This window comes from Nocardia sp. NPDC057455 (genome assembly GCF_042802775.1).
Lineage (GTDB): Bacteria > Actinomycetota > Actinomycetes > Mycobacteriales > Mycobacteriaceae > Nocardia.
The window spans coordinates 57,672-111,984 of the sequence record NZ_JBHVDM010000006.1 but is presented as its reverse complement, the minus strand read 5'-3'; the positions used below and the strand labels follow the sequence as shown (position 1 = coordinate 111,984).

Genomic DNA, 54,313 nt, shown 5'->3' with positions numbered 1-54,313 from the left:
ACGCCAAGAGGGTGCTGCGCGCCAGGACGGTGGCGCGCGCCAAGAGGGTGCTGCGCGCCAAGAGGGTGTTGCACGCCAAGAGGGTGCTGCGCGCCAAGAGGGTGCTGCACGCCAGGACGGTGCTGCGCGCCAAGAGGGTGGCGCGCGTCAGGATGGTGCTGCGCGTCAGGACGGTGCTGCGCGTCAGGATGGTGCTGCGCGTCAGGATGGTGCTGCGCGTCAGGATAGTGCGGCGCGCCCGGCGGGCGAGCCGCGCCAAGCGGGTGCAGACCGATCCGAGGGCGAGACGTCGCGATCCCGCGACACAGCGGAATCCGGTTACGGACGGCGCGAAACCGCCGAACCGGTCGTGCTGCCGCTCGTCGGCGACACGGGCGAGTCCAGGCCGGTGCGTCGTCCGGGTCCGGACACCGATGGTCCGGCCCGCAGGGATTCGGGCGAGTCCAGGGCGGTGCGTCGTCCGGGGCCGGACACCGATGGTCCGGATCGTAGGGACTCGGGTGAACCCTCCAGGAACGATCCGGAGTCCGATGCGCGACAACAGGAGCCGAAGAACCGCGGGGAGTGCGCTCGGCTCTCGCTCGAGGAGATTCGGCAGGCCACCGGGAGCGATACCATCCGTCCTCCGGACGAGCCGGTCGGCGAGCGCGGCATGTCGCTGCGCGACATCCAGGATGCCGCGGGTGGCCGCATGTGGGACTACCCGGACAGCGGACCGGACCAGCCTCGCCATCAGGGCATCGCCGACGAACTGCTGCGGATGGCCAGGGGGATGGACCCGCGAGATATCGCCGAGGGCCGGGTCCCGCGCGCCCTCGTGGTGGATGAATACGCCGGCCCGGTCGACGAGCACGGAGTCGGCGCGCATGCCTACACCCTGACCGTGCGGATGAACCCGGACACCGGGGAATTCCACATCGACGTCTCCGATCCGGGAGCGGACAGCCGCAGGGGATTTCCGCCGGATGTGCCGGTGGACGTCCGCGCGGTGTCGGCCCTGCTGTTCGACGGTCAGGGAAATGTGGTGCCGCCCGGCGGATCCGACCCACGTGTGCGTCCGACCGACGATCGCCCGATCTACCGCCCCGACGGTGAGATCGCCGGTCGGCGCAGCGACGAGACGCCGAAGCAGTTCCGGGCGCGGATGCGGGCCGAGATGGCCGACATGCACTCCCGCCGGGCAGCCGAGCAGGCGCGGCAGCTGCGCGATCTGGTGAACCGCATCGATGACGCGGATCTACCGGAAGGAGTGTCGAAACGGTCGTTGCGGATCAGGGCGGCGCAGGCGGAATGGCATGCCCGCGAGTTCGGCAAGAACGCCGATACCTGGTGGCGGGTCGCCGGTGGACGGCCCGCGGACGATGCGCCGATACCGCCGCGTTCACCGTCGCAACCGGATCCCCTGCGCACAAGCGACGATTCGAACCCGACCGACCCGGCGCGCATTCCGCCAAGCGACCGCGATCCGCGCGCCGACGACGAGGCGACTCGGCCCTTCGATTCGGCGAGCCCGCCGCGTGGCGCGGATGACGAGGCGACTCGGCCCTTCGATCCGGCGAGCCCGCCGCGTGGCGCGGATGACGAGGCGACTCGGCCCTTCGATTCGGCGGCCCCGCCGCGTGGCGCGGATGACGAGGCGCCGGAGCCGGGTGATCGGAAGGTGGCGCCGCTGGACCGTGACGGTCCGGAGGGTGATGACGCGGCGCGGCCCGCACGCGACCGAACCCTCGACGAGACACCCGACTTCCTCGGTGAATCCGACGACGTCGAGCACCGGTTGGAACACGGCGCGGACGACGACGTTCCGGCCGGTATGTACCGCGACGCCGACGGACTACTGCACAAATTCGGCGATCGTCCCGACTCCTACCGTGACCCGGACGGCACGTGGCGTCACGAGGACGACGACCCGGGCACCTACCGCGACGACACCTTCCGGTTGCACGACGAGCTGACCAAGGAATACATCGCCGATCATCTGACGAAGCGGCCTTACCGGTTCATGGCCGATCGCGGCCCCGTGCGCCCGTACACGGTGGTCGATGACCTGATCGCACGCCAGATCGCGAAGACGGTCACCCAGCGTGCGGCATTGCAGACGCAACGTGACACGGCCAATGACATGGTCAAACTTCATATGGCGGAGTTCAGGATCGAGAAGATCAGCGACCTGGCCGAGGAGAAGCTCGCTAAGCGCGTGGCAGATCTCGAAGCCGAGATCTTGGAGTCCGACCTCTCCGACGACGAGAAGCAAGCCAAGCTGGATCGTCTCGGCGCGATGGAGCGCAACGCGGCGGAGTTCAACCGGTTGGGTCCGTTGCTGGGCAAGGCGTCGAAGACGCTCGGCGAACTGGGTGGCCGGGCATTCGGGCTGGATGAGAACAAGTGGCCGGGCGCGGTGCTGCTGTCCCCGTTCGAGGGCGCCATCGATGGCGCCGATACCGTCGACATCGCGGTGCTGGTCCCGGGCGTGGACGGTGGGCCGCCGAAGCTGGTGGTGATCGAGGCCAAGGGTGTCGGTGCGCCGCTCGGCGGCTCGAAAGTTGCCGAAGCACAACAGGGTTCGCCGGAATACCTGCGCCGCACCGCGGCGATCGACAAGAATCTGCGGCGGATTCTGACCGAGACGCCCGAGGAGATGGCGGCGCGCGGTGTCGATCCGGACAGCGCGAAGGGCCGGGCGCTGCTGCGGGCGCGTGAGCAACTGCTGCGAGCGCATCGGGACGGGACGCTGGGGGTCGAATACCACCTCGTGCACGCCACCAAGAACGGCGACATCACTTCTCGCCAATTCGATCTCAGACGAGACCGCGAGCTGGTGCGGATCGATGTCATCGGAGGCATCGCATCGCCCGCGCTGGTGCGGATACCGGGCCAGGCGCCGCCCGCGGGTGCTCCAGCCCGTGAGGTGGACGCCCCGGCAAGTGATGCCCCCGATCCGCCGCATGCTGCCGCCGCCCCGCCGCATGCTGCCGCCGCCCCGGCGCATGCTGCCGCTGTTCCGGCGCGCGACGTCGCTGTTCCGCCGGGCGACCCTGCCGCTCGGCCACGTGACGCGGCTGCCTCGCCACTTGACGATGCCGCTGTTCCGGCGCGTGAGGACGCTGTTGCGCCACCGGATGTCGCCGCTCCGCTGCGTGACGCTGCTACCTCGCCACGTGACGCGGCTGCCTCGCCACTTGACGATGCCGCTGTTCCGGCGCGTGAGGACGCTGTTGCGCCACCGGATGTCGCCGCTCCGCCACGTGACGACGCCGCCTCCCCACGCGCTGACGTCGAAGCGCCACGTGACACCGACGAATCAGCTGTTCCACCAAACGGCGACAATCCCGCCGCGGGCGTCCGCGACGCGGAGCTGCTCGGCGTGCCGGGCGAGGACGAATGGTCGCATCTGAGTGCGGAGGAGGTCGGCGAGCGGCTGCAGGAGCACCTGCGCGAGGCTATGGAGAATCCCGACTTCGAGGTCTTCGGGTTCGACCTGGAGGGTCTCGATCCCGAGGTCGTGCGCGAATACGCCAGGGCCATGGTCGATTTGTTCGATCGATTCCCCGCCGTGGACCTTCGCAGCATCGGTATCGGCGGTCTGCCGCCCGAGGTGATCGGCATGGCGCAGCCGCGGCTGGATGCCTCCGGCCGCATGTTCACCGAATCGATCGTCCTCAGCTATGACCACGCGAGTAGCGCGCAGACGTTCCGGGATCGGATGCGGCTCGGTGTCGACAACGGGCGGTTCTCCCCGGAAGTGCTGCGCCGTCCGGTGCGCGCCGTCGTGGCGCACGAATACGGGCACGCGCTCGACTACGCCAGTCAGCAGAGCGCGCGCCATCGGGCCGAGGAATATTTGTACGAGCAATACCTGGACGACGACACCCGCACCCCGGATCTCGCATTCGAGGACTGGCTGCACCAGCTCAGCGGCCACAGCTTCGACCGGGCGGGCGACCTGCGGCCGGAGGAGGCGCTGCCCGAGGCGTTCGCGGACCGGGTGCTCCGCGATGACGACGACGCCGACTCGGTCAGCGTCCCCGCCCGCGCGCTGCACGATCTGCTGACCCGCTCGGCCGCCGAGCCGCCGGAGACCGGTGACACGCCCCTCTCGCTCGAGCCGGACCATGTGGACCTTCCGGGCGATGGTCCGGAGACGGACGCGGGTGGCGGCGCGGACAAGTCCCCCACGGGGCCGCCGCGGGCCGCTGCGTCACCCGACGACTCGCGAGCGGGGCCGGAGCCGGGCGATCGAAAGGTCACGCCGTCGAACCGTGATGAAGCGGCGGAGCCACCGCGGACCGCCGCCGACGGCGGGTCGAGCAAACCGCCCGCCGATCCGCCTGCCCGTACGCCGGACGAACCGGATGACGGTGCCGACAACCGTGAAGGCGAAGCGGAGCGGAACGAGCCGTACCAGCTCCAGGTGTGGCCCCCGCCGGAAGGTGACACCGGTGTGGACAAGCCGGACGGTAGTGAGCCGTCGCCGGAGGAAGGCGCGCGGCAGCCGGTCGATGTCGCCGCGGCCACGGAGTGGGCGAACCGCGAGTATGACCGGATGCTCGCCGAACGTCACCGGCTCACCCGCGAAATGGAGTTCTGGCAGGCCAAGCGCGACGACCGGGTCACCAGGGTGATGGACGTCGCCGATCCGGAAAGGGCGCTGGGTACCCGGGAATCGCTGGCCGGCACGATGCGGAGGCTGGACGAGGCGGCCACCCGGCGGACCGTCGACATCGCTGCGCTGGGTGAGGACGCGGGCAGACAGGTCAGCGAACAGCGCTCGGCCACCGAGCGCATGCGGCGGCTGCGGGACATGAACAAACTGGAGGAGGCCGCCCAGCACGTCATCGGGCTGCGCGAGCGGATCGCGGTGCTCGACAGCAGGCTCAGGGAACTGGTTCGCGACGGTGCCGTCGACGGCAGGCCGCTGCTGGCCGACGCGCTGACCGAGCAGCATCAATCGGCCGGTGCGCGCGCCCGCGAACTCGTGCGGATCAAACCGCGCCGCGTCATGCGGGACGATCTGGCACAGCGGCTGGGGCTCGTCGACGAGCAAGGGATGGTCGACGAGGCCGGTCTGCGGCCGGATCGGTTGGCAGGCACGATCGAACGACTCACGTCCGACCATCCCGGCCGGTCCGACCAGATCGGAATGCTCGACGAGGTGGCCCGTGAGGTCAACGAGGCGCACAACCGGATCGGGCGCATCCAGGATCGGATGGCGCAGCTCGCGGGCGCGGGCCGCCGAGACATCGAAGCGGCCGGTGGCCGGATGGAGACCGACTGGGTCGGGGTGATCGACGGTGAGCCGCCCCGGATCGTCGTCTACGGTCCGCGGGATCCGGTGGCGCCCCCGAGCGGCATGAACGACCACGACCTCGCGCTCCAGCATGCTTCGCACACCTCCGAGGCCGTACTGCGCGCGATGATGCGGCCGGATGTCACGGTGGAGTACCGCCGGGTCACGTCGAACCGGGCGGGGGACTGGACGATCGATGGCGACGTGTCCGCGCCGCCACTGCGTCACGTGGGCGGCCGCTTCGGGGCGAGGGACGGGGCCAGGCCACCGCGCGGCTTGGACGTGGCGATGTGGCGCGCCGCGAACGGCGAGTGGCAGCAGGTCGATCCGTCCCGGCCGGTGACGCGGTCCGCCGAGAACACGCCGGAGATGGGGCGCACGCCCGACACCTCCGAGCCCGACCACCTGGACTCCGGAAACCACGAACCCGGCGATTCCGATAAGAAACTGCTCGGTGCCCCGGACGATGACGAGTGGTCGCGCCTGAGCCCGGCCGAGGTCGGGGAAAAGCTGCGCGACGACCTGCGCCGAATGACGGGCAACCTCGAGTTCGAGGTGTTCGGCTTCGACCGTGATGGTCTCGACGCGGAGGTGGTGCGGGAGATCGCCCGGGCGATGGTCGACATGCACGGCCGCTATCCGCGGGTCGACATCCGCCGGATCGGTATCGGCGATCTGCCGGGCAAGGCGATCGCGGAGGCGAACTCCGGGTATGAGGACGGGCGCGCGTACACCAAGTCGATCACGGTGAGCGCGAAATACGTCGCGAGCGCGCAAGAGCTGCGGCAGACGATGACCAACCGCGTCGACGACGGGCTGTACTCCTCGGCCGTGCTGCGGCGGCCCGCGTATTCGATCGCCGTCCACGAGTTCGGGCACGCGCTGGAAGACGCCGGTGACAACGCGGCCAGGGGAGGGGCCGAGGACGAACTGCTCTACCACTACATGGACAACCATCCGGACAACCGGACGATGGACGGTTTCCTGGACTGGTTGCGCGGCAACCTCAGCGGCTACAGCTTGACCACCAGGGGACTCGACTCGTCGGAGGCGCTGGCCGAAGCGCTTGTGCAAGTGCAGGCCCACGGCCGCGACCAGGTGGCCGAGCCCGTCCGTATGCTGTACGACCGGTTGATCGATGCGATCGAGGGTGACGCGAGGCTGCTCGGCGCGCCGTTCGACGACTTGTGGTCGCGCCTGAGCCCGGCGGAGGTCGGGGAGAAGCTGCGAGACACCGTGCGGCGGATCACGGGCAACCCGGAATTCGAGGTTTCGGGCTTCGACCGGGCCGGTCTCAACGGCGAAGTGCTCCGGGAATACGCCCGCGCGATGGTCGATATGTTCGAGCGGTACCCGCGCGCGGATCTGCGCCGGATCGTCGTCGGTGACCTGCCGCGCGGCGTCTTCGCCGAAACGGGGCAAGTCATCGACCGCGGCAGTCTCCGGGTGCACGCCGACGACCTACGGATCAACGGGCACTATGCCGCGAGCGCGACGGAATTCCGGAAGGCCGTGGAGCAAGCCGTCGAATCCGGGTGGTTCCACCCGAGCGCCGCGCGCAGGCCGGTGTACGCGATGGCGGTGCACGAGTTCGGCCACGTTCTGGACTTCGCCGGCAGCGGTTACGCCCGGCGCAAACTCGATGCCGCGCTGCTGGATCACTACATGTCCGAGCAACTGGGCGAACCGACCACCGAGGGCTACCTGGCGTGGTTGAAAGACAATCTCAGCGGATACAGCTTGGACAAGTCCGGATTGCTCAACCCCGTGGAGGCTTTGGCCGAGGCGTTCGCCGCGGTGGAGTCGCGTGGCCGCGGCAGGGTCGGCGAACCCGTGCGTGTGGCCTACGACCTGCTGCGCGATGCGTTCCACCGCAGCGCGCGGCGCGGATGGTTCGGCCGGTTCGTCGACGGGCTCCGGCTCGAGCGGTTCATTTCCCGCAACGAGCCGAGCGGGCCGGAGCGGGATGCCGAAGGCCCGCAAGCCGCTGGTCGGCCCGCGATCCGGCTCGACCCGGAGCAGCCGGAGAACGAGGGCCGGTCCGGCGAGCCTGCCGCTCCGACGGACGGGGATGAGGCGGGATCGGCGCCGCGAGATCGGCTGGAGGAGGTCGGGCCCGGCGAAGTCGCTGCTCCGATGGTTGGTGGTGAGGCGGGATCGGCGCCGCGAGATCGGCTACAGGAGGCCCGGCCCGGCGAACTCGCTGATCCGACGGACGGGGCCGGGGCGGGATCGGCGCGACGCGATCGGCCGGATGCGCCGGTATCCGATGACGACGTGGCGCCCGGGGAATCCGCCGGGCATGACGACAGTCCGGGCAGGGAGCTGCTCGGCGCGCCGAGAGAAGACCTCGCCGCCTCCGGTCGTGACGACGCGCTCGATCTCGTGCGCCCGGACGAGGGCCAACCGGCCGGCTGGCAGCACCGGCCGATCGACGTGGCCGCAGCGGAGGTACGAGAAGTACTGGTGCGCAGCGAGATCGGGAGGCAGGCGCTGACGCGGCTGCGTGCCCTCGGCGCCGCGATCCGGTTCGAGGAACCCGGCGACGATCCCGGGCAGCCGGACCGGTTCGACGGGCGGACGATGGACGTGTTCATCGGCACCAGGGGGCGCGACCAGCTGGCACAGGCGGCGGCGGTGGTACGCGCCGCGGAACTGGCCGGGGCGGTCGCCGAGGGCAGGCTCGAGGTGGCCCCCGCCCGCGTCCGCGAGCTGGACCGGGCCGATCACGTCGCCGCGCGGGTGCGGGTGGAAGCCGAGGCCATCGGCCGGCAAGCCGAATTCCACCGCGAGATGCGCGAGGCCGGGTACGACCCGTACGGCGGACCTGTGCGGGATCTGGTCGATGCCGCGCAGCGTCGGGCGCTGGAATCCGCCTATCTGGCTGCCTTCGACCGGCCGGAGGGCCTGCCGCCGACGAACGACCCGGCGCGCCAAGCGATCCGGGACGCGGAAGCGGCCCGGTTGACCGCCCGACGAGACGCGGTGGCCGCGGCGGTCGACGCGGCGCGCGGCCTGCGTGCGGAGGCGGCGCGCGGCCTGGCAGACGAGGCGGGCCTGAATACCCCTGCCGCACTTGCTGATACGCTGGAGCGATTGCACGGCCGGACGATCCGTGTCGACCGGTCGGCCGCCTGGCGGGACCGTCTGTCGGAGCTGGAGCGGGCGGCGCTGCGGGTTATCGACCTCGAAGAGGTGCTGGCCGGAGCCGACACGCAGTCGCGTCATGTGCTCGACGTGGCTTCCCCGCCCCGTCCACCGGATACGGACCGCGAGCAAGGGCGTGCCGTGGACGAGGCACCGGCCGGAGTCGACACGCAGTCGCGTCATGTGCTCGACGTGGTTCCCCCACGTCACCCGGATTCGAGTGCGGACCGCGAGCGACGGCGGGCGGCGGGCGTGGACGAGCTGCTGGCCGATCCACGGTTCGACGCGCCGGAGGATCCCCGTCAGGGTGTGAGCGGCCGGCACGAGGCGGGCGAGGAATGGGACGCCGCGCAGCGCTCGCGCACAGCCGAGGGGACGGAGGAATATGTTCCCTCCGATCTCGGGACGTCTCGCGAACTGGACCGGCTGCGGTGGCGGGAGGCGGCGGCCAAGCGCGAGGTGACGCGCATCGAGGCCGACTGGGGTCGCGCCTTCCGGCGCCTGAAGGACGGATTCAACCTTCCCGACGACGAGATCCCGTCCACCCGCCGGGAAGTTCTCGATGTGCTGCGTGAGCGGTCGGAGCGCATCGACATATGGAACGGCACCGGCCACATCCTGTTGCTCGCGGAACTGACCGCGCAGCACACACGGGCGACGACGGAACAGGCCCGGCTCCTCGGCGAGATCACGGAGATCGTCCGCCGTGACCTGTCGAATCGGGCTGCCCGCTCCGGCGACGCACCGCCCACCGGCATCCGGGTACATCTCGACGAATCCGGTGTCCCGCGGGTTCTTCGCGACGTCGCCGACGCCCCCACCGCCGATATCGAGACGCCTACGCCTTACCGGACAGGCGAGGGGACGCACCCGCGGAGTCTCACCGAGCACGCGGGCGCCTTGCTCGACCGGGCACTGCGCGCACTCGGCACAAGCGATCAGGGCAAATGGGCGGCGGCGATGCTCGAGCGGCTCGGTGTGGACATCCGGTTCAGCACCGAGTCCGAGGCGAGCATCGTCCGTCTCGACAGCGGTCGTTACGGCTTGCGCCCGTCCGCGGGCTACGACCCGGTCACCCATTCCGTCGTGCTGGAGTCCGACGGCGGAGCCGAGCGGCATGCCGCGCAACTGCTGCGCACGGCGCGGCTGGCCGAGCAGGTGCATGAAGCCGCGGGCGAACCGCTCGCACGGCTGACCATGTCCCGCGACGAGTACGTCGACCTGATGCTGGATCGGATGGCCGAGGCGTACGCCCTGATGTACGCGGGCGACGCGGACTTCACCGGCAAGATCGATCCGAACCGGATCGGCGTCGACGACCTGGAACGCGCTTACGCCCAGGCGTACGACGACGCGCTGAAGTACGCCGAGAAGACGTACTGGAAGTCCGGCGTCGTGCGGTCCTACCCGCTCTACCACCGGGCCGCCTTCCGCGCCGGTGTGCGCGCCGTGCGCGAGCATCTGAACCACCTCGGGCCGATGGTCGACTGGCGCGGCTACGGCGACCACTTCGGGGCGGCATGGGACCGGGCGCACGGCATCGCCCCGACCGACCGGGTCACCGGTACCGAAGCACCGGCGCCGCGCGAGGATACTCGCGCCCGTGTCGCCGAGCGTGCCACGCATATCGCGCTGGAGCTCGAATCCCTGCGCATGCTGCGGGATCTGGGCGAGTACGTGCCGGTCGGCCCGGCCGAACGCGCCTACACCCAGGCGTACGACAAGGCGTACACCAAGGCCGACACGGCGCATCGCCGCAACCCGGAGGCGCCGCCACCGGAAGAGGCCGCCTACCGGGCGGGCCGCGAGGCCGTACGTCGCTATCTCGACCGGGTCGGCCTGGACCGGGCCGAAATCGCCCTCGACGTCGTCCGCGCCGCGGGCAACCACGGGGAGTCGCGTTGGGGGTATCCGAAACTGCCCGAGGACGGAATCGTGCCGGCCTCCGACGGTTCCGCCGACGGCACACCGCATGGCGAGAGCGGGCGCCACGACGACGCCGACCTCGCGCGACGTGTGCTCGATCGAGAATTCGACGGCGAGCCGCACCCCGAGCGACTCACCGACCGCGTCGCACGGTATCCGGCCGATTCGGAACCTGGCAGACGGCCGCGCCTGGTGGTCGTCGCCGAGCCCGGTCACCATGTCGACGCCCTGCGCGAACTGGCCGCGAGCCATCCGGATCTCGCCGATGTGCTCTGGGACCGGTCGCACTTCCTCGACTACCGGAACGCGGTGCGCGGGGCAGGCGGCCTTCCGGCCATGCACCACATCACGGTGACCGAAGCAGAGGGGCAGTACCGCCACCCGAGCACGGACGAGGCGCGTACGCAGATGCTGGCGCACTATCTGCGCTACCGGGCAGAGGGCCGGACCCGGCTCGGCTTCGACGAGTGGCTGAAACAGCTCGGTCCGCACGCGTTCTATACCGCCGAGGACGCCCAGCAGGCCCGGGGTACCCGCCGCCAGGGCAGGCATGTCCCGGGCAGGCTGGTCGAGAACTTCCACGAAGCGGGGCACCGCGCGGCGGCCGACGCCGACCCGCCGCTGACGCCGCCGCACCCGGCCGAGGTCGCCCACCGGTTGTACACCCGCCGGATTCCGCTGCCGGGCGATCCCGGAATCCACCGCCCCGCGCATCACCAGCTGGAGATCCTGCACGTCGGGGCGACCGATCTGAGCATCCACCTGGAACCCGACGGCAACGGCGGTTGGCGCGTGCCCGCACCGGTGTCGACCCGATCGACCTCGGACGTTCTGGCCACACATCTGCAAGGACTGGCCGCGCCGGATCGGAAGAAGCTGGTCGCGCGGATCGTCGAGCTGCTCAGCGACGGCACGGCCGATCTGGCCGATCGCGGTCAACCGCGCAGCAGGTGGGGGCGGTTCATCGATCGGCTCACCCCGGGCAGGCCGGGCACGCCGGAGGGCGATCGGCCCGGCGGCCATGATCGGTCCACCGACGACGGCGACCATCCGCGTGTCGAACGGGATCGGATGGTGGACGACTCCGCACGCGAGGCACGTCCGCCCGAGGAATTCGCCCCGGATCTGCCCGATTCGGACGTGCTCGGTGTCCAGGGCGAGGACGAGTGGTCGCGGCTGAGTCCGCACGAGGTGGGCGAGCTGCTCCAGGACCGACTGCGCGAGGCGATGGACAACCCGCAGTTCGAGGTGTTCGGCTTCGACCTGCCCGGCCTGGCTCCGGAGGTGGTGCGGGAATACGCCAGGGCCGTGGTCGACGTGTACGGCCGGTTCCCGCACGTCGACCTGCGCGGGGTCGGCATCGGCGATCTGAGGCGGGGCGAGCTCGGGTGGGCCGACGGTCAGATCGACGAGGTCACCAAGACCGTCTTCACCAGAGCGATCGTTCTGAGTTACGAGCATGCGACGAGCGCGCGGGGCTTCCGCGCGGCGGTGTACAACGCCGTGGGCAACGACCAGATCAAGCCGATGATGCTGCGGCGGCCGGTGTACGCCGTCGCGGTGCACGAATACGGTCACGCCCTCGATCACGCGGGCGGTCTCGCCGCACGGATGCGGGCGGAGCGTCATCTGCTCGACTTGGCCGCCGAGGATCCCGACGCCGACTTCGGCCAGTGGTTACGGGAACTCAGCGGATACAGTCTCGACGACGATGGCTTGCTGAACGATCACGAGGCGGTGGCCGAAGCTTTCGCCGAGGTCGTCCTGCGCGACGCGTACGGCGATCTGGGTCCGGCGGGCAAGCCCGTGCGCGCGCTGCACGACCTGCTGCTGCACCACGCGGAGCACCCGGCCGGGCCGGGCCGCGACGTCGGCGCGCCGACGAAGGACCGTCTGCTGCTGGACACTCCCGGCGACCAGGTCCGTGACCTGCTGCGGCAGACGGACTTCGGCAGACAGGTCCTGGCGAGCCTGGACAACGGCCCGATCCGCACCCGCTTCGAAGACACCGCGCCGGACGGGCGGACCGGCGAGTTCCGGCGCCGGGAACTGGCGGCGCTGGCCTTCACCTCGGGCAACTCGCACGTGCGGCAGGCCTTGACGCTGGCCCACGAATCGCTGCACGCACAGCGTCATCTGCAGCGCACCACGCCGAATACCCCCGAGCGCATCCGCGCGATGTCGCGGGAGGAATTCGTCGACGCGATGGTCGACGAGGAAGCCGCCGCCACCGGCAGGCACTTCCGGCTCGCGGCGGAATTGCGGTCGCTCGGCTACGAGATCGCGGAGCATCCCCTCGAGCGGCACTATCGCGAGGCGTTCGACGAGGAGATGGCCGACCGGCGCTGGGACAACGCGGGGACGCGCGCCGAGGCCCATGACCGCGGCGTCGCGGCGCTGCGCGAGCCGCTCGGCCGGACCGAATGGAACAACGGGCAGAACTACGCCGACTACTACGGAAACATCTGGGACGAGGCGCATACCGGCCGCGACGGTGCGTCCGTCGCGGGCAGCCATCATCCGTTCTCACCGGTCACCGCGGACGAGCTGTGGCAGGGCGCGCTGAACCGGCAGGACGCCAGGTTGCGGGCGCAGGAGGCCGCCGCGGAGTTCGCCCGCCGGGCCGAGGCGGTCTTCGGCGCCCGCGACGTCTCGCGTTCGGAGATCGAGCGGGCGCTGCGGGAGGCCGAGGCGGCTTCGGATGCCGCTACCCGGGCCGGCGATGGCGCGGAGCTGCGGCGTCGGCAGCACGATCTGCGCGTCCTCGCCGACTCGGCGGATCTGCGGGATCAGGCCGCGACCCGGCTCGAGGGACAGCGGCGCAGTCTGTCCGCGCCGGCCGCGCGCGGGGTGCTCGGTGCGGCCGTCCGCGGCGAGCCGGGCGCGCGGGTGCTCACCGATCACGTCGCGCATATTCCGGGCGAGCCGGACCGGCTGGTGATCGCCGCGGAAGCGGGTGACCATCAACGGGTCATGCGGGAGGCCGGACGCGACCCGTTCGTGGCCGCGCTCCTCGGTCGCGACGGCGTCGAGCGCCGATTCCTCGAGCTGGAGATCGACGACTTCGGCCGGGTGCGGGTCCGAGCGGCCGATGAGCCGGAGCGCATCGCGCCCAGCGACCCGATCGGCGAGGCCACCCTGCGCGACCTGGCCGGGACGGCGGCGGCGGAGCGGACCGCACGCTTGCGCGCGGAGTTGGCCCGGACCGAGATCGGCAGACAGATCGATCAGGCGCTCACCGAACACAAGGTGCGCATCGAGTACGAATCGGGAGCCACGGATCGCTACTATCCGGCGCGCCGGCGACTGGTGCTCGATCCCGGTCTGACCGACATCGAGCAGATGCTCGCGCTGGTGCGCGGCGGCACGCGCGCCGACCTGGCCCACGCGCCGGACATGCCGAACGCCGCTCGGGTACGGACCCGGTCGTCGCGCAGCGAGTACGTCGGCACGATGCTCGACCTGGAGACTGCGGCGCGCCTGCTGGAGTTCGCCGCCATCCGCGAACTGCGCGCGGCGCGGCACGACATACCCGAAACCGAACTCGAACGGGTGTACATCGAGGCGTACGACGCCGCGCACGCGGCCGCCGAAGCGGCCGAGCCGAATGCCTGGCCGGAGGACCATCAGGATCGGGCGCGCGAGGCCGCGTTCGAGGCGCTGCGCCCGTTGATCGACACCCAGCCCGCAGGCCCGGACCAGACCTACGCCGATTTCTACGGTTCCGCCTGGGACGCCGCGCACGGTGCGCGCTCGTTCGACCAGGTGGTGGCGGAGGCGCTGGACTCCGGCGAAGTCGGGGCGATCGTGCTGCGCGAAGGCGATTCGGCGCACAGCGCCCGGCGAGTGGAGCTGGTCCGGTTCGGCAACGGGGCCGAGCTGATCCGCAAGGTTGTGGTCAACCCGCGGCACGCCGTCGCCGAGGTGCTCACCGGCGTGCTCGGCCGCGCCATCGACGCCCCGGTGCCGGAGTCGGTGCTGCACGCGTCCACCGTCGTCTACCAGCAGGTGATGCCGGGTGAACCGGCCGGAGACCGGCATCGCGACTTCGCCGATCCGCACGAACTCGGGTACGCCGAGTCGCTTCCCGGCCGCGCCCTCGGTCTGCTGGACACGCTCGTCCGCCTCCCGGATCGGGATCGTCTCGGCTGGCTCGCCGGGCCGGACCGTCAGCTCGCCGGTATCGACCACAGCCGTGCGTTCGAGAACAGCGCCGAGGCGCGAGGCGCCGTGAGCCCGTTCGCCGAGGGATTCCTCGGCCGCGACGACGCCGGAACCGTCCGCTACCACGACAACGCGCTGACCCGCGCGGCCATCGACATCCTCACCGAGCGCATCGCCGCGGTGCGGCCGGAGTTCGAGCGCTACGGCCGCACCGCATGGCACGACCTGGTCATGGAACGGCTGGCGCGGGTGCGCGAGCACGCGCGCGACATCGCCCCCGTGCCATCGCCGTCGGACGACACCACGCCTCCCGGCAGCGGTGATCACACCGTGGGCCGTGAGTACAACAAGGTCTACTTCTTGCGCGGCCCGGACGATTTCGGCATCAACGCCACCGTCGACGGCGAGGGTGTGCTGCGCTTGCGCATGCACCCGGCGACCGATCCGGCCGAAGGCGCCACCATGTTCCGCGACGCGATGGACGAACTCGGGCACCTGGTGACCGAGATCCGCGGTGCGTGGCACCGGCAAGGCGATCCCGGCACCGACGGGCCGGAGCTGTACCGGACGCCCGAGGAAGCGGTGCGCGACACCCTCCTCGGCGAACTCGCCGCCGAGCACGGCTTCACCGAAGTACGTGTGGAGGCGGGCGAACTCGGTGGGAACCCGGCGCCCACAGTGCGTTTCACCGAGCCCGAGTTCGCCGGTGCGGATCCGAGCCCGGCGCCGGACGACAGCGAATCGCCGCGGACCGGCGACGACGACCAGCACGAGCCGACCGCGGAGAAGGCGGCGGACCGGGACCGGCCGGAGCGCACGGATACCGACGTCCGCAGCGAAGACCTGTGGCAGCTGGCTCGGATCGACACCGGCGCGACCGAGGTGTGGCAGCTGCTCGAACAGTCCGCCATCGGGCGCGAGGCGGCGGAAGTGCTTCGCGCGGAGGGCGCCCGAGTGCGCTTCGCCGACCTCGGCGACTCGATCGGCGAGGCCGATGCCTTCGACCGCCGCACCATGGACATCCTGATCGACACCCACGACCGCGGGCAGGCCGAGCTGGCGAGCGAGCTGGTGCGGCTGGCCGCGCTGACCGAGGCGATCCGCGCCGGGCAGGTGGAGGTCACGCCCTCCCGGATCAGGGGCATGACGCGTGCGGAATACGTCGCGGCACAGTTGCGCGCCGATGCCGTGGCGACCGGCAGGCAGGCGGAATTCCTCCGTCAGCTGGAGGACGCCGGATATCCGGGACGACCGACCGCACTCGCGCCGGTCGAGGTCGCCTATCAGCGCGCGGTGCGCCGGCAGTACCTCGACGCCTATGACGCGGCGGTGGTCAGGGCGGCAGAGACCGACCCCGCAATGGACGCAGGGCGGCTGCGGGAGCTCGGACGAGCGGCGGGCGTCGACGCGCTGCTCGCGGGTGACTTGTTCGACGCACCGTGGTCTGCCCAGGAGAGCGCCGGCGCGCGCAGTGCGCACGGCCGTGACTGGGACGCCGCTCAGCAGCACGATCGCGCGACCGACGAGTATCGTCCGGCCACCGCGGAGGCCGCTCGCGACACACAGCGACTCGTGCGCAGGCACGCGGCTCACACCAGGGAGATCGGCCGCGTCGAGGCCCTGTGGGATGAGCTGGTGGGCAAGCTCGACGGATTCGATCCCGAGCGCAACGTGCTCGACCGGCATGCGTTCGCCCAGGATCGGCCAGCGGTGCTCACCCACTTGCGCGACCTGGCCCGCTTGCGCGGTGAACTGGGCGACGAGCCGTCGTCGTTCGACGCCCAGGTGCGGGTGCTGAGCGAACTCGCCGCCGATCGCGGGCGCGCGGTCGCGGCGCGGGACGGGGTGGCCCTCGAACTCGCGGCGCGCGTCGGGCACGACCTGATGGACCGGCAGGTCCGCGAGGCCGGTGGCAGCTGGCTCTCCGAACGGGTGGCGTGGCTGCCCGGATCGCCACCGAGGGTGTTCGTCGTGGAGACCGGCGACCGGTTCACCCCGGTGACCGGGGATGAAGCCCCCGACATGTCGCTGCGGCACACGGTGGTGGTCGAGGACGTCGTCGCCGACCGGGTGTGGGTGGACGTCGACGACTCCGGCGCGGTGCGTCTGCGACACGAGCAGACCGATCCGTACTCCGTCTGGTCCGAGGACGACGGCCACTGGATGCGCGAGCGGAATCCCGGGCAGCTCGACGCGGAGCGTGCACCGGACCGTCCCGCGGCGGAGGAGCCGACGCGGGCGAACCAGGTTACCGACCGGATCGACCGCGTGCTGCGCGAGCTGGACGGCGACAACCTCCGCGTGTACACGAACATGCGCGGCGACCGGGTGCGCGGCGACGGCAATTCCGTCGGGCGGTGGGCGATGAGCACCATCGATCGGCTCGGCGTCGATGTCCGGTTCACCTTCGACGACCCACCGGCTGCCCGCGGGGGCAGGCAGCTGCTGCGATCCGACACCGGTTACGTCCCATCCGCCGACAGCATTGTGCTGCATTTGAATTCGTCGACGCTCGAGCTCGCCGAAGCATGGGTGCACGCCGCCGCCATGGCCGAGCAGACGCGGGCGGGTGACGGACCGCTGGAGCGACTCACGCTCTCGCGCGACGAGTACGTCAGCGCGATGCTCGACCGTCAGGCCGAGGCGCACGCCAGGGCGTTCGAATTCACCCGCGTCCGCGAGGATCGCGCGGCATACCAGAGTGAGCGGGATCGCGGCGTCGACGAGCCGCGCACCGTCGAGCACGACGACCGGTTGCGCCAGGCATTCGACGAAGCGCGCAAGAAGGCACGCAAGATCGCCGCGCGGGCGTATCGCGGCAACGACTCGGTCCGGCCGTCGATGCTCGACGCCGCCGCCTTCCGGGCCGCGGTGCGGGAGGTGCGCGCCGCGCTGGTCGAGCGAGGACCGCTGATCGACGGCGTCGACTACGCCACCCACTACGCCGCGGCATGGGACCGGGCCAACGGGTTCACCGCCGCCGACTTGGACCACGCCCCCAACCCGCACAAGGCGGACTCGCCCGAGCTGCGGCGGATGCGCACCGGCGACTTCGCGGTCGAGATCGAAACCCTGCGGGTGCTGCGGGAATCGGGACGTTTCGTCCCGGTCGGGCCTGCCGAGACCGCCTACACCCAGGCTTACGACCGGGCATACCGGAAAGCGTCGCGCACCGACGACGGCGGGTCACCCGAGCGTCGCGCGATGGATGCCGGCCTGGCCGCCCTGCGGAAGTATGTGGACAAGGTCGGCCTGCCCGAGGCCGAGATCGCGATGGAAGTCGCCCGCTCCGCCGCGGAGAACCAAGGCCGCTACCAGCCTTGGCCGATGGCCGGCGATCCGGCGCCCATCCGGAACGCACCCGCCGAGTTCGACGACCTGGCGGCCGCTCGGCGTGTGGTGGGCGCCCTGCTCGACCGGGATCCCGCCGGTGTCCGCCTGACCGAACGCGTCGCGCTGTTCACCGGCGAGCGGGGCGAGCATCGGCTCGTCGTCGTCGCTCAGCGGGGCGGGCACGTCGACGCGTTGCGCGAGTTGGCGATACGGAATTCGGCATACGCCGACGTGCTGTGGAGCGGGACGCATCAGCTCGAATACCTGGCAGTCGAGGCGGGGGAGACGGATGGGTCCGTCCGCAGGCTGCATTCCGCGATAGCGGAGGGACCGTATCGCAAGCCGGACCGTCACGAGACGATGGAGCAGTTCCTGGCGCACTACCTGCGCTATCGGTCGGCCGGCCGAACCGGCCTCGGCTTCGAGGCGTGGCTGCGCAGGCTCGGTCCGGAGATGTTCCACACCAAGAAGGACCAGCGGGCGGCGGACGCGCACGAGGCATACGAGGGCCGCGAGAACAAGGGCACGCTGCGCTACGACGCGCTGACGCACTTCCGCGCGGAGCCGGAGGCCGGTGAACCGCATCCGGCGGTGGTCGCCCACCGACTGGCCACCAGGCAGGTGCCGCTGCCCGATCCGGACAGCGGACCGCGCGTGTCCTGGCCGCGGACCACATCGGGCAGGATCGAGATCGCCGATTACACCTTCGGCATCGTGCTGGAGGCCGATGGCAACGGCGGGTGGCGCGTGCCCGCTCCCACCGGCGACGGCGGGCTCGACGACGCGTTGGCCATGCTGTTCCAGGGCATGTCCGACACCAGTGTGAAGAAGCTGGAGAAGCGGATCGCCCAGCTGCTCGACGACGGTGGAGCCGATCTGATCCGGCGCGAACCACGGGGCCCGTTGCGGCGGATGGCCGACCGGTTGTCCCTCGGGTCGCGCAACGGCCGCGACGAGGCACCGCGCGCGATCGATGCGGGCGACGCCGAACACAACCCGCCGCAATTCGATCCGCCCCGTCCCCCCGACCCCGGCGAAGGCCGCCGCGCCGAGGCCGATCGGCGGCAGGCGGTGCTGGACCGGCTGGCCGCGGAGAACCGGGCCGCGGTGCGCGAACGCTCCGCCGCCCGCGCGGCGGGCGATCCGGAGCGGCTCGCGAAAGCAGAGGAGCGGGTCGAGCGCTTGGACCGGGCGATGGCGGCCGCCCTCGAACGCGACGCGTTGCTGCGCGCCGATGCCCGACCGGTCACCGATCGCGTCGGCATACTCGCGGGCGAGCCCCCGATGGTGCTGGTGGTGAATCTCGGCGGCACGGATTCCGCTCGCGCGCTGGCCGATGCCGCCGCACGGTATCCGGAGGTCGCGGAGGCGCTACACCGGGGCGCGCGGCCGCGTGAGTTGCGGGTCGACACGGACGGCACCATCGAGGTCGTTCCGATCGCCTCGCGGGCGGATACGGCCGCCACCGGGGAGTCGGAGCACACCGCAGCTGGTACCGGGGAGTCGGAGCACACCGCAGCTGGTACCGGGGAGTGGGAGCACACCGCAGCCGCCACCGGGGAGTCGGAGCAGGCCGTAGCCGGTACTGGGGAGTGGGAGCAGGCCGCAGTCGGTACCGGGGGGCCTGAGCACACCGCGGCCGGGCGGCGGCCCGAGGTCCCGGCCGAACCGGGTGACCCCGATACCGCGCAGCCCGCCTCCGGCGACGGCGGTGCCGAAAAGCCGCCCGCCGCGCCTCCTTCGGCGGATGAACCCGGCGAAGAACCAGGGCCACGGTCGGACTGGTACTTCCAGATGCGGATCGAGCAGGCCGACTGGGAAGCGGATATGGCCGCCGACCACGCCGCCTGGTTGCGCGGGCCGGCCGACACGCGCCCGGACGACCACTGGTCGCGATTGCGCGCCGAACAGGCCGAATGGAACGCCCGTATGGCCGCCGACCGCGCGGCCTGGCTGCGACTGGAGCAGGCGGAGAACGAAGCCTGGTCGGCCGCCTTCGAGGCGGATCGGTTGCGGCGCGCCGCCGCGGCCGACCCGGACGATCCCTGGGCCGAACTGCGCGCCGAACAGGCGGAATGGAACGCCCGGATGGCGGAGGACCGGGCGCAATGGTTGCGCAGGCTCTACTCGCCGTTAGGTACTGCACCGCAGACGGGTCCGGGCTCGGGCGCACTGGACTCGACGCGACCCGACCCCACGCCATCGGCCGACTCGGCTTCCGCCACAACGGATCCGGGTTCCATGCGGCGCGGGACGGATGAACCGACCGACGGAGGCACCGGATTCCAGGACCCACGCGACCGGATGTCCGCCGAGACCCGTGCGGAATACAACCGGCTCGCCACGGAACTCGAGCAGGCGCTGGCCCGGCGAGACGAATTGCGTCAGCGGCGTGACGATCTCGCGGGGCGGCTGCCGATCGATGACGCCGACGACTGGGCGGCCCTGCGACCCGGACCGGACGGCCTGGACCGGGCGCTGGAGGCACTGCGCGGGCGGACCATGCCGGTCACCGAGATGCCCGAACAGCTCGCCCGGATCGATGAGCTGGAACAGGCCGCGCGGGACTTCGCCGTCGCCGACGCCGAGGCCGCCCGTCTCGAGACGGAATCGGCGAACCTCGAACTCTCCACCACCCCGCTGGGCGAATACGACCGGCTCGTCCAGCAGCGTCAGAAGCTCACCCGCGAACGCGAGTTCTGGCGGGCCAAGCGCGACGACCGGGTCGCGCGCTGCGACTTCTGGGGCGGCAACGTCCGCTTGGACGAGTCGGCGCTGCGCGGGGAACAGTTGGAGGCCACCGTCCTTCGGCTGTACGAGGCAGCGAACGTCCGGACGATCGATGACGTCGGCGGCCTCGACGATGCGCCGCACACCGACCGGGTCGCGCCGGAGCCGCTGGAACTCGAGCATCGCAGGCGGGTGATCGAGAAGCTGGCTGCGGCCGCCGAGGAGGTCAACCTGCTCGATGAGCGGATAGAGCAGGTGGACCGGCGGATCGATGAGTTGCGCAGGGCAGGCGTCGGAGTGGAACGGTCCCGTCCGCAGGATGTGATCGACGCGCTGGAAGAGCTGGCCCAGCGCCGGGCCGATGCGTTGCGAGAGGTCAAGCCGCTGCGGCACGAGCGCGACGAACTCGCCGCCCGCCTCGGCCTGTCGGACTCCGACGGACGAGCCGATCAGGCGGCCTGCGAGCCGGACCGGCTCGAGCGGACCGTGGCCGACCTGCGCGCGGCGGTCCGGGACGGGCGCGCCGACGGCACGCTCTCCGGTGAAGAGGCCGCGGCTCGCCGCCGGGACATCGACGCACTCGACGCCGTCGCGCGGGAAGTGAACGAGGCGCACAACGCGATCGGCCGCATCCAGGACGAGATGGCGAGGGTGGCGGGCGTTTACCGCGACCTCGTCGAAGGCATCGGTGGCCGGATGGTGACCGACCGAGTCGGCATCATCGACGGCGAGCGACCGCGCATCATCGTCTTCGGTCCCCGGCCCGACCCCGCCGCACCGCGCGCAGACCACGACGCGGCTCTGACCGAGGCCCTGCGCCGCAGTTCCGATGTGGCACAGGCGATCGTGCGCCCGGAGACCGCGGTCGACTACCGGCGGGTGCTCGCCGACCGCGCGGACAACGTGCGGGTGGAGGACATCGACCCGCCCGAGATCGAACGGTTGAGCACCGGCTGGATCGGCGGTCGCCGCCTGGACATCACCTCGTGGCGCGACGCGGACGGCGTCTGGCACCGCGTCGACCCGACCCGTCCGGACTGGGAGTTCGGGCGCGATCGCGGCGAGCTGCCCAAGAAGTACTCGCCGAAGGAACTGCCGGACGGTGTCAGCGGGTGGGCGATGGAGGACGTCGTCAACGACATCGCGCTGCCGACCGACGACGTCCCGGCGGGCATGATCCCGGAAAGCACCCTTCCGGTGCACATGCCGCAGGCGCCTTCGCGGTACGACACCTCGGGCGTCGACCCGGACGATGTCTTCACCCAGCACTGGGGCGGGGATTCCTACAACGTGGTCCGTCTGCTGCTGATGGCGGCGCAGGTGCCGAAGCATCCGGCCGTGAAGGCGTGGATCCAGCGTCATCCGGAGATCGGCGAGTGGGTGCAGGCGCGGCCCTGGCTGCGGCACGTGCCGCCGTTCGGCACGGTGTTCCGCAACTACGAGTGGTTCGCCCCGCCGCAGCGCAACATCCAGCCGATGCACCGGCCGTGGAATACGGCCGACCACGTGCCGCCGGGCGACCGGGTCGACATCCCGGAGGGACTGCAGCGCGAATGGGACCGCGACATCGCGGCCTGGCAGCGAGTCCAGGACTGGGCGAACGCGGAGTACCAGCGGTTCCTCGCCGACGACACCGATCTCGACCGCATCGCCGAAGGCCTCGAACGGCATCGGCGCGCCGAGCAGCAGGCGCGGGCCCGCGAGGTGGTGGACGTCGTCACGCGACAGCTGGTCCAGCGACAGCCGGGCATCGACCCGCTGGGCGACGTCGAGGCCCAGCTCAGCCGCATCCACGACGAGATCGACCGGGTCGCGGGCGAACTCGCGGACCGTTTCGCCGAGGCGGACCCCGAGGCGATCCGCGACACGGTCGAAGACGTCCGCGAACTGCTCGCGGGCGGTGGCGCTCCGGAACGCATCGCGGCCGCGCTCGCCGAGCACATGCGCGACGATGTGCCCGCGCTCACCCGCGAGGATCTGGCGCGGATCAAAAACCACCTGATGGTCGACGAGCATCGGGTACGCGACCACAGCGACCCGCACGGCCGGTACGTGCACACGCGGATGGATCGTCTCGCCGATGTCGCCGAGGCATGGAACCGCCTGATCGGCGAAGCACCGCAGCCGCAGGACTTCGTGCTGCTCCGGGACATGCTGGCCGAGGCGCGGTTCCTCGATGCCAACCCCGGGGCGAGCTGGCAGCAGGCCAACGCCCACGCGATCGGCCTCGGCTTCCACTGGGATGCCGACCGGCCGCCGCTGACCGGATGGCGCGCGGGCATCGCGTACGCTCCGGCTCCGCTTCCACCGAACCCGGGCTACCTGCCCCCCGCTGCGGGCGTCGTGGATGCGACGCCGCCACGGCCCGGAGGCCCGGCCGGTGCCGGCGACCGCCGCCCGCCGGCCGGGGAGCAGTCGCCCCCGCAGGAGTCCGAGCCTCCGGCGCCGGAGCCCGGTGCCGACGGCGGTGGGCAGAAGCCCCCGGCGAACCCACCGGACGTCACGCGTCAGGGCGAGCCCGACGAGCCAGGTGACGGTAGACAGGGTGTGCCGGAGTCGCGAGTCGAGCGCGCCGAGGGTGAGCCGGCTGCGACGACGAGCGTCGCACGTCCGGGCGAATCGCGCGACGGCGGGCAAGTTGTGGCTGAGCGGGACGACGCGCACCGAGCGCTCGCCGAACTCGACGAAATGCACCGTCGAATCGACCAGCAGCTCGATGACCTGCTGCGCCGCGTGAGTACGGATCTGGATCGGATGGAGCAGCGCGCCCTCGACCGCTTGGCCGAAATCGAAGCCGAGATCGCCGAACGGTTCGACGATCTGTCCGCACGACTGGGCACCGACCAGGGCGCACGCGCGGACGAAGCGCCGCCGCTGGAACCGCCCGCGATTCGCACCCAGCCGGAGAACTCGGCCGAGGCGGCGCTCGAGCGCATCCGCGCGGAATTCGACGACGCGGCCCGCCGCACCGACCAGCAGTTCGACGCACTGCTGCGCGACACGCTCGCGCAGCTCGACGCGATCGCAATAGACCTCGATCAGCACTTCGACGCCGCCGTCGCCCGGCTCGCCGCCGGGCAGGACGACGCCGCGCACGTTGCTCCCGAAACCCAGGCACTGGACGAGTTGCACACGCGACTGTCGGCCGAACTGGACGAGATCCACCGCCGCGCCATGGACCGGCTCACCGAACTCGAACACGGACTGGACGGATCCACCCTCGACGTGGTCGATCCGAACGCACAGCCCGCTGCTTCCCCGCCCGCGACCGGGAAACCCGCTCAGCGAGAACCTGTTTCGCCTGCGATCGAAGACGACCTCGCGCAGCCCGCCCGATCTGCCGAAGGCGCCTCGCCCTCCACGGAGGACCACAGCGGTGACACGGTCTCGGGTGCGGCGGATGTCGACGCCGGGGAATCGGCGCGTGCCGGTGCCGAACGGGAACGCTCGGCCGCCCAACCGGATGATGTGGCGGATTCGCAGGCCGGAGGCGACACGGGTGGCGCCCCGCCGACTCCGCCCACGAACGCGCAGCCACCTACCGGCGGTCGACCGGAAAATGCCCGCCGCACGGGAAATCCGGTGAGAGATCTGGTCGAGTTCTTTCGGGAACAACGCGATTGGCCCAGCCAACGCGATGCAGGCCCGCTCACCGACGTCGAGGCCGGATACGTCCGCCGACTGGCCGAGGCGCTGGGTCTCGACGTGGCGTTCACCGGGCTGCGCGATCCGCTCGCGGCGCTGGCCGAACTCGCCGAACTCGCCGGAGCCCGCGGCTTCCTCGATGATGCGGATGGCCCCCGCATGCGCTTCCCGGACGACTTCGGGCCGCTCACCAGCGACGAACGCTACGGCGACGAACAGTTCTGGCTGTCGGAGGCGCACGAGGACGGACTGCGCGAAGTACGGGCCGACCTGCGCCGCGCGGGCCTGCCGGTCGAGGAACCGCGCCCACAGCAACTCCCCGCGCCGGCAGCGAGCCCGAGTCCCCTTCCACCCGCGGACCCCGGCGGCCGGGCCGCTTCCGCCGATACCGCTGGGCGAGCACCGGCCGAACTCGCTCGCCTGACCGCCCGAAAGGATGCGGCGGCAGAAGAATTGGCGGACGCACGAGGCGAACTCGCGGAGGCTCGGCGCGGTCTGCCGGTGAACGATGCGGATCTGACGCGGGGTGCGTTGGATGATGCGCTCGACGGTCTGCGTTCGCGCACGATGCGGGTCGAGGAGCAGCAGCCGTGGCAGGACCGGCTCACGGAGCTCGAGCACGCCGCCCGGCGCGTATTCGAGGCCGAAGCGGAAGTGGCCCGTCTGGATGTCGCCGTCGCGCAGGCAGCCGAGCGACTCTCGAACGACGCAGGCCGAGGGCGGGATTCGCACTTGGCGGACGGATCGGTCCGCGACGGACAGGAGCCTGCCGGTCCAGCGCCCCGCGCTCCGCGCCTCGCGCCGATCGTGGAGACCCGCGACCGGCTGGCGCGCCGTTTCGGCCTCGACGAGACCGACCTGTCGCCGGAGAATCTCGGCGCGACCATCGCCGATCTGCGCTACCGGAACCTGTTGCGGGCGGGCGCGGTCGAGGCGATGGCCGCGGCGGCCGAGCGGGCCCGCACCGTGGGCGACCCCGACTTGCGCGCGCAGGCGACCGCGACCCGTGACACCTGGGCGCGGCGGCTCCGCGTCGATCCCGCGGACCTGGATCGCGATCCGGACGGGACGGTGGCAGACGCCCGGGCCGCGGTGCGCCGCGAGGCGGAAGCCATCGCAGACCTCGCCGACGCCGTCCGAGCGGCGCGCGGGCAGACCGGCGCCGAGCCGGGCGAGACCCGCAGATACACCCTCGAGGTCGACGACGAGCGGGTGCCCGCGCGGCTGGTCCCCGACGAGAACGACCGGTGGCGGGTCGAGATACCCGAACGTCTCGACGCCCCCGAGCCGACGGCCACGACCGTGCCCGCACCACGGGAACCGGCGCGACCGAAGTCACGCCTACGCCGCCTGTGGGAGGCGTTGAACGCCGGATTCCGCGGCCAGAACCCGAAGTACCCGTCCGGCTCCGGCGTCGACAGCGCGGGCCAGTCGCTGCTGGCCCACGAAGCCGGGCTGCCGCTCACCAAGCACTACGATCCGACGCCCGCGCCAGGTGACGAATACGAGGTGTTGCAGACCAAATTCAGCCCGGTCCGCATCCTGAAGGAAGCCGTCACCATGTGGCGGAAACGGGAACTCGTTCCGCTGCTGAAGCGCCTGACCTCCCGGGTCGACAACCAGGCCGCCGAGTACGGCACACCGATCACCCGCGACGGGGAGGAGTACCGGTACTGGCTGGAGGAGGCCGATCCGGAGTTGGTGCGCCGGGAACTTGGGGTGGAACTCGACGAGCTGAAGCGACAGGCCGAGGCGCGGGACGCCCGCGCGCTCGCCGCGCCGGATACCAGGCCGGAGCTGACCGACGAGACGCCCGACACCATGCCGCACCCGTCCGAGCGGCCCGGCGAGGAGTTGCCTGCGGGCAGCGGTGAACTCGCGGACTGGCTGCGCGAGCTGTCGGAGGCGTCGGTCCGGCGGCAGGAACTGGCCGATGCCCTGGTGGCCGCGGCCGACGCCCTCGGTGTCGACCTCGGTGAGCCGACCGCCGAGAACGTCCGCCGGGCCGGCGATCTGCTGCGATACCAGCAGATCCGCCGGATCGGCGCGCTCACCGGACTCGCCGAGGCGTCCCGCCGGTACAACGCCGAAGACGGGCGGATTCCCTACAGCGACGAGGTCGGCTTCTTCGACGCCAACCCGATGAACCGCTTCCTGGGTGAGGTCGTGCGTGCCTTCGGCGGCAATCCCACCCTGCTGAACTGGGAAGGGGTCAACAACGGCGGCGAGCCGAGTCGCGAGTGGGGCGACCTCTACGACACCGACCAGCCGGGCCAGGATCAGGGACTGCGCGCGTTCTTCGAGAACGCGCTGCGCCGCGATCAGATCAACGACGAGCGCTCCGTGTGGGCGCAGTTGCTCGGCGCCGATCTGCGTGCGCTCGACGCGAATCAGCTGGCGGACACGCTCGCCGAGGAGATGGACCGCATCCGTGAGCACGCTCGCGGCCTGACCGGCTTCCTCGCCGACGCCAGGGAATTCCTGCTGGCCGACGCCGCGGCGGACGAGCTCACCGGCCTGATCGGTGACATGGCCGGGCGGGAGTGGGTGCTCGCGCGGGGCGGCGCACTGCTCGAGGACGGCACCGGGATCGGTTTGATCCCCGGCGTGCCCGGTGGGCCGATGCGGTTGGTGGTCGTGGACGGCAGGCTCGACCACGACCGTGTCATCGCCGACGCGCTCGCTGCGCACCCACGGCTCGCCGAGGCCGTCACCGAGGGCATCGTCGAGGTCCACTACTTGGTCACCGACGTGCAGCCGGGGCCGGAACGCATCGCGGTCGTCGACGCCGGGGAGACGCAGGTGCGTCATTTCGCCGGCGAGGTCGAGGGACGCAGACTCGAGGTGACCGTGGTGAACGACGGCGACGGCTGGCGCGTCGTGCCGGATGTTCCGGTGGAACCCGGCGCGCTCCCCGCCGCGCCGGAGGCGCCGGAACCGTTGTCTCGGGCGGAGATCGGCGCCACCATCGATGAACTGGCCGAGCGCCTCGGCATCACCGAAGCGGACCTTGCTTCGCCGGACCGGCTCGCCGAGCGGCTCGCGGTGCTGCGCGACGCGAACGCGATTCGCGCGGGCCAGATCGAGGCGATCATCGACTACGCGCGCACCGCCTGGGACATCGACACCTACCACCAGGTCGGCGACGCGCGGAATCTGCTGGCGCACCGGCTCGGCCTGGACGCTGCGCAGATGACACCGCAGCGCCTCGCCGAGACGCTCGCGGACCCGGAGATCCGTAACGCTCTGCGTCAGCAGCGGGCCGAGGCGCTGGTCAAGTATGCGAAGCTGCTGCGCGGCATGGACCAGGCCGCGATCGCTGCCGCCGACGACCGGCTGGTCCGCCGCCTCGACGCCTTGCCGGGAACGGTGCGGATCACCGGCGTTGCGCAGCTGGGCGAGGTGATCGCCAATCTGTCGCAGCGACCGAACCTGCACCCGGATCTGGTCGACGCGCTCACCGACTACGCAGACGCCCTCGCCGCCGTCGATGTGTTCGACCCGCGCGCCCACGGTGACCAGGCGATCGATCCCCGCGTATCGGATGTCGAGTTCCCGGTGCACGACAAAGCCGTCCGGCATCTGCTGGACGTCATCGGCGATGTCGCCCCCCTCACCGAGGCCCCCGGCCGCCTCGGCATGCTGGACGGCAGCACCGACCTTCCACCCGGCCCCGACCGCGGCACCGGCCGGGACTTCGCGCGCCTCGTCGGCGTCGACCTGACCGACGCGAGCCCCGAGCGGTGGGCCGAGGTCTACGAGGTCTACCGCGACGGCAAACTCGACCAGAACGAGCGACTGACTCCCGCCCAGCTCGCGCAGGTGCAGGCCGAACTGCGCGCCGAGGTCGTCCGGCGCACCGACGACATCGCAGCCCTCGGCGAGCTCGTCCGGCGCTCCGCTCGTGCCGACCTGGAACACTTGTCCGCCCAGCGGGTTACGGCGGCACGCGAGTTGGCGCACGCGCAGGCCGACCTCGCGGAGGCGCGCCGTGGGCTACCGGTCGACGATGCGGATCTGACGCGCGAGGCGTTGGAAGACGCGCTCGACGGTCTGCGTTCGCGCACGATGCGGGTGGATGAGCAGGGCCCCTGGCAGGCGCGGGTTGCGGAGCTGGAGCATTCCGCGCGGCGAGTGTTCGACGCCGAGGCGGAACTGAATCGGTTGGACGATGCTCTCGAACAGGCCGACAGAGCCGCCGAGCCGCCGAGCGCGCGACATTCGGATGCACCGGGCTCGGATAGCGATGCCGATGTATCGGCGCGAGTCGAGGCGGATGCCGAGCGGGCGCGGCTGTCCACGCAGCGGGATGCGGCGGAGCGCGAGTTGGCGGATGCGCGCGCCGGTTTGGTGAAGGCTCGGCGTGGTCTGCCGGTGAATGATGCGGATCTGACGCGAGATGCGTTGGATGACGCACTCGAGGGTCTGCGTAGTCGCACCATGCGAGTGGATGAGCAGGGCCCGTGGCAGGAGCGGATCGCGGGTCTCGAGCACGCCGCGCGGCGCGTATTCGATGCCGAAGATGAGGTCGCGCGGGTGGACGACGCCGTCACACAGGCCACCCGGGCGGTCGACCAGCCCTCGAACGACGGTGTGCACGAACCAGACCCTGCGGCTGAGGAGCCGGCGCGTGCCGAGCGAGATGCGGAGCGGGCGCGACAATCCGTTCAGCGGGATGCGGCGGCGCGAGCGCTGGCGGATGCGCGGGCCGATCTGGGGGCGGCTCGGCGTGGTCTGCCGGTGAATAATGCGGATCTGACGCGGGATGCGTTGGATGACGCACTCGAGGGTCTGCGTTCGCGCACGATGCGGGTGGATGAGCAGGGCCCGTGGCAGGAGCGGATCGCGGGTCTCGAGCACGCTGCCCGGCGTGTGTTCGAGGCGGAGGAGGAGTTCGCGCGGGTCGAAGACGCCGTGCGGCAAGCTGAGGGTGCCGTGCCTCGTTCTCCGGAGGGGGCGTCCGGTTCGCGGGCGACTCGCGGTGGCGGAGAACCGAATGCGGAGACGCCCCGTTCGAAGCGGGACGGTGGCGGGGATTCGTCGAACAGCGGTGCTCGCGGGCATCGCGACGGTGACGAGGAGCCGTCGGGCGGTGCACGCTCGAACCGTGGCGGTGATTCGGAACCGCCTACGGGTCCGTCGGCTGCCGGTCCGGCGCGATCCCGGCGGATGCCGCCGAACTGGGCCCTGCGCTCGCACATTCCGCATCCGCCGAAGGACTACGAGTTCGAGATGCCGGGCCCGTTCCTGAACGAGGTGGAACCGTGGCCGGTCCCGATGCCGCAGCCGGAACCACCGAAGCCGCCGAACCCGCAGCCGCCGGTGCCTCCGACCCCTCCCGTTCCGCCGTCGCCGCAGCCGCCGCAGCCGCCGGTTTCACCGGTGCCTCCGGTTCCGCCGTCGCCGTCGCCGTCGCCGTCGCCGTCGCTGCCGCAGCCACCGGCACCGCCAGGCCCACCGACGCCTCCGGTTCCGCCAGTGTCTCCGGTTCCGCCGCCACCGGTTACCCCGTTGACGCCGCCGCCGCCACCGGCACCGCCGGAGCCGCACACGCCGCTGGTTCCGCCGACGCCTCCAGAACCGCCCACGTCTCCGCCCCCACCCGGCTCGCCTACGCCTGGCCAGCCGACCCCGGTACCCCCGGTACCACTGCCCCCGTACCCGTCGACCCCGCCCTCGTACCCGTCGATGCCGTATCCGGGCCCCTCAGGTCCGCCGACGTCACCGGGTTGGCCGGGTCACCCGGACGTCCCCGGCGAGTCCGACGGCACGGTCCCGCCGGGTGTGCCCATGCCACCACCCGGCATGCCGATGCCTCCGGCGAACGGCGGCCGACCGACGAACAGCCGCGGCCCGCACGGCAACGGGCATCGCCGCCAGGATCGAGGCCTGTTCGTCCGCCCGTTCGCCGGCTTCGGCGTGCCCGCCGAGTTCGACCCGATCACCGGCGCGTTGCGCGCCAACCCGTCCGAGGCGGGCACGCACAGCGGCGTCTACGGTGAACTCGGCGGAGTTTCGGTGGTGTTCTATCGACACGAGGGCGGGCTCGGCCTGCGCGTCGGCGATCGCGCGGTGGATCTGGACGGGCCCGTCGGCGTCGAATGGGGCACGGTCGGGTGGCGGACCACCCGGTTCGCGGTGGTCGTCGGCGGTGCCGTCTTCTGCGAGCTGATATATCGCTCGGTGCCGGAGGAGATGGACATCGGCGCGTTGATCCGCGCCGTGGTCGCCGACCCCCAGCGCCGCACCGAGATCTTCGCCGGATGACCGGAAGCCGGCGACGCGACAAGGTAACCATCGACGTGAGGAGGACGGATGCGTATCGACCATCCGACCGATGACGAACTGCGGGAGAACTTCGACGAGATGCTCCGCTCCGTGCTCACCGGCGGCGGCATCCGCACGGAGACCGGTCTGGACATGAAGACCGAGGACGCCCTGTGGGCGATCGCCCGCGCGTATCCCGACGTGCCGGACGCGCTGGTCGACGCCGCCCGCGCGGCTTTCGCCGGCCAACTCGACGGCTCCAACGCCCGCGAGCGCAAGGAGGCGCTGGCCCGCAAGATCGACGAGCTCAACCGTCGCCGGTCGGCCCGGTGATCGCCGATGTCACGACCTAAGGTGAGCTCATGACCGAATGGCGCGTGTCGACCGACAGCGAGATCGTCGACCTGGCCACCGGCCTGCGGTCGCTCGACGGCTCCCAGCCGATGGACGCGGTACCGCGGCTGGCGGAGGCGTTCGGCTGGAAAGTGCTGACCGTCCATCCGGACCGCGCGATGCTGGATGCCGGGTTCGGCATGGCGAGCGGGAAGATTCATGGTCGCGACGGCCGCATCGTCGACATCAAGTTGCGCGTCACCGATTTCGCCTCGAACGACACGGAGGGGCGGGCCCGGTCGAGGGATGCGTTCGTGACAATGGTCGCGGCGTTGACCGGCGCGTTCGGTGAACCGACCACCCGGGTTCCCGGCGCCACCGCGGAGGTCCGCTGGTCTGGTCCGGAAACCACGCTGGTGGCCGAGGATCTGGGACGCTCGGTGCAGCTGTCCCTGACGGACAACTCCTGGCTCGCCCTGCACGATCAGGCCATCGAACTGGACCAACAGGAGCAGGGTTGACGGGGTGGGAAAACTTCGCCGTGGGTCTGGCCGAGGAACTCGCCGCGCTGCGCGCCGGTTCCATCGTCAAGCTGGTCGAGTCCGACACGGGTCCGCGGCGGCGATACGCCCAATTCCTCCAGCTCGATAATGCCCTCTCGGCCGAACTGGTCGACGACGAATGGCTCGACCCGCCCTTGCGCGCCGGCATAACGGGACGCGCGCTGATCGCCGAGTCGGGCTGGCGGGAACGCGATGCGAGCCATGACAACTGGTGGACCGAGCTGCCCTGGCCGAGTCCCACGGCCGGATACCGGAAACTGGCCGACATGGTCGTCACCGGGTTGCGCGATGGTTTCGGTATCGACGCCCCGACCGCCTTGGGCTATATCGCGTGGAATGAACGTGTGGAAAATCGAAAGCTGGACCTGCCGCTGCTCGGCCTGCGGCAGGAACCCTGACACGCACCGGCGCGGTGCCGGGGTGAACGACGAACGAAATGGGCATCGCGGCGTATGCGCCGGCTCCGATGCGGTGGACGAGGGGATTTCCGCGACGTGACCAACCCAGCCGGTCAGGCATCCGGTGACGAGCCCGCCGAGGCTGCGGAGCACGGCGCGCATGTGCCGCCGCCCGCCGAGGAGGCGGCCTCGGCCGAAGCGGTAGCCGAGGGCACCGTGCCCGAAGCCGAAGAGCCCGATGTCGGTTTCACCTTGTCCGCAGCGGCGCCGGTGGAGGATGTCGCCGAGCGAGCCAAGGCGCTCATGCACCAGGTCGCCCGCGAGCTGGGTGCTGGCGGTCCGCCGGGGTGGCAGCGGGTGGACGCGGTGTTCGCGCTGACCGTGGCGGCGGAGGTGGCGTCGGCCGTCTACTCCGACGACCAGGAGCGCGCCGTGCGGGTGACTCCAGAGCCCGGGATCGTAGCGCTGGTCAGGGAGCATCGGCAGCTGGCGGCCGGGCTCGGCGACGGGCCGTGGTGGCGTTTGCTCTTCACGCTGACCAGCACGGGCCGGATGGAGGTCGACTACGACTACGGCGACGAGCCGTTCCCGGACGATCAGCTGTTCCCGCCCGAGGTCTACCTCGCGGATCTGGCGGCGTTCCCACGGACGACGCTGCCGGTCTGGCTCGGTGCTTATCTGGGGCACGGCGACCGCCAGTCGCGGCCGCCGCAGGTGGCGGCGGCGCAGGCGCGAGCGGATCGGGAGGCGGGTGTGCGCGCCGTGCCGTGCGAGGACGAGTTGCCTCCGTTCCCGCTGATGGCCGCCCGGTGGGCGGTGCTCGCCGCGGCGTTCGTCGCGGCCGAATCCCAGTGGGGTCCACGCCTGCTGCCGTCCGTGAGCTGGTTCGAGGGCGCCAAGCGCAGCGGCGGTTCGCTGTACTCGCTGCCCGGTGGGCGCGCCGTGCTCTCGGGCGGGGTCTGGAACGCGCCGGAACTGGCGGCGGCCTACAACGACGGCGTCCGGTTGCCCGATCTGTATGCGGGCGCACCGGAGTGGGTGGCGGGCCAGGTGTTGAACCACCGCTGCGCCAGCGGTCTGCTGTCGTTCTGCTACTGGTGGGAGAACGGCCGCTGGTACCGCGGTGCGTCACCCGCGCCGGGCCGGTTCGCCGAAGCGATACCGGGTGTGTGGACCTCGGAGACCGTGGTGGACATCGTCGGCACCCTGCTCGGTGACGACGCGGACGCGCAGCGGCGCGCCGCTGTCGGCGACCTCGTGTCCGCGGCCGAGCTGGGTGTCGTCACGCGGGACACTCTCACAAGCGTCTTCGGTGACGACGGTCGATTCGATGTCGACGGTGCCTTCTTCCAGCTCACCATGGCCGGGGTGACCATGACGGCGCCGGGGCCGATGGCGCAGGAGGAGGCGATCGCCCGGGTCGAGCGGTTCATCCGGGACAGCGGCGCCGACACCGCGAATTATCCGCTGGAGGACTTGCGCGCCGATCGGCTCAGCGTCGGCTGGATGGTGTACGTCCCGGTCGAACCGGGTGAGATCGCGATCGGCCGGGCGATCTACTACATCGCCGATGACGGTGTGCTGGAACGGTCTTCGTCCTCGGTGGCGCCGTCGATATACCTCACCGGGTTCGAGCGGAGGTTTCGGGAACGGCACGGTCCGGTGGGCGGGTCCTGGCCGCAGGAGGAAAAGCGTTGAGCAGGCGAAACCAGACATCCATCGCGACGCAGCGTGAACCGGCTGGTCAGACGTGGTGAGCAGCGCGGGCGGGCCACCAGGACTCGGGTCTGTACATGCGGAGGCAACCCGACTGACCATAGAATCGTTGGTGCGTCGTAAGCCAATATTTGGTGTGCCGTAAGAACCGGCTGCCATATTGACGTGTGGCGCACCGCCGGTCGCGGCACGCCAGCGATGAGGAGGGTCGTCAGCGTATGAGTTGCCGGGCGCAGCAACGTGATCCCGTGCGCGGGGGCGGACGGGTCACCACGCCGTGGCGCGCGCATGGCCGACGCCCACGTCGGGGGTGGTGTATCCAGTTGTGCGGGTCGGAGTCTCTGTCTCCGGGATCGGACCTCGGCATCGTATCGCCCTTCGCTGTTGCGCTGTCGGGCAACTATTCCCACCGATGGGGGTCTGCCCTCGTCGGATCCGGACCATCGAGCACCTGGTCAGGAGCGTGACCCCATGCCACCGCCGAAGCCCGAGACCGACAACCCGTGGACCGGCCTGAACCAGCAGGCACACAGCGGCACGCTTCAGCTGAGTGATAGCGCGGCCGGGGAAGCGGCCGCACTCGCCGCCGCTGCGGCGAATGCGGTGGAGCTGGTCAAGCGTCATGTAGCGGATGTCTTGAATCCCAAGGGTTTCGGGGCGGCACCGTCGAGTTACCTGCTGCAGGCGAAGTTCTCGAAAGCGGCCGGTGATCTGGACGACATTCTCCGGCGGTTCCTGGAGATCCTGAACGCCATGGGAGAGACCTTCCTGGCGGCCGGAAAACGGTACAACGAAACCGATACCGACTCGGGCGCCGAATTCAGGAGAATCCGGGACAATACGCCGCGGCGCGGGGACGCGAGCCAAGGCGGAAATCCTGCCACGCCCCCGGTGGGCGGAAGCCATCACATCCCGGACTTTCTGCGCGATCATCAATATTTCGGCGACAAGTTGCAGAAGCCCTCGGATGAGCGCATCAATTCGAGCGGGCAGTTCTCGGAAATGGACGCACTCTCCAGGGCACAGGGCGGGCGGGACACCACTCCGGTCGACGTCGAGAACCCGTGGGAAAAGGATCATCCTTTCTTCGAATCATTCGAGACCGGACTCGATCCCGTGGCGGTCGTCAGCGACGCTCTGGTCTGGGACTGGATGGCCGTGGAACTCGACGGCACCTTCGACGACCTGAACAATCGTCTGGCTCGTTTTCCGCTGGAGGGGTCCTGGCAGTCCCCACAGGGCGAGGGCGGTATCAACGCGGCCATCGCCGCCGCGGCGACCTACCGATCGCAGGCCGGCGCGCTGACCACCAGCATGCGGGCGCTGAGCCAGAACCTCACCTACACCGCGGGCTGGTTGGCCGAGACCAAGAAGTTCATGCCCGGCGAGACACGGGACAAGGGCGGATACGTCGACCGTGAGATCCAGGAGGACAGTTGCCTGGATCTGTGGCACAGGCGGGGATTCCAGAACTGGTACGTCGAGGGCATGGGATACACCAACGCCGCGATTCCGATCCTTCCCGCCCCGACGGTGAAGCCCGCGCAGCCCCCAGCTCCGCCGGGTCCGCCCGGCCCACCTGGAACGGCTTCGCCTGGTACGGCCGCACCCGGAACGGCCGCACCAGGAGCGTCGCAGCAACAGCTGGCCGCGCTGCGCGACGCCCAACAGCAGTCCGATCAGCAGCGGCAGGCACTGTTGCAGCAGCAGAAGGCCCTGGAGGAGGCGCGGCGCACGTCCGAGGAGCGGGCCCAGAAGAGCGCCGCCGCGCAACAACAGCAGCAGGCCCAGCAGGCCGCCCAACAGGCGATGCAACAAGCCGCGCAACAGGCCGCTCAGCAGGCGCAGCAGGTCGGGCAGCAACTGGCCGGTGCCGCCCAACAGGCCGCGCAGCAAGCGGCGCAACAGATCGCGCAGCAGAGCGCGCTCGCCGGGTTGCCCGGCCTGCCCGCAGGCTTGCAGGACTTCCAGGACGCTGCCAAGAAGATGAACTCGGCGGCGAAGGGCGCCGGCGGTGGGCCCGGTCCGGGTATCGGCAAGGCCACCCCACCGGCCGGGCAGAACCTCGAGCGAGCTTCCAAGCTCTTCCCGCGCGCGACGACCGACATCGCGGCCACGGCGGCCGGCGTGCGCGCGGGTCTCGCGCAGGGAACGGGTATGGCGGGCGCCCCGATGGGTGGCATGCCGATGGGTGGTCCCGGCGCCGCCGCGGGCGGACAGCAGAAGGAGCACAAGCGCGCCGACTATCTCGACTCCACCGAGCATTTGGAGGAGGCGATCGGCGACGCTCCGGTCGTGGCGAAACCGGTTGTCGAGAAATGACGGCCGGGCTGATGACGCACACGTGGAAGTTCACCGACCTCGAGTTCGTCGTGCTCTGGGAGGATTTCGGTGAGGTCGGCCTCCCGAGGCCGTTCTCCTTCACCAGTCGTACGCCGTTGTGGGACGACTATCTCGCGGAGAAAGCGCGGACCCGTGCCGCCCTGCTCGCCTCGTCGACTCCGGCGCGGAAAGAGATGCTCGACGATCTCTACCGTCCGGATATCCGTCTGCGCGTGCTCGGATTCGATGGACGCGATTACACGAACGTGGCGAACAACGTGCGTCTGATGGCGGCACGTCGCGCCGATCGCGGGTACCTGGTCACCCAATTGCCGGGAGAAACCGTCGGGCACAGTGGCGGATTCGCCGTCACCGAGTGTGCGGCGCTGGAATTGGCCGATGCCGTCGTGCGGGCGCTACCGGAAGCCGATTCGGGCAAGCGGGCCGATATCGTGCTCGCCGACGAAAACGAGGACCAGGACCTGGATTACGGTTATGGCGCCTCGGCGGTGCACGATTCGTTCCAGGGCTCCGTGCACGATCGCTCGGCTGATTTCCGCTCCGCTCCGGCCGAACGTTTCGGATTCATCGACGTGATTCAAGCGCACTCGATGTTCGGCCCGCGCGGGATGACCAGGCATCGCTTGAAATGGCGCGATCTCGTCGACGACGGCCGCTATCTGATCGATGACGGACACCCTCCGGTCGCGACCGCCGCCGATGGGCGACGGTTGGTTTCGATGATCAACGCGCGCATCGCCGAAGTCGTCCGCGCCATCAAAGACGAACGAGGATAAGGGGTTGGATCCGATGACCGCAGTGCAGCCGGGGCAGGCCGGCGAATTTCCCACGGAATTCTCGGCCACATCGCTCACGGGCTCGATTTCGGTGCGGACCAACGAAATGGGTCTACCGTTGGGAATCGAGGTCGACGCCGATCAATTGCGCCGAGATCCGGAAGTGTTGGCGGGCGAGGTCCTGCGGTTGTGCAAACAGGCGGCGAACCGTGCGGGCCTGGCACGGCGAGCGCAATTGCGGCAACTGGGATTCACCTCCGAGATGCTGGCCTTGACCGGCCTGCCTACCGAACAGCAGGTGGCGACGCAGGAGATCGTCGACGAGCAGGACTACGACACGGAACCACAGAGCTGGCTGCGATCAATCTGAGCGGCACGGGATTTCGGGAGGCCGACATGGTCGAAACAATGGACGAGCTCATTGCTCGGGTGCAGAATCAGCTTTACCGGCTTGCCGATCTCAATGACGCCATGAATGGTATCCGAGTAACCGAGACATCGCCCGACGGTGCGGTGACCGCGGAAGTGGACGGTAATGCCGCGTTGGTGGGCCTCAGTTTTACCGGTGCGGTATCGAAACTTTCGCCGGGAGAGTTCGAGAAAACGGTTGTGGACACCGCGCGAGCGGCCGCCCACAAGGCTTTCACGGAGCGCGGTGAACTCATCACCGCATTCAATGAGGAGGCCACCGGGTAGTCACCGGATGTTAACCACGTCGGGATCGCGATATGCGGTCATCGCTAGGTAGAGTTGAATACGAAACATCGGGGGATGTTTCGGGATTGGACGATGATCATGAGCCACATTGAAGTAGTCCCGGATGCGCTGCGTGTATACGGAGGCGAATCGGCGGCCATGGCCGCCGGTGTCGGCGCGATCGCGGCGACCGACCAAGCCGCGACGGTTGCCGCGGTGGTCCCGGTGTTCGGCCTGATCGGCCAAGAGTTCCTTGTCTCGTACGCCTTCGCGCAGGCCAACCACCTGTCGTCGGTGGCGCAGCTCGCCGCCGTGCACGCGGGCACCGCGTTGACGGCGCATCAGGCCGCCGCTACCTACGAGGGCACCGACACCGCGTCGGGCGCGGCCATCGGAGCGATCCGCTCGCGGTCATGACCACGCCAGGAGCCACTCCGTCGCCCGGCGCCGATCCGCTGGATCCGACAGTCCTGGAATTGTTGCGGGGCAGTGCTCTTGCGCCCATGCTGGACCTGCCGGTGAACGATGTCCTGCACAGCATGGGTCTGCCGCACCTGCCGGAGATGCCGGCCTTCGTGCAGTTGCCGGAGCTGCCGCCGCTGCCGACGATCGATCTCGGCGCGCTCATGCGCCCGCTGACCGATCTCGCCTCCGCGTTCGGTACCGGCCGGCTCGGCACACCTGCGCCGGTACCGGCCGGTGCCGCAGCCGCACCTGCGCCCCCGGTGGACCCGACTCAGTTGCTGCAGAACGTGTCCACCGTGATGCAGACCGTGATGCAGGTCGGCTCGTCCCTGGTGCAGACCTTGATGACGGTCTGGCAGGGCATGGCGGCGATGGAGGCCGCGAAGAAGGCCGGTGCGGCGCAGGCCGACGCGGATCAGCTCGCGGCGCAGAGCACCCAGGAGAAGTCGGTGCTCGCCGGCGCGGCGGGCAGCGTCTTCACCGGCGCGGGACTGATGGCGGCGGTGCTGGCGAAGTTCTCCACCACCATGGCCTTCGCGCCGCTGCTGGCGGCCTCACCGGGCGGCCAGGGCTTCCTGGTCGCCTCCGCGATCGAGGCGATGACCGAGGCGCTGGCGATCACCGCCGAGACGAAGGCCGAGATGGTCGGGCACAGCGCGAGTATGACGCAGGCCGGGCAGAAGGTTCCGATCACGAACGCGCCGACGGGTGTGAAGTCGGCCGAGCAGCTGACCCAGCTGATGAGCATGATCACGCCGCTGATCAGCACGGCAGGCCAGGTCGCCCAGTCGCTGGGACAGCTGGCGGCGGCGAATCCCTCGCTGCTGGCGCCGAAACCCATCAGCGCCCCCGGCGGCCATGAGGGCGCGGGTGAGCCCGAGGAAGGCAAGGAAGCCGGACAGGGCAAGGGCGCCGGTGGTGCGGGCGGCGCCGGTGGCATCGGCGGTGGCGTCCCCGGTGCGATCGCCGCAGCCGCCGCGCCGCTCAACCCTTGGCCGGGAACCCGGGTCGCAGGCGGCTCGCTCGGCAGCATCGGGGGTGTGCCCACGGCGGGTACCGGGCCCACCGCCTCCACCGCGACGAGCACCACCGCGGCGGGAACCGGGACGGGCACCGGATACATGCCGATGGGCGGTGCGGCCGCGGGTGGTGCCGGCCTGGCCCGCGAGGGCGAATCGACCACCGACGCGCTGCGCGGCCAGATGGTCACCGGCTCGCACGGTGATGAAGTGGTCGGCCGGATCGAAGGGGTCTCGCTGCCGGTGGTCGGCGCGGCCGACACGACATCGGAACCACCGCCGGATAAGGAACTCACGCTCTGACGCGAGTGCCGAGCAGTACACAGGAGGGTCTTATGAGTGACGGGCGTGAGGTGTACGACAGCGTGCAATTCGACTCGGTCACGGCGGGCAGGGCGTCATCCGGGATGGACGCGCTGGCCGACCGGTTGACGTCGGATCTGCGCTCCGCGGAGGAAGCGCTGACCGTCGTCCCGGCGGGTACCGACGAAGTCTCCGGCCGGGCCGCGCAGACCGCGAACGACGTGGCGTCGTCGTATCTGACCGGTGCGCAGGCCGGCGTGCACGAGTTGCGCAAGCTGGCGGCCGCGTTGCGGCTGCACTCGAACCAGTTCGACGGCATGGAATCGGCCAATACGGCGGATTTCGACACCACGGGCGGCCGGTCCGCCTGACCGTCCCCGGCGTCGTCGGGCAACCGAAAGGTCTTCCGCAGCAATGATCGAACCACCGCAGCCAGGTTTCACCGGCGTGGTGTGGCCCGCGCGACCGCCCGAGCGGCTCGCGCGCGATCTCACCACGGGGCCGGGCGCCGTGCCGATGGCCGAGGCCGTCGCCGCATGGTCGCGCCTCGCCGCGTCGTTCGGCGCCGCGGTGGTCGAGTACGAGAAGGTCCTCGCGGATATGCGCGGCGCGTGGCAGTCGGGACGCAGTGACGAAGTGATGCAACGCATTACGACGCTTCGGGACTGGCTGATCGACGCCGCGGCCGCGGCCGCGGCCAACGCCGCCCGGTTCCAGGCCCAGGTCGCCGCCTACGAGATCGCCCGGCTGGCGATGCCGAACACCGCCGACCTCGAATCCCTTCAACAGCTACAGCGAACGCTGGAGTCGATCGGCGGCATGGTGGGCGCGCCGATCCGGGCGATCGCCGCGGAGACGGACGCCGAGGCGGATGTGGCCAAGGCCGTGGCTTCGCGGGTCATGCAGAACTATGAAATGGCCACCGAACCCCTCGCCGTGCCGTGGCAGCAGCAGGAGCCGCCGGTGGTGGCGCCGGAGCAGGCGCTGACCGCCGAACGGACCCCCGCGTCGGCCGAGGCCGCGATGCCGCGCGGCGCCGCGCCGATCGGCGCGATGCCGATCGGAACGGTGCCTATCCCGGCGATGCCGCGAGTGCCTACCGCGTACCAGGCGCCGGTGTACGCCCAGTCGGCGGCGACAGCCGAAGTGGTGCCGCGCGCGCCGCAGGCCACGGTGAGCGCGGGCGGCCAGCCCGCTCCGCTCGTGCCCGGCGCGCTGGGACAAGCCGGAGCGGCCCAGGACACGGCTCGGTTTCCGCGCGCCGCCCTCCCCGCGGAGGCGAGCGATCAGATCGGATTCGAAGGCGGCATCCAAGCGGCGCCGGCGGTCCTCGGTGCCCCGGAGCCCGCGCCGCCCGCCGTGGCGCAGACGCAGACCAGCCCCGGGACGGGAGGTGCGGCGTGACAGCGCTGACGAACGACGCATTGCTCGTCGTCGCCGAGCGGCTCGGCGTGCAGACCCTGCCGCTGGTGCTCTCCGTTGGACCGCAACAGGATTCGATCGAGGAATATCGCGTCGCGCGGGAGCGGGCGATAACCGGTCTGCTCGGCGACGGCCTACTCGACGCCGAGGGCGAAGTCGAATCGGAACTGGCCGGCGCGCTGTTCGTCCTGGCGCAGCCGGATCGCGAGCTAGTCGCCCGAATCCATACCGAGGACGGTGCTCGCCGTTTCTGTCTGGCGCGCCGGGGAGAGCGGCACGCGCTGGCCGTGCGCTCGGGCGACAGCTTCGAGGTTCATCCGATCTGGGCCGACGGCTCGGATCTGTCGCTGGCTCGTCCGCTGCTGGCCGCGCTCGGCCCGTGCGAGCCCGCCGAGATCGCCGGATTCAGCACGCTCGCCGCCGAATTGGCCGACCGTCTGGACGCGGCCGGAGACTCCAGCGACTACGCGGACGCGATGTACGCCATCGGCGTCGGCGAGCGCGACGCCGCCGTGCTCGGGCTGGCTTTCGGCACCTGCCACGCCTACGCCGAGATCGTGGCCTACGCCCATCAGGACGGGCTGACCAGCAGGGCGCCCGGCGCGGCGGTGGTGTACGACACCGGCCGCGGGCGAATCGTCGCCGCTCCCATGATCTCGCCGGATCAGCAGATCTGGTCGACGGTCACGACGGGCACCGACCACCGGGTGACTCAGGCGGTCGCCACATTGCTGGAAGGGCTGCCCGGGGGGAGGTGGCTGCCACCGTAGCTCTCGGGTCGCAAGTACTCGGTTGCCTCATTGCTCGGTGAGATCGTCCGGATCTCACCACCACAAGTTCTGACGGAAGGATCTACGAAATGTCTTACACAACTCTCGGCGACGGCTCGGGCCAGACCTACGGTGTCGAAGAGGGCGGCATCGACAGCGTCGTCAGCCGCATGGAGGACTCGATCTCGACACTGCGCACCTCGATCAATCAGATCGACGAGTCGGTGCAGGCAGTCGCGCGCGGCTGGCAGGGTGACGCCCACCGCGAATTCAACACGGCGGCCACCGATTGGCACGACGAGGTCACCGCGCTCAACGGCAAGCTCGACCGGCTCTCGCAGGCCGTGACCTCGGGCAAGAACACCATTGTCGGCTCCGACCAGGGTGGTCTGTGACCCCTGGACGGTGTCGCCGTCCAGCCGGATCACCATTCCCACGACCAGAAGGAAACAACAATGACGATCAAGTACAACTCGCCCGCCATCACCGAGATGGTCGGTGACCTCAACCAGTACGGCTCCAATATGAAGGGGCAGATCGACGAGCTCAACGGCGCGGCCGCCGCGTTCCGCGAGAACCTGCAGGGTGAGCAGGCGGTCACGAACTTCGACACCGCGCACAAGAACCTGACCACCGAGCTGGAGGACACCCTCCAGAAGCTGGACAACCTCGCCGCGAAGGTGGAGAACGCGCTGGGTCGCGCCATCGAAGCCGACGGCAAGGTCGGCGACGGTTTCGCCGCTTTCTGATCGCGCGGTGACGAACGACGGCCGGCTGGAACGGTAAGGGTTCCAGCCGGCCGTTTCATGTGTTCACCGGTCAGCGCGCCGCGAGCGACTCCCCGATGTAGTGCATCTCGTCCGGGGTGGTGACCATGAGGACGGTCGCGCTTCGCGCGGCCGTACGCACCGTGATCCGGTTGGGCGCGGCCGGATCCTGCACCAGCGTGACGTCCGCATCGATCGACCCGCCGGGATCGTCCGGGCGCCGCACGTGCACGACCGTCGCGCCGCCCGCGTGCGCGATCGGCGGGATTCCGTCGAACACCAGCACCGTCGTGCTCGGATAGGGGGCGGCGGGCGGCGGCGGGGGAGCGGGTGGGTGGTAGCTGGCGCCCGCGGCTCGCGGTGCGATCGAAAGCACGTGCGGCGCACCGAGATTGGACACCATGGTATGCCATGCCTCGGGCCGGGCGGTGTGCACGATGGCATGTGCGCCGAGTGCGGTGGCGCGCAGAATCACCTGCTGGGCGAGATCCAGATTGCCGAGAACCTCGAGGTGCCGGGTGCCGTCGCCGATCAGCGGCACCGCGATGCCCTGGCCGCGCTCGTCGGCGCCGATGAGCTGACCGCAGCCCGCCGTCGGGACCGCGAACTCGGTGAGCGCGGTCAGGGTGCCGCGATAGGCGATGTCGCTGCCCCAGCGGCCCGCGTATCCGATGGGCAAGGTGTCCAACAGGATTCGCAACTGGTTGCCGACCAGCTCACGCAATCCGGGCAGCGGCGGTTCCTTCGGCGGCGCGACGGTATCGAAGCGGACGACGGCATTGAGCACCACGGTGTCGGTGAAATCGGTGTGCCGATCGTGCCTGCCCGCTCCCGGCCGCAAGCGCAGCGTCACCGTGGTGGACAAGCTGGGCACCGCCCAGATGCCGGCGAGTCCACGCGGGCCGATCATGTCGGCCGCGATCTGGTACTGGGTGAGGAAACGGCTTTGATACTCCAGCGATTTCGGGGACTCGACGAGCTGGTCGACATCGAAGCCGTGGGTGAGTTGGCGCACCGCGGTGTTCATCTCGGTGGCGGTCAGCACCGAGGCGGCGATGTCGTGCGCGGCGAGCCGGTTGGCGACCCGGCGGGTGGCGATGATCGCGGTGCGCAGCGCGCCGCTGCCACCGCCGCCGCGGTTGTCCACCGCTTCGGCGTTGGCCAGCGGATCCATCCGCAGCACCAGCCAGCAGGTGCGATGTGCGATGGCGGGCAACGGGCCGAGAATGCGGTCGTAGAGTTGTGCGGCCACGCCGGTGCCCGCGGTGCGCGCACCGGTACTGACCACGTCGATACTCGCGAGGGTCAGATCGAATTGATCGAGGCAGCGCGCGATCTCGGCGAGTGGGAGTAGTTGGTCGGTGCTGAGCGAACCGCGATCCAGCAGCGTCAACGTGTCCGGCGGCGGATCGATCCGGAGCATGGTGAGCAGCAGATCGCCGTCCCAGCGCACGCCGTAACCACCGCCCTCGGTGAGCGGCACATCGAGTGCCGGTGCCTGCGCGAGGCGTTCGGCCGGACGCGGACCCGGGCGCCTGCGGGCGATCGCGCTTCCGATGCGCGCGGCGGGAGTGTGGCCGCCGATCGGCGCGAGCCCGGCCAGCACGACCGCCGCGCCCGCGGCGATCGCGCCCCCTATCGAATCGCCGAGCGCGAGGACAATCCACGCGACGGCCGCGGCCGATAATGCGACGGGCACCATCACCCGGAGCGGAAAAATGCGAAACAACCAGAATTCCGGGTCTCGCAGAGTGTCATAGTCCGATCGGCGCTCATTTCTCGGAGGATCCGATATTTCGCCGACAGTTGCCCCGTTGTTCATCGTCTCGTTCACCGTTGTTCGCCCCTGCCTCGCCAAAGTGCGGCCGCCATCGATCGGCTTCGTATTCCATCGGTTCAGGGCCGTCGGTGAATTACGGTACCGTGTCGAAGAGAATGGTGATCGATAGCTCGATGGAGACCATGTGCCGGCACAGCTGACCACCCGCGCCCAGGTCAATGGATACCGATTTCTGTTGCGCAGGCTCGATCACGCGCTGGTGCGCCGTGACGTTCGCATGTTGCACGATCCGATGCGTTCCCAGATCCGCTCGCTGCTCGTCGGCGCGGTGCTCGGCGTGCTGGTGGTGGCCGGTGCGGCGATCTTGGCTTTCCTGCGCCCGCAGGGCGCGATCGGCGACGCCCTGATCGTGTCGGGGAAACAGAGTGGCGCGCTGTATGTGGTGGTGCAGGGCCAGGATGGCGACAAGACGCTGCACCCGGTGCTGAATCTGGCATCCGCGCGCCTGATCACCGGCGCCGACGCCGAACCGCACGCGGTGAAGGACGACAAGCTCAACGACCTGCCGCGCGGACCGCTGCTCGGCATTCCGGGCGCGCCCGGGGCCCTGCCGGGTTCCCGGCAGGGCAACAACTCCGAGTGGTCGCTGTGCGAGACCATCGCACTGTCCGAGGGCGGTAGCGCCGCCTCCTCGTCGGGTGGGACGACGACGGTGATCGCCGGGCGCCCCGCGCTCACCGACCGGATCAGAACCTCGTATCAGGACGAGGCGCTACTGGTCCGGCGCGGCGACAAGACCTACCTGGTCTACGACGGCAAGCGCGCCGAGGTCGACCCGGCGAATTCGGTGATGACCAGAGCATTGGACCTGAAATCGCACCGGCCCCGTCCGGTCGGCACCGGCTTGCTCGGTGCGACGACGCAGGTGCCCGCGCTCAGCCCACCGCAGATTCCCCGGGCGGGCGAGCCCGGCCCGGGCCCGTTGTCGAACATCCCGATCGGCGGCGTCATCTCGGTGTCCGGCGTGGGGCCGGACGGCAGTCCGGCGCTGTATGTCGTGCTCGCCGAAGGTCTGCAGCCGGTGTCCGCGTTCACCGCGCAAGTGATCAGATACGCCGATTCGCACGGCATGCGGGAGATCGCGACCATGCCACCCGATGTGCTGGATCGGCTTCCCGTGGTCCGGCAGTTGCCGCTCGACGACTTTCCGGTCCGGACACCGCGGATCCTTCCCGCCGAGGACGCGCCGGTGGCCTGTGTGGCCTGGGCGAAGTCGCCGGGCACCGTCCCCGGGCAGAGCGAGGACAACGTGGGCGACGGCCCCGGCGAACGCGCGGCGGTCAGCCTGCTCGTCGGCACCCGCTTGCCGATCGCGGAATCCGCGCAAGCCGTCGAGCTGTCCACCTCCGACCGTGTCGGCGACCGGGTCGACGCGGTCTACCTCGCACCGGGCTCGGGCGAGTTCGTCCAGGTGACCGGCATGGAGCCGGGTAGCCCGCGCCGCGACAGCCTGTTCTATGTCGCCGACACCGGTGTCCGCTACGGCATTCCGGACGCGGCCACCGCGAACGTGCTTGGGCTCGGTAGCACTCCGCGCCTCGCGCCCTGGGCGATCATCGGCCAGATGGTCCCCGGGCCCACGCTGTCGGCGCGAGACGCGCTGGTCAGCCACGATGCGCTGCCCAACCCATGACATGCGGCTGACCTCGGTCCGTTCAGCCGAAGGGGAGCCGACCTCGGTCCGTCCGACCGACGGCAGAGGCCGACCTCAGTCCGTCCAGCCGACGTTCAGCGTGCTGAGCAGGCCGGACAACGCCAGTTCCATGTCCGACGCCTCGATGCGGCGCAGCACCGCCTCATCGATGTCGGTGAGGTCCAGCGATTCGTCGTTGGCCAATCGGAATTCGCGCTCTTCCTCGGCCGCCTCGATCACGTTGCGGACGAATCGCCCGTTGCCCGCGAGGTCGACGCCGAGGCGCGGCTGACCGCTCTGGTCGGTGCTCTGCATCGCGTACAGGCGTTCGCAGGCCCGTACCAGCTGCTCGAGCGCGCCTTCGGACAGGTCCGAGTCGCGCTTACGCGCGATCACCTGGCCGATCCGCCCCAGCTCGTCGGGGGTGTAGGAGGGGAACTGCAACCGCTTCGAAAAGCGCGACGCCAAGCCGTCGTTGGCGGCCAGCAGCCGGTCGATCTCGCCGTCGTAGCCCGCGATGATCACCACGAGGCGATCGCGATCGTTCTCCATGCGCGCCAGCAGCGTGTCCACCGCTTCGCGGCCGAACGCGTCGCCGCCCTGCAGACCGGTCTGGATCAGCGTGTATGCCTCGTCGATGAACAGCACGCCGTCCATCGCGGTGTCGATCAGCTTCTCGGTCTTGATCGCGGTGCCGCCCAGGTTCTGGCTGACGAAGTCGACGCGCTTGGCCTCGACCACCTTGTCGGTCTTCAACAGTCCCACGCCGCAATAGATCTTCGCGACCACACGGGCGATGGTGGTCTTACCGGTGCCGGGCGGCCCGGTGAAGGCCAGGTGCTGGCCGCGCGGCTGGCTCGCCAACCCCTTCTCGGCCCGGATCTTCGCCAGCTGCGCCGACGACTGGAGCTTGGCCACCTGGGTTTTCACCGAGGCGAGACCGATCTGCGAATCCAGCTCGGCACGGGCCTCGACGAGGATCTTCTTCGCCCGGTCCTGGCTCTCGGCCTGCTCCATCTGCTCCATCGATGGCGAGGACGCCGGGTCCCACTTGTCGGTGCGCGCATCGATCACCTCGCGGCTGGTGACGGTGATCCGATAGGTGCGGTCGCGCATCGCCGCCGCGTTGGCCTCGAAATCCGGCGCCTGCGAGTACACCTTCTCGAACAGCGACTGAGCTTCCTCCTCGTTGCCCGATTCCCGCAGGCACAGACCGCGGCAGAACATCGCGGTGGAGCGGGCCGCCGGGATCGGGCCCGCTTCGGCCTGCTGCATCCGCCGGATCGCCTCGCCGAACAAGCCGAGCTGGGCGCACGCGGTGCCCACCATGACGTGCGCGCCCGCCGCCAGGTACGGGTCCTCCCAATCCGCCGAGCCGGCGAGCACCGCCATCACATCGGGCCAGCGCTGGGAGTTGTAGTGCAGTACGCCACGGACATACGCGCAGATGCGGTTGTCGATCTCGCCGTCGGGATTGCTCAACTGCCCACGGCGGAACGTGTCGAGCTCGTCGAGCACCCGCTCGGCCTCGTCGTACTCCTTGTCGGTGATCAGCTGGGACGCCCAGGCCAGCGTGATCTCGGTGTGGTTGGCCAGCGGGTAATCGATGTACAGGCCGGGCGCGAACCGGCCCGCGAGTTCACGCGGGCGCAGCCCGAGCCTGCGCTGCTCGCGATAGAGCGTGCTGGTACTGGTCTTGTACAGATTGAACAGAACGTCCTTGGTCAGCTCGCCCGCGGCGGCGCGGCCGAGCCACGCGTCGCACATGGTGGGATCCCACTCGGTGGCGCGCTGAAATGCCAGTTTCGCGTAGTCGAGATCACGTGCGGATTCTTGCCCCTCGATGGACAATCCGAGCGACAGGATTCCGGCATCGAATGCGCGTTGTGCTTGACGGTTGCCGGTCATTGCTGTCGAACCCCGAAATCTTCGTTTCTCGTAGTAGAGACGTTCATCTGGATACCAGACTACCGATCGCGCGGGGCCCGGTGCGTCCGTTACATTAGGTTCAGCTGCCGGGAGGTCGCAACGCAAGAGTCGGCTATGTGTAGAAGTGCTTGACGAGTGGTGAAGTCGTTCACTCAGGACGTGTTCCAGCAAATGTTGTCGATGTGTGATTCATTGTTCCGGATGAGGGCGGGGGATGGTTGCCGTTGATCGAGTCGGCGAGCGGTACACGTGCCACCGAGCCCGTTTTGAGCCGAGTTTCGGTCATCGGTGGAAACACTCAGGTCGATGTCGGACTCCCGGCCACCGTGCCGATCGCCACCTTCATCGGCGATCTGGTGGCGCTGATCGAATCGCGCAACCCGGAGCGGCCCGAGACCGAGGAGGAGTCGGCGCCGCTGGACGCGCGGCACTGGACGCTGGCCCGGCTCGGCCGGGAGGCGATCGCGCCGAGCCGCACGCTCACCGAGGCCGAGGTCTACGACGGTGAACTGCTGGTGCTGCGGTCGGTCGCCGCGAAGGAATCGCCCGCGCTGTTCGATGACGTCATCGACGCGGTCTCGCGACTGACCACAGAGGAATTCCAGAGCTGGTCCGGTCTGGCCGCCCGCTGGATGGGGCTGGTCGTGTCGGCGCTGACCGTGCTCGTGGCGCTGGCCGTGCTGGTGATTTCGCGCGGGAACGGCGATCCGCTCGCTCCCGCTTTCGCTCTGCTCGGCGCAGGCATCGCGGCATTCGTCGCGGCGGGCATCGCGGCACACCGGTACACCGACGCGGTGATCGCGACCTGGTTGTCGCTGGACGGACTGCTGCTGCTGTTCGGCGGCGCCGCGCTGCTGGTGCCGGGGACGCTCGGCAGTCCCCATCTGCTGCTGGGCAGTTCGGTGCTGCTGATCGCGGCGCTGGTGGGCTACCGGGTGACCGGCATCGGCGCGACGCTGTTCTCCTGCGCCGCAGCGCTTGCCGTCATCGCGGGCATCGCCGCGGCGATCTACCTGATCTGGCATCCGGGCCTGCCGAAGTTGTCGGCCGGTCTGCTGGTGGCGGGCATCGCGATCATCTCGGCGGTGCCGCGGCTGGCGGCGGTGCTCGCGCGGCTGCCGATTCCGCCGGTCCCGACCGCGGGTGGCGCGATCGACCCGGCCGACCACGAGCCGCGACCGACCATCGAGGGCATCGGCGTCATCGGCGCCAGCGCACTGCCCTCGGCGGCCGGACTCGGGGTACGTGCCCGCGCCGCCAATCAGTTCCAGTCCGGCCTGATCGCGGCGTGCACCGTGAGCGCTGTCATCGGCGCGTTCGGCGTGGCCGATCCGCTGAGTTCGGCGCGCTGGCAAGGGATCACGCTTGCCGTCGTAACCGCGATCATCCTCGCGCTGCGCGGCCGCTCGTTCGCCGATCTCACCCAGGCCGCGACGATGATCGCGGGCGGGTGCCTGACCTCCGTCGCGCTGACCGTCGGGTTCGCCGTGGGCGACTCGGAGTACACCCTGCTCGCGGCGGGCGTGTTGCTCGCGTTCGCGGCCGGTGTGATCGGCTTCGGGGTGATCGGTCCGCACATCGAGGTCACCCCGGTGACCAGGCGGATGATCGAGATCTTCGAGTACTTGCTGATCGTGTCGGTGATTCCCCTGGTGTTGTGGGTGATGAACGTCTACTCGATGGCCCGGAACATATGACCAGCAGCGCCTTCCGCCGGAGGATCATGCGGATAGTCTGCGCCGCAACGGTTGTCGGTGCCGGAGTCGGCACGCCCTGGCCGAGCGCGCAGGCGATCTCCCCGCCCGCGGTCGATCCCGGCGCACTCGGCGTCGCACAGGGTTTGAGCGTGCGGCCCGCGCCACTGGAGCCGACCGAACAGCGCGCCATGTGCGCCGAACCGCTGCTCACCGGTGCTCCGCCCAGCGAACCCCCGATGGCGCAACGAGTGCTGGATCTACCGTCGGCGTGGCAGTTCAGCCGCGGCGCCGGGCAGAAGGTGGCCGTCATCGATACCGGGGTGAATCCGCACCCGCGGCTGCGCTCGCTGCAACCGGGTGGTGATTTCGTCTCCGACGGCGACGGAACGGCCGACTGTGACGGTCACGGCACCCTGGTCGCCGGAATCATCGCGGCGCAACCGAGTCCCGGCGACGCCTTCGCGGGTGTCGCGCCCGATGCGGACCTGCTCACCATCCGGCAGCTGAGCCTGGCCTACGAACCGAAGGACCGGGGCCGGGACGATCCGCCGGGCAAGATCAGCAGCGACGGCTACGGCAGCGTGCTCACGCTGGCGGCGGCCGTCGTCCGCGCCGTCGATCTCGGCGCCACCGTCGTCAACATCTCCGAAGTCGCTTGCACCGCAGCGGGATCGGACACCGCCGACGGCTCGCTCGGCGCGGCGGTGAAGTACGCCTACGACCGCAACGTCGTCGTGGTCGCGGCCGCGGGCAACCTGCAACCCGACGGCGCGTGCTCGAAACAGAACGAGGGCTCCGGGTGGAGTTCGGTGACCACCGTCGCGAGCCCGGCCTGGTTCACGCCCTACGTGCTCTCGGTGGGCTCGGTGGATTCGACGGGCCAGGTGTCCGAGCTGTCGCTGCACGGCCCATGGGTGGCCGTCGCGGCGATCGGCCGCAATATCGTGTCGCTGGACAGCAAACCCGGCGCCACCGGGCTGGTCGACGGCGTGCAGACCACCGAGGGGATCAGGGCCGTGGAAGGCACCAGCTTCGCGGCACCCTACGTGGCCGGGCTGGCCGCGCTGGTGCGGGCACGTTTCCCGGAACTCACCGCACAGCAGGTGATGGACCGCATCATCCGCACCGCGCACGGACCGGGCACCGGACGCGACGACCGGATCGGGCACGGCCTGATCGATCCGCTCGCGGCGCTGACCGCGCAACTGCCGGAGAAGCCGGTGAGCGTGGGTGCCGACACCGCGCGCGCTGTCGCCGCGCCGGTGCTCGCGCCGGGCCCGGACCCGCGGCCGCGCCGGATCGCCGTCGTCGGCTCCATCCTCTGCCTGGCCTGCCTCGCCATCGGTATCGCGGTAGCGATCCCGTTCCGCCGGTCCGGGCCGGACCTGAACGCGGAATTCGATCCGTAGCGCGAGCGACATATCCACCGCTCGCCGCCGACCGAACGAAGGAACCATGGCTACCGAAGGCTTTGTGCGCCGCCCCCGCATCGCACCGCCCCGGGCACCCGGCGGCGAGGTGGCGCTGACCGCTCCACCGGAGATCGCACGCGCGCTGCCCGCGCCGCTGATGATGAAGCTGATGCCGATCGTCATGGTGGTCGCGGTGGTCGGCATGATCGCGATGATGGCGATGATGGGCCGCAACCTGCTGGCCAATCCGTTGACGATGATGTTCCCGATGATGATGCTCATGTCGATGGTCGGCATGATGGCCGGCTTCCGGGGTGGCGGGCCCAAACGCGCGGTCGAGCTCAACGAGGAACGCAAGGACTATTTCCGCTACCTGGATCAGGTCCGCAAGGAGGTGCGTCGCACCGGCGGCAAGCAACTGGAGACGCTCCGATGGAGTCATCCCGAACCGGCCGACCTGCCCTCCCTGATCGGTACCAGGCGGATGTGGGAGCGCAGGCCGAACGATCCCGACTTCGGGCACGTGCGCGTCGGGGTGGGCAGTCATCGGCTGGCCACCAAACTGGCCCGTCCGGAGACGGGCCCGCTGGAGGATCTGGAACCGGTGTCCACCGTGGCGCTGCGCCGCTTCGTGCGCACCCACTCGGTGGTGCACCGCTTGCCGACCGCCGTGTCGTTGCGCGCGTTTCCCGCCATCAACATCAGCGGCCCGAGCGCGGACGCGCACATGCTGGTGCGGGCCATGCTGATGGAGCTGGCCGCCTTCCACGGTCCCGACCATCTCGCGATCGCGATCGTCTGCTCGGACCCGGACGGCCCGGCCTGGTCCTGGGCGAAATGGCTGCCGCAGCTGCAACATCCCACGCAGCGCGACGGCATGGGCTCGGCCCGGATGATGTACCACTCGCTCGGCGAGCTGGAGACGGCGTTGGCGGCCGAGCTGCTCGAGCGCGGCCGGTTCATGCGCAACCCCCAGCCGACCCAGGGGAGGCTGCACCTGGTGGTCGTCATCGATGACGGCTACGTCAGCGGCAGCGAACGGCTGGTCAGCGAATCGGGCCTGGATTCGGTGACCGTGCTGGACCTCACCGCGCCGGAGGGCGGTCTCGCGGCGCGGCGCGGACTGCAACTGGTCGCCGCCGACGGCGAGGTGGCCGCGCGCAGTGCGGCCGGAGTGGAGAAGTTCGCCACCGCCGACGAGGTGAGCACGGCCGAGGCCGAGTCCTTCGCCCGCTCGCTGGCCAGGTACCGGCTCGCGACGGCGGCGCAGATCGTCAGTCTCGGTGAGGGAACCACAACCGACCCGGGACTGATGGCGCTGCTGAAGATCCCGGACGCCGCTCAGATCGATCCGGCGAGGGTGTGGCGTCCGCGCACCGGCCGGGAGCGGCTGCGGGTGCCGATCGGCATCACCCCCGACGGCACGCCGGTGGAGATCGACATCAAGGAATCGGCCGAGAACGGCATGGGCCCGCACGGCCTGTGCATCGGCGCCACCGGCTCCGGAAAGTCCGAATTTCTTCGTACCTTGGTGCTTTCGCTGGTCACCACACATTCGCCGGACGCGCTGAACCTGGTGCTGGTCGACTTCAAGGGCGGCGCGACCTTCCTCGGCCTGGACTCGCTGCCGCACGTCGCCGCGGTGATCACCAACCTGGAAGAGGAACTGTCGCTGGTCGACCGCATGAAGGACGCGCTCGCCGGCGAGATGAACCGCCGCCAGGAATTGCTGCGCTCGGCGGGCAACTACGCCAACGTCACCGACTACGAGAAGGCGCGCGCCGCGGGCGTACCGCTCGACCCACTGCCCGCGCTGTTCATCGTGGTCGACGAGTTCTCCGAATTGCTCTCGCAGAAGCCGGACTTCGCCGAACTGTTCGTGATGATCGGCCGGTTGGGCCGGTCACTGCACGTGCACCTGCTGCTGGCCTCGCAGCGCCTGGAGGAGAACAAGCTGCGCGGGCTGGAGTCGCATCTGTCCTACCGCATCGGCCTGCGCACGTTCTCGGCGAACGAATCGCGGGCGGTGCTCGGCATCACCGACGCCTATCACCTGCCGAGCGTGCCCGGTTCCGGGTATCTGAAGAGCGATGCGTCGGATCCGTTGCGGTTCAACGCCAGTTACGTGTCCGGCCCGTACGTCGCGCCGCAGGGAACGGTGACCGGCGAGGACGGCAGTCCGGTCGCCGGCCATCGGCCCGCCTTGTTCACCGCCGCACCGGTGGAATCGCCCGAGCCGATCGACACCGAGGCCGAGGCGGCGCCGTCGAACCCGCTGCTGGAGCTGCCGCCGCCACCGTCGGCCGTCGGGGGCGTGCCCGGCGCCGACGAGGGCATCCCGGACACGCTGCTCGACGTGGTAGTCAAGCGGCTCACCGGGCACGGCCGCCCGGCGCACGAGGTGTGGTTGCCGCCACTGGACGAATCCCCCACGGTGGACATGCTGCTGCCGGACCCGGACTGGCGTTCCCCGGTCAACCGGCACGGACAGTTGTGGATGCCGATCGGCGTCATCGACAAGCCATACGAGCAGCGGCGCGACGTGCTCACCATCAATCTGGCCGGCGCACAGGGCAATGTCGCGGTGGTCGGCGGCCCGCAGTCCGGCAAGTCGACGACCTTGCGCACCATCATCCTGGCGACCGCGGCCACGCACACCCCCGAACAGGCGCAGTTCTACTGCCTGGACTTCGGTGGCGGAAGCATGGCCGGCCTGTCCGGCGTGCCGCACGTGGGTTCGGTGGCGGGCCGCCTCGACGGTGACCGGGTGCGCCGCACCATCGCCGAACTCACCACGCTCCTGCGTCAGCGCGAGGAGCGGTTCGCCGCCCTCGGCATCGAGTCGATGGCCGAGTTCCGGCGACGCAGATTCGGTGCGGGACAGCGCGTTCCGGACGGCGCGGCCGGGCCTTCCGACCCCTTGGCCGACGACAAGTTCGGCGACGTCTTCCTGGTGATCGACGGCTGGGCCGCGATCCGCGAAGAATTCGACATGCTGGAGCCGCAGATCAACGCCATCGCGGCGCAGGGTTTGTCGTTCGGCATCCACCTGATGATCGGCGCCGCGCGCTGGGCCGAGATCCGTCCGGTGGTCAAAGATCAGATCGGCACCCGCATCGAGCTGCGGCTCGGCGATCCGTCGGACTCGGAGATGGGCAGGCGCACCGCGCATCAGGTTCCGGTCGGCCGTCCCGGGCGCGGTCTGACCCCCGACCAGCTGCACATGTTGATCGCCCTGCCGCGCCTGGATTCCGATTCCGAGCCCGGCAGTATGGCCGAAGGTGTCGCGCGAGCGCGGGCCGAACTCGAGCAGCAGTACCCGAGCAGTCGTGCACCGGAAGTGCGCATGCTGCCGCTGCGCTTCGGCAGGGACGAGCTGATGGCCTCGGCGAAGGCCCAAGGCATCGAGTTGAGCCCCACCCGGGTCGTCGTCGGTCTCGGCGAGGCCGAATTGCAGCCGCTGGTGCTGGATTTCGGCGCCGAACCGCATTTCATGGCGTTCGCGGACGTGGAATGCGGCAAGACCACACTGCTGCGCAACATCGTGATGGGGGTGGTCGAGCAGTCCACCACCGAGCAGGCCAGGATCATCATGGTCGACTACCGCCGGACCATGCTCGGCGTGGTCGAGGGCGACCACTTGGCCGGATACTCCACTTCCTCGCAAACCTGTGGTCCGATGATCCAGGAGGTGGCCGGGTATCTGGCCAAGCGGATTCCCGGTTCGGACAT

23 protein-coding genes (1 of these 23 running past the window's edge) are annotated in these 54,313 nt (G+C 70.2%); 20 read left to right on the top strand and 3 right to left on the bottom strand.

Annotated features, from left to right (window positions below; all coding sequences use genetic code 11):
* A partial coding sequence (locus ACFU5M_RS04110) for a hypothetical protein (protein ID WP_379043359.1) occupies positions 1-259 on the bottom strand: 259 nt, incomplete at its 3' end.
* Positions 260-652: 393 nt separating this feature from the next.
* Here ACFU5M_RS04110 and ACFU5M_RS04105 point away from each other — a divergent pair.
* The 16 genes from ACFU5M_RS04105 (at position 653) to ACFU5M_RS04030 (ending at position 42,052) form a co-directional block, all read left to right on the top strand.
* Positions 653-30,499 (top strand): hypothetical protein, encoded by a 29,847-nt coding sequence (locus ACFU5M_RS04105; RefSeq protein WP_379043356.1) that lies wholly within the window; start codon positions 653-655, stop codon positions 30,497-30,499.
* A 48-nt stretch (positions 30,500-30,547) separates the two neighbouring features.
* Positions 30,548-30,832 (top strand): hypothetical protein, encoded by a 285-nt coding sequence (locus ACFU5M_RS04100; RefSeq protein ID WP_379043353.1) that lies wholly within the window; start codon positions 30,548-30,550, stop codon positions 30,830-30,832.
* Between the two features lie 29 nt (positions 30,833-30,861).
* Positions 30,862-31,353 (top strand): DUF6301 family protein, encoded by a 492-nt coding sequence (locus ACFU5M_RS04095; protein WP_379043350.1) that lies wholly within the window; start codon positions 30,862-30,864, stop codon positions 31,351-31,353.
* Positions 31,350-31,793: a hypothetical protein gene (locus ACFU5M_RS04090; RefSeq protein WP_379043347.1), complete on the top strand. Its 444-nt coding sequence runs from the start codon at positions 31,350-31,352 to the stop codon at positions 31,791-31,793. The genes ACFU5M_RS04095 and ACFU5M_RS04090 overlap by 4 nt, the downstream gene beginning before the upstream one ends.
* A gap of 96 nt (positions 31,794-31,889) precedes the next feature.
* A complete protein-coding gene (locus ACFU5M_RS04085; protein ID WP_379043344.1) occupies positions 31,890-33,491 on the top strand; it encodes a hypothetical protein in 1,602 nt (533 codons plus the stop codon).
* A 489-nt stretch (positions 33,492-33,980) separates the two neighbouring features.
* On the top strand, positions 33,981-35,831 hold the full coding sequence (locus tag ACFU5M_RS04080) for a hypothetical protein (protein ID WP_379043341.1): 1,851 nt from the start codon (positions 33,981-33,983) through the stop codon (positions 35,829-35,831).
* Between the two features lie 11 nt (positions 35,832-35,842).
* Positions 35,843-36,628, top strand: coding sequence for an ESX secretion-associated protein EspG (locus ACFU5M_RS04075; RefSeq protein ID WP_379043338.1), 786 nt, complete (start codon positions 35,843-35,845; stop codon positions 36,626-36,628).
* Between the two features lie 13 nt (positions 36,629-36,641).
* Positions 36,642-36,998 (top strand): hypothetical protein, encoded by a 357-nt coding sequence (locus tag ACFU5M_RS04070; RefSeq protein WP_379043335.1) that lies wholly within the window; start codon positions 36,642-36,644, stop codon positions 36,996-36,998.
* 38 nt (positions 36,999-37,036) lie between these two features.
* A complete protein-coding gene (locus ACFU5M_RS04065; RefSeq protein ID WP_379043332.1) occupies positions 37,037-37,324 on the top strand; it encodes a YbaB/EbfC family nucleoid-associated protein in 288 nt (95 codons plus the stop codon).
* 99 nt (positions 37,325-37,423) lie between these two features.
* Positions 37,424-37,741 carry a type VII secretion target gene (locus tag ACFU5M_RS04060; protein ID WP_379043329.1) on the top strand — a complete coding sequence of 106 codons (318 nt, stop codon included), beginning with the start codon at positions 37,424-37,426 and terminating at the stop codon, positions 37,739-37,741.
* Positions 37,738-39,111 carry a hypothetical protein gene (locus ACFU5M_RS04055; RefSeq protein WP_379043326.1) on the top strand — a complete coding sequence of 458 codons (1,374 nt, stop codon included), beginning with the start codon at positions 37,738-37,740 and terminating at the stop codon, positions 39,109-39,111. The genes ACFU5M_RS04060 and ACFU5M_RS04055 overlap by 4 nt, the downstream gene beginning before the upstream one ends.
* A 32-nt stretch (positions 39,112-39,143) precedes the next feature.
* Positions 39,144-39,482: a PE family protein gene (locus tag ACFU5M_RS04050; RefSeq protein WP_379043323.1), complete on the top strand. Its 339-nt coding sequence runs from the start codon at positions 39,144-39,146 to the stop codon at positions 39,480-39,482.
* 43 nt (positions 39,483-39,525) lie between these two features.
* Positions 39,526-40,515, top strand: a complete 990-nt coding sequence (locus tag ACFU5M_RS04045; protein ID WP_379043320.1) for a PPE domain-containing protein — start codon at positions 39,526-39,528, stop codon at positions 40,513-40,515.
* Positions 40,512-41,303, top strand: a complete 792-nt coding sequence (locus ACFU5M_RS04040) for an ESX secretion-associated protein EspG (protein ID WP_379043317.1) — start codon at positions 40,512-40,514, stop codon at positions 41,301-41,303. Before ACFU5M_RS04045 ends, ACFU5M_RS04040 begins: the two co-directional genes overlap by 4 nt.
* A gap of 89 nt (positions 41,304-41,392) precedes the next feature.
* Positions 41,393-41,698 (top strand): WXG100 family type VII secretion target, encoded by a 306-nt coding sequence (locus ACFU5M_RS04035; RefSeq protein ID WP_043687506.1) that lies wholly within the window; start codon positions 41,393-41,395, stop codon positions 41,696-41,698.
* A gap of 60 nt (positions 41,699-41,758) precedes the next feature.
* Entirely contained in the window at positions 41,759-42,052 is a 294-nt protein-coding gene (locus ACFU5M_RS04030; RefSeq protein WP_379043314.1) for a WXG100 family type VII secretion target, read from the top strand.
* A gap of 70 nt (positions 42,053-42,122) precedes the next feature.
* Here the strand turns inward: ACFU5M_RS04030 and eccE are convergent, their stop codons facing one another.
* Positions 42,123-43,772 carry a type VII secretion protein EccE gene (eccE, locus tag ACFU5M_RS04025; protein ID WP_379043311.1) on the bottom strand — a complete coding sequence of 550 codons (1,650 nt, stop codon included), beginning with the start codon at positions 43,770-43,772 and terminating at the stop codon, positions 42,123-42,125.
* 262 nt (positions 43,773-44,034) lie between these two features.
* Between eccE and eccB the strand changes: the two genes are divergently transcribed.
* Positions 44,035-45,543: a type VII secretion protein EccB gene (eccB, locus tag ACFU5M_RS04020; RefSeq protein ID WP_379043308.1), complete on the top strand. Its 1,509-nt coding sequence runs from the start codon at positions 44,035-44,037 to the stop codon at positions 45,541-45,543.
* Positions 45,544-45,618: 75 nt separating this feature from the next.
* Here the strand turns inward: eccB and eccA are convergent, their stop codons facing one another.
* Entirely contained in the window at positions 45,619-47,451 is a 1,833-nt protein-coding gene (eccA, locus tag ACFU5M_RS04015; RefSeq protein WP_379043428.1) for a type VII secretion AAA-ATPase EccA, read from the bottom strand.
* Between the two features lie 287 nt (positions 47,452-47,738).
* On the opposite strand from eccA, the gene eccD reads away from it, so the two are divergent.
* The 3 genes in view from eccD to eccCa are tightly spaced (at most 46 nt apart) and all read left to right on the top strand, a layout consistent with a single transcriptional unit that may run on beyond the window.
* A complete protein-coding gene (gene eccD / locus ACFU5M_RS04010) occupies positions 47,739-49,169 on the top strand; it encodes a type VII secretion integral membrane protein EccD (protein ID WP_379043305.1) in 1,431 nt (476 codons plus the stop codon).
* 26 nt (positions 49,170-49,195) lie between these two features.
* On the top strand, positions 49,196-50,578 hold the full coding sequence (gene mycP / locus ACFU5M_RS04005; RefSeq protein WP_379043302.1) for a type VII secretion-associated serine protease mycosin: 1,383 nt from the start codon (positions 49,196-49,198) through the stop codon (positions 50,576-50,578).
* 46 nt (positions 50,579-50,624) lie between these two features.
* A protein-coding gene (gene eccCa / locus ACFU5M_RS04000; RefSeq protein WP_379043299.1) for a type VII secretion protein EccCa crosses the window boundary here: on the top strand, positions 50,625-54,313 show its 5' portion. It continues 382 nt past the right edge of the window; 3,689 of the gene's 4,071 nt are visible here — the first part of the coding sequence; the start codon lies at positions 50,625-50,627; its stop codon lies off the right edge, out of view.

What these genes read in the sequence shown, in the direction of transcription:
- ACFU5M_RS04105 (WP_379043356.1), top strand. Translation starts at nt 653, where the DNA reads ATGTCGCTGCGCGACATCCAGGATGCCGCGGGTGGCCGCATGTGGGAC.
- ACFU5M_RS04100 (WP_379043353.1), top strand. Translation starts at nt 30,548, where the DNA reads ATGCGTATCGACCATCCGACCGATGACGAACTGCGGGAGAACTTCGAC.
- ACFU5M_RS04095 (WP_379043350.1), top strand. Translation starts at nt 30,862, where the DNA reads ATGACCGAATGGCGCGTGTCGACCGACAGCGAGATCGTCGACCTGGCC.
- ACFU5M_RS04080 (WP_379043341.1), top strand. Translation starts at nt 33,981, where the DNA reads ATGCCACCGCCGAAGCCCGAGACCGACAACCCGTGGACCGGCCTGAAC.
- ACFU5M_RS04075 (WP_379043338.1), top strand. Translation starts at nt 35,843, where the DNA reads ATGACGCACACGTGGAAGTTCACCGACCTCGAGTTCGTCGTGCTCTGG.
- ACFU5M_RS04070 (WP_379043335.1), top strand. Translation starts at nt 36,642, where the DNA reads ATGACCGCAGTGCAGCCGGGGCAGGCCGGCGAATTTCCCACGGAATTC.
- ACFU5M_RS04065 (WP_379043332.1), top strand. Translation starts at nt 37,037, where the DNA reads ATGGACGAGCTCATTGCTCGGGTGCAGAATCAGCTTTACCGGCTTGCC.
- ACFU5M_RS04060 (WP_379043329.1), top strand. Translation starts at nt 37,424, where the DNA reads ATGAGCCACATTGAAGTAGTCCCGGATGCGCTGCGTGTATACGGAGGC.
- ACFU5M_RS04055 (WP_379043326.1), top strand. Translation starts at nt 37,738, where the DNA reads ATGACCACGCCAGGAGCCACTCCGTCGCCCGGCGCCGATCCGCTGGAT.
- ACFU5M_RS04050 (WP_379043323.1), top strand. Translation starts at nt 39,144, where the DNA reads ATGAGTGACGGGCGTGAGGTGTACGACAGCGTGCAATTCGACTCGGTC.
- ACFU5M_RS04045 (WP_379043320.1), top strand. Translation starts at nt 39,526, where the DNA reads ATGATCGAACCACCGCAGCCAGGTTTCACCGGCGTGGTGTGGCCCGCG.
- ACFU5M_RS04035 (WP_043687506.1), top strand. Translation starts at nt 41,393, where the DNA reads ATGTCTTACACAACTCTCGGCGACGGCTCGGGCCAGACCTACGGTGTC.
- ACFU5M_RS04030 (WP_379043314.1), top strand. Translation starts at nt 41,759, where the DNA reads ATGACGATCAAGTACAACTCGCCCGCCATCACCGAGATGGTCGGTGAC.
- eccE (WP_379043311.1), bottom strand. Translation starts at nt 43,772, where the DNA reads ATGGTGCCCGTCGCATTATCGGCCGCGGCCGTCGCGTGGATTGTCCTC.
- eccA (WP_379043428.1), bottom strand. Translation starts at nt 47,451, where the DNA reads ATGACCGGCAACCGTCAAGCACAACGCGCATTCGATGCCGGAATCCTG.
- mycP (WP_379043302.1), top strand. Translation starts at nt 49,196, where the DNA reads ATGCGGATAGTCTGCGCCGCAACGGTTGTCGGTGCCGGAGTCGGCACG.